Raw genomic sequence first — 46,151 nt, forward strand, 5'->3', positions numbered from 1 at the left:
GCCGGCGGCGGCGCAGCGAATTGGCGTACTGCTGCCCGAACTTCAGGCACCAGCGGCGGATGGTCTCGTAGGAGACGATCACGCCGCGCTCGAGCATCAGCTCCTCGACCTCACGGAAACTGAGCGGGAAACCGGAAGTACAGCCACACGCAGTGGGAGATCACCTCGACCGGGTACCGGTGACCCCTGTACGACGGCGACGCGCTCCCCACGGACGACTCCCCGTCCACCGTGATCAACCCGAAGATCATCCCACCCGCTCAGTCAACGTGACAGCACCTCCCCGCGGTGATCCACAGGAATTGACAATTGCTCGGTCTGGATATTCTGCACGTACTGCCGCGGCTCCGGCTGGCAGCTGCCGTTCGTACATGCAGAGCGACTTGGCCGGAGCCGAACATCACTGACTGTTGCCCCACGATGGCGGAGCCGTGGGTTGAGCCGTGTGCTGGCGGGTGCTCCCGGTTTCGCGTGGTTGGCGTTTGTGGCCTGAATCGGCCACAGCCGGTTGCGCCGAGGTGGTAAGACGGACACAGCCTGTGCTAGACGGTTGGGCTGGGCGAGGTGAGGGGGGCTGAGATGTCCTCGGGCTTACGGACGTTCGCCCGGCTGATCACGGTGGCCGCGATTGTCACTGCCTACGTCGCGCTGCACTTGGCGATCACCGCAGGCATGGACCTGCGGGCCTGCGACCGCTTCCGCGGCGCCCCGGTGCGGGTTGCCGCGTTCACTGCCGCGCTGGACCGCTACGCCGACGGGACCGTGTCCGCACGCGCTGAGATCCGTGAGGGCGATGCGTGGTTCGAGGAGAACGCCCCGCCGGGAAGAAGCCGGACCGTGGTCTCCTCTGCCGCCCGCGATGCCGAGGAGGGCGGCACTCCTCCCGCAGGGGTGCCGCCTTGTCGGTGTGCCCGGCGCCGGGGACAAGCGTGTGAGCGGCAGCCTCGGCGCGGACTGGGCGGCTCGTCCTGGCCGCAGGGCTACAGAAAGTGCTTATTGAACGGCAAGAAGCCCGCGCCTTTGAGGCGCGGGCTTCTTGCAAGAGAAGTGACATCCGTCACAAGGAGAGTGCTGCGAAACACGTCTCCACCGAGGGCGCGTCCAGGCCATTCCGAACGGCGTCTCGTGACATCCAGTTTGGCTGCCATTGTCTGCCAGAGGCGAGATTTCGGACACTGCCGGACGGTTTCGGACACAGCGCTACCTCCACCAGTGCATTTCGTCAGTGTGTGGAGTACGTGGCCGGAAGTTTCCGGACACCCTTGGACATCCGGCAGAGGGGCTGACGCGAGCAGGTGCAGCAATACGTCCCGTGTCCCTGATGTCCCGTCAGGAATGTTCGAATGAAACGTTCCTGACAGGTTAACCGGAGTCGAGGGGTCCACTTGGAAGCAAGTTGATCCCGCCCTCCCGGACCGGCCAGACTTGATGTTGCGTACCCCGAGGTGCGTGAGGGACCTGCGAATCCCTCGATTCACATCTGCGTCCAGGCCATGTCCGCGAAAGGCGGTTAGCTCGTGTTCCCCATCTTCATCCCGGGGGCCGGCTGGATCTTCCAGCCCGTCGTCCCGATCTCCCCCGGGTGCGTGTACGCACCCGTCGAGCAGCCCAAGAGATTCGGGTTTCGCCAGGCCGCCCTCGGCGTCCTGGCCTCGCTCGTCCTGCTGTGGCTGTCCCTCACCCACCCCGTCGAGGTGATCGGCGCCATTGCCGCGGCGGTCGCCCTCGACGCCCTGGTCCGTCTGGTACGCGAGGTCCCCCGCACACTCCGCCGCCGACGCATTGCCAAGACGGGGGAGCGGCTGTGGGCGGAGTAGACAGGCAGGAGCTCGCTGTCCGCCTGAAGGAAATCTTCGACAGGGATGTCCAGGCGGGCAGGCAGCCGTATCGCCGTGCCATGCAGGTGGGCCTTGAGGAGGATCTGGTGACTCGGATCCTCAACGGCCAGTTCCTTCCCAACCGCGGAAGACTGGACGCGCTGCTGGACAGCGTGCTTATTTCCGACGAAGAGCGGATGGAACTTCAGGCGATCCGCTCCTCCATCTATCAGGGAGTCAAGGCTGGGAGGGGTGAAGGTGCTGCGCGGACGGTCTTGCGGTGCGAGCCCTACGTGCCGAAGTTTGGCCAGCCCGACCCCACCGGCGTTTCGAGCCCGCTCGAACTGCAGCAGGCCTTGCAGGCAGTGCATGTGTGGGGCGGTCGGCCGTCGTTGAGGCTGCTGGAGCGGCGCAGCGGCGGCGTGCTGCGCCGCAGCACGGTCAGCGACATGCTGCGTGGGGAACCGTCCGTGCCGGACTACGATCGCTATCTCGCGTTCCTGCGGGCGTGCGGTATCGATGACGCCGGCCTGAACGCGTGGGTGTTTACCTGGCGCCGACTGTCGGCACAGAAGCAGCCCAAGATCGCAGTGTGGATGGGCGGAATGACCCCGGCGTAGGGACACACGTCCGCCCAGTATGTGGAGGGCCCGCACCGACGCGGTGCGGGCCCTGCTCCCCGCGCAGGTGGGGAAGCCCCCTACCCGCGACTGCAAACGTCGCCCTGGTCGTCACCGAACCCGAATACAACGTGGTCGAAGCCGCGATCCGGGGCTGGCTGGACAGTCACCCTGCCCCGCTAGCTGCAACGCCGTTCAGTTAGGCGTGGAAGTCGTTCGTCAAGGCTGGTGAACGAGGCAGCGGAGCTGCTGTAGAAGAGGGATGTCACTCCAAGACATCCTCACCACAGGAGCTCCGCTGTTGGAACAGGCTGCCATAACAAGGACCGTCGGGGTAGCGGCCGGGGTGTTCGCACCGGGGCATATCGGTGAGCTGACCCGGATCGTTCCGTTCGAGATGGTCGATGAGGTGCTGGAACAGACCGGTGCGGTGCAGCGCAGGGTCCGGCTGGTGCCGGCGCGGGTCACGGTCTACCTGCTGCTGGCCGCGGCACTCTTCAACGGGCTGGGCTATCAGCAGGTTTTCGACCGGTTATGCGCCGGGCTGGCGAGCCTGGCACCAGTCCGGCCCAGTGGCAGCGCTCTTCGCCAGGCCCGCCAGCGGCTGGGGCCGGCACCGATGAAAGCCCTGTTCGACCTGGTGAGTGGGCCTGCGGCCACGACCGCTGCCGCCGGGCGATGGCGGGGTCTGAGGGTCGTGGCAGTCGACGGCACCCTTCTGCCGGTCCCGGACTGCCCGGCCAACCTTGCGGTGTTCACCCGGCAGCGGCTCGGCAACGGGATCTCGGGCTACCCGCAACTGCGTCTGGCCGCGCTGGTGGCCTGCGGGACCCGGTCGGTGATCGGGGCCGTGTTCGGTCCGGCCACGACCGGCGAACTGGAGTACGCCCGCCGCCTGGCGGTGGACCTGCGGGCTGGGATGCTGCTGCTGGGCGACCGGAACTTCGCCTCCGCCGCATTGCTGAACCAGCTGGCCGCCACCGGCGCCGATCTGCTCGTGCGCTGCAAGACGAACCGGAAGCTGCCACCGTTGGTCCGCTGCCGTGACGGCTCGACACTGACCCGGATCGGTCCACTGACCGTGCGTGTCATCGAGGCCGAGATCAGTATCCGCACCGCCCAGGGCACACGCACGGGCCATTACCGGCTGCTGACCACCCTCACCGACCCTGACACCCACCCGGCCGGTGAACTCGTCCGGCTCTACCACGAACGCTGGGAGATCGAGACCGCCTACGCGGAGCTGAAGTCCACGATGCTGGGCGGACGCGTCCTGCGGGCCCGCACCCCGGACGGCATTGAGCAGGAGGTCTGGTCCCTGCTGACCGCCTACCAGGCACTGCGGACCGCGATGACCGACGCCACCGACAGCATCCCGGGCACCGACCCCGACAGGGCCGGCTTCTTCACCGCCCTCGCCGCCGCCCGGGACCAGCTCGTCCTGGCCGCCGGCATCATCACCGGCACCGACATCGATCTCGTCGGCACCATAGGCCGTCACGTCCTGGCCCACCTCCTGCCCACCCGGCGGGTCCGCACCAAAGACCGCATCGTCAAACGAGCAATCTCCAAATACAACGCACGCGGACCCGCCATTGACCGGACCACCTACAAAGCCACCATCAGCATCAACATGCTCACGAGCAGCCCTTGACGCCCCAGACCCCGCCCTAACTGAACGGCGTTGCCGCTAGCTGGGCAGCAGTGTGTGGACTGTCCGCTGAAGGTCCGCGAGGTGCTCGGTGCGGGCAGTCAGCACCTCACGCAGATGCCAGGCCTCTGTCTCGGCCAGTTGACGTCCATGCCGCTCGGCCGCCAGTTCCTGGCGCACGCGGGCCAGCTCGGCGCGCAGCATGACGTCGTCGTGCTCTTGGCCGTCGTCCTCGGTCGGCCCGGCCTGTGTCGTCGGGGCGTCGGGCGGGGCGGGTGCATGAAGCCGGAGGCCGGCGGCCAGGAGGTCGTCGATGGGGATCAGCCACTCGCGCTTTGGGTCCTGGACCGCGCCGGGTAGGTCGCCGTCCTCGCGGCGGCGGCGGATCGTCGTGCGGCTCACGCCGCACGCGGTGGCGGCCTCCCGCTGGGTCAGCATCGGACGCGTCGTGCTCATGCCCCCATCATCCCCGCGGCCACGCCCTCGGGCGCCCGTCCGGGGGCGTGGCCGCGGCCGGGCACCCGAGGGCGCGGTGCGTCCTACAACTCGTCCCAGCGCAGGTCGCGTACCCACCGCCAGACCCCGGCCGTGTCCGGCTCGTACAGCGACCGTCCGCCCGGATGCTCGCCGTGGTCGCTGATGATCGCGATCCATGGGTCGTCATCGATCTCCCCGACATCCACCGTCCGACCGTCCAGCGGCCCGCCATGCAGTTCCACATCAGCCATCCCGCCACCGTAGGAGCGAGACCAAGATCACGACGCGCGGTTGCCGGAGTTGAGTAGACGTCCACTCAACTCCGGCAACCGCGTTTTGGCCTGGTCGGCCGGGGGTTGCGCGGCTAACCCCCGCCCGGGTTAGCCTCCGGCTCACGCTGCCTGCACCCACTGATCCGCGATCGGCCGCAACTGCCGTACGGTCCGGCTCCGACGCTGCCGCCACGCAATCGCGGTCACGCCAGCCCGCTCCGCACTCTCCCGCGCCCCAACCCGCGACTCGTCCGCGATCACCCGCGCCCGCACCACATCGAGCAGCCCGGCAGCCACGGCCCACACCAGCAACTCGACCAGCTCGCCCCGCGCACCAACCACAACCTCACCGGCCGCGACGAGCCCGGCCTCAGCGGCCTGCCGTCCGAGGACCGTCCGCCAGACAACGCCCGCCGGATCATCCGCCACCAGATCACCGGACACGACCGCGGATTCGAGTACGGGATGCCACGGCACCGCCTCCGCGTCCGCTCGCAGCTCACGGCTCGCCAGATGCAGCGTCTCCAGGAGCAGCGTCGCCGCGACACCACCGGCCCGGCCGAGAGGAAACCGCCGCACCACCTGATACAGACACACGACGACGACCTGACCCGTCTCGTCGAAATCCCGGCCGGCCCGCAGCCGCTGCGTCATCCGCACCGCACCCGGCAGCATCGCCTGCACCACCACCCGCGCCGCCAACTGCGCCCCGGCCCCCTCGTCGGCCGCACGCTCCAACAGCACCCGCATCCACCGGTCACTGTGCACACGCCCCCGCGCCCGGTCCCGGCACTCCAACTCCGCCAGGAGCTCCGCCAGACCGCGCGCCTCGGCGAGCACCCCGCCCTCCCGCAGCCAGCCCAGCACCATCTCGGCACGCCCGGATCCGGCACAGACCAGCGTCCACTCGGCATCCAGCGACTCAAAAACCCGCGTTCCAGTCACGACAGCTCCCCGTTCGGTGATGCCGTGAACTCTGCTCAGCGCCCCTGACCCAAACGCTGACCCAACTCCCTGAATGCGCAGGTCAGAAGGTTGCCCAAATGCTGACCCACGGTGTACCCCGCGCGCGCCTGCGCTGACCCGCGGCGAGGACCGGGCAGGGGTGCCGGCCGCTGCAACACGACTGTTACTGAGCGGGGCCGAACGTTTCGCGGATCGCAACGCAGATAACCGGCGGCGGCGCGATAGCAGTTCTGTGGGGCCCATTCAATACCTGGCGAAAACAAAGACGCAGGTCAGAGCATTGAATGAGCGCCCCGAAATCCGAAAGGGTAGGTCCGCCATCCGGGCTTGCGTCGCTAACCCCCGGCTCGGTCATCGTGCTGCCACCACCCCGCGACGCCCGCCGTCAAGCACTCGCGAATCCACTTCAACCGCCCTGCGAACAGGGACGGATCGGATTTTCGCGAGAACTGGATCGACCGGCCGTCAGCGCGGACTGTTGCCACCGCGCTCACCCGGAGCGCACCTACTCAAGGAGAGATTCCGTGTCCTCGCTCGCCCTGCTGATCGTGCTCGCCGTGGTCCTGGCCCTGGTCCTGGCCGTCGTCATCGTCCTGACGATGGGCGGCCTCGCCTACGTCACCCACCGCCACCCGTCCCTCACGCAGCCGTTGGCAGTCGCCATCAGCGGCGCCGGCCTCCTGATCGCCGCCCTTGCCGCCGGCGCCGCCGTCGTCCTCGTCACCCGATGACGCCGCGCACCCCCCGTTCCCGGGCCGGACCTGCGGCCACCGGGCACCCGCTCCGGGCCCAACCACAGAGCCGCACCCCGCCGGTGACGCGCCGCATGAATTCCACAGAACGCCGAACGGTCCGCGAACTGCAACGCAGATAACTGGCACCCGCAAAAGCGCGCGACCAAGCGTCACATCTGGGCCTGGCCCCCACATAACAAAGTTGGACAGGGCTCGTCCCTACAACCCTGGCGCCGACATCCGGCAACCAGCCTGTACTCGCCCCTACCGTGCCTTGCCCTACCGAGCGCGCACCGCGCCAACCTGAAACGAGGACAACCAATGTCTACTACCGTCCCGCCGACCCCCGCCCCTGCTGCCCCGACCGCTCCGGTCAACTGGATCCCGGCAGCCGTGACCGCGATCGCCGTCACGGTGACCCTGCTCGCGTGCGGATTCACCGGGTTCCTCGTCTACGCCTACCCGGCACTGCGGGAACCGCTGAGCGCCGCTGCGGGCATCGCGGGGTTCCTTGGCGTGGTGGCGGCGCTGATCGTCTCCATGTGCCGCCGGTGACCCCCGTGCGGCCCTCCCCGCCTCGGGGGCCAGGAGGGCCGCACCCCGCCACCGTTTCGTCGTTGCGCAACGGGGTGCCTAACGAGTTGCCTAACGGGTTGCCCAACAGGGCGCTCAACGAGTTGCTTAACGCCCTCGGCTGGCGGTCGCTGCGCCGCAGGTGGCAGGCGGTATTGGCGCTGACCCACCACGCCGACACCTCTCTCTGCAGGAGAGAGGTCCCCCTCAGCCACCCCGCCCGGGACAAAGGGCCGTGAGCGTTCGGCTGCGCCGCGTTACGGTGAGCGCCGACTGATCAACACACGGGGGTGGCCTGGATGGTGACGACGACTCGATCGAGGCGCACGGCAGCGCTGTACGGCGCCGTACCGCTCGCTCTGCTGCTCGCCGGATGCGGTGGCGGCGACGACGGGGCAAAGCCGTCTGCGGCCCCGCCAGCCGCCTCAACGCCTGCGCCCGCGACATCGTCGGCCGACCCGCAAGCGGCGGAGAAAGCCGCGGTAATCGCCGCGTACAGCTCGATGTCGGCGGAGCAGGCGAAGGCGTACGGCAAGGCCGATGCCAAGGGCACTCAGTTGGAGAAGTACGCCACCCTCGACGCGCTGGGGCAGATCCGCAACGACCTGGCCCGGATGAAGGCGGCCGGGACGGTCGTGCGCGGCGGGATCGGACACGACCCGAAGGTGACCGCACTCGACACGACTGCCAAGACGCCGAAGGCGACGCTCACGGACTGCGTGGACCTGTCGTCGTACGAGACGTACGACACCAAGGCCAAGAAGGTGATCCCGCTCCCGACGGAACAGCCGCTGCGGTACGTCATGACGGTCTCGGCCGAGAAGTGGCCGAACGGCTGGATGGTGACAGCCATCAACCCGCAGGGCGGCCCGACATGCTGAAGCGGGCCGCGGCGACAACGGCGGCCCTGGCCGGTGCTCTCGTGCTCGCGCCTGCCGCACACGCGTACGGCGGCGGCTCCGGAGTCGGTACCCCCGGCTGCAAAGGGGCGACGATGTTTGTCAAGGTGTGCGCCGAGGAAACCGTCAGCACACCCCCCTCGGGCGGCGGCCACGGCGCGAAGGCGACACCCGCCGGCACCCCTGGCAGCGGCTCGAAGCCCCACTGCGAGTACACCAAACTCGACCCGCCGCCTCCGCCGGAGAACCTGGGCTGGGAAGGGCACACCGCCAAGGACGGCGCGGTCTATCAGGTCAACTGCCCCGACTCCGGGCGCGTCGGCGTCACGTTCGTCCCGAACGGCACCGGCCCGGCCGCGCCCACGATCGATCCCGAGCTGGTGGCGCGCCGCGCGGTCGACTCCATGAGGCTGGTGGGCCCGAAGGTGGCCAGCCCCCGCACGGCCGGGAAGTACGTGGTCGGGATGCCGATGTGGATGTGGGTGACCCGCTCGACATCGTCGTACGGCCCGGCGACCGCGACGGCGACGGCGGGCGGCGTCACGGTCACCGCCACCGCGAAGGTGGCCGCGATCCGGTGGGACATGGGCGACGGCACCATCGTCACCTGCCACGGCCCCGGCACCCCGTACAGCGCCGACCGCGGAAAGGCTTTGTCCCCGGACTGCGGCCACCGCTACGTGCGGAGCGCCGCAGACCAGCCGGACGGCCGTTACAAGGGCACCGCGACCGCGACCTGGACCGTCACGTGGACGGCCCCCGCCCTCAACGACGGCGGCGAGTTCACCGAGACCCGACAGACCGCGCTCAGCGCGCGGGTCGGTGAGGTCCAGGTCCTCAACTAGGCGGGCGGGCCCGCCCCGACCACAGGCCCGACCACGCAGGCCAGGGCCCTCGGGACTGGGCCCGGCAGCAGCGACCCAATCGGGCACGCCCGTTGCCGGTGCACGCCACCAGTCGGGATCCGACGTTGCGCAAGGGAACGGGAGTGGCGCGGCCAAGTGCCAGCCGCGCAGGAGGCAGCCGCCGCCGGACGCTACCTCTCCGCCTGGCCCGCCCTCACCCTGCGGGCTGAAAAGACCCCTCCAATTGAGGCGTTCTTCAGCGAAACAAGTCGGGGGCGGGTAAGAACCAGGCCAGAGCCCAGCCGCAAACAGCGACGGTCTGTAGGGGGATGATGGAGAAGACGGCGGAGCCTGAGGACAGTTACGAACTCGTACCGCTCAGCTCACCAGCGGGGACCTACAACCTGACTGAGCTGCGCGAGCGCAAGAAGCGCCGAGAGGTGAGTGAGTGCTATACGCCGCTGCCGACCGATATGGCAGCGTCAAAGCTCCCGTGGAGGACTCGTAGCGGTCCTCACTGACATGAACGGCCCCCACATCAGTCACGTTGGTCCTAGTGGTCGTCGCAACACCCCAGCTCAGGGGACGTGATGGACTTCGAGATCAGGGAGAACCGGGGGCGGTCTCAGGGCCGCAAGCCTCTGGTCCGTGAGCGGGAGGAATACTTCCGGCTCATGGACCAGGGGCTGAGCAGTCGGGAAGCATGCCGAGCGGTCGGCATCAACCTGCGGACCGGCAAGCGGTGGAGGAACGGACGCGGGGCGACCACGGGAGAGAAGGCCAGGCCCAGCATCCGGCGGCCGATCTCGCCGGACGGCCCGTCACGGTACTTGCGTGAGGCTGACCGCCTTCACATCGCCGATCGGCTGATAGAGAAGGCATCCATCCGGCAGATCGCCGCCGAACTCGGCCGCAGCCCCTCCACGATCAGCAGGGAGATACGCCGCAACGGCATGCCGCTGCGTGGTGACGCGTTCCAGTGGGCCTACCGCCCGCATGCCGCACAGAGCCGAGCGGAGGCACGCCGGCCCCGCCCCAAGGCCGGGAAGATCGGGCAGAACCCCGAACTGCAAGACTTCATCCAGCGCCACCTCGAACAGCGGTGGAGCCCGGAGCGATCAGCCAGGTTCTGCGGACACGCTTCCCCGACCGGCCGGAGATGCACGTGACCCACGAGACGATCTACCAGGCCCTCTACGTCCAGGGCCGCGGTGAACTCCGCCGCGAACTCACCAGCGCCCTGCGGACCGGAAGGGCCCGCCGACGTCCCCACCGCCAGGCAAACAAGCGGCAGCCCCGGTTCACCGCTCCCATGGTGATGATCAGCGACCGGCCCGCCGAAGCCGCCGACCGTGCCGTTCCCGGCCACTGGGAAGGTGACTGCATCGTCGGCGCCGGCCACCGCTCCGCGATCGGCACACTCGTCGAGCGCACGACCCGCTTCACCATGCTGGTGCACCTGCCCAACGGGCACCGGGCAGAGCACTTCCACCAGGCCCTCACCGCCACGATCGGCCAGCTTCCGCCCCACCTTCGACGGTCACTGACCTGGGACCAGGGCAACGAAATGGCGGGTCACCAGCTCTTTTCCACCGCCGCGAACATGCCGGTCTACTTCTGCAACCCCGCCAGCCCCTGGCAGCGCGGCTCGAACGAGAACACGAACGGCCTGCTCCGGCAGTACTTTCCCAAGGGCACCGACCTGTCCGTCCACGCCCGCGAGCACCTGAACGCTGTCGCCGCCGAACTCAACAGCCGCCCACGCAAAACGCTCGGCTGGGAAACCCCAGCCGAGCGCCTGTCGAGACTTCTGACCACAGCGTGATCGCTCAGATCGCAGTCCGCTTCACTCAGCGTCTCCTACGGCCGCATAGCTCAGATCGTGCGCTGTCAGAGACGAGGGCACCAGCCTCAGCCAGACCGTGCCCCGCACCTTTGGATCATCGCGCAGGTAGTGGACGAAGCGCGTGTCCCACCGGGACTCGTCCGGACCCAAATATCGGACCAGCTTGCGGCGGCCACGGGCGACATCGAAGGGAACAAGTTCAGCACGCCCCCGAGCAATGACCTGGCGGACAAGGCCAGTGGCGACGTCACACACGTCCACCACAAGGGCGATCCGTGGGTCTGCGCTCACCCGGTGGAAGAGCTTGGTCCATGGCCCAGTCAGTATCCAGAAGGCACCCTCCTCCCACACGAACCACACGGGCCGCACGGTCGGCCCGTCAGTCGCCACGCGGGCGGTGAGTGGCTGGCTGAGGAAAACATCAATGTCAAAGGGCGAAGACGTCACGTCTTCATGGTCGTTCTCCTGTCTGCGACCGGACACCCCGACCTTTGAACCGTTCCGGGTTCGATAGAGACTTCAGATTGTGGTTGTGACCTGGGGTTTGGTGGTTGCGCGGTAGTAGTTGGTCTCGTATTCGGCGGGGGGGATGTGCCCTATTTCACCGTGGAGCCGACGGTGGCAGTACCAGTCGATCCACTCGGCGGTGGCGAGTTCAACCTGGGAAAGCGTTCGCCAGGGCCGTCCGGGCTTGATCAGTTCGGTCTTGAACAGGCCGATCGTGGACTCCATGAGGGCGTTGTCGTAGGCGTCACCGACCGAGCCGATCGAGGCCGCGATGCCGGCGGCGTCCAGGTGCTCGGCGAGCCGGAAACTCGTATATTGCGACCCGGCATCGGAGTGATGTATCAACTCGCCTGCTCGGTGCCGGTGTTCGTCGCGGTCGCGTTGCCACAGAGCCATGTCCAGGGCGTCCAGGACGAGCGTGGTCTGCTTCGACGTGGCGGCGGACCAGCCGACGATCCGGCGGGAGAAGGTGTCCACGACGAAGGCGACGTATACCACTCCTGACCAGGTGCTGATGTGGGTGAAGTCGGCAACCCAGCAGCGGTTCGGGGCCGGCGCGACGAAGTTGCGGTCCAGCAGGTCCGGTGCCCGCTCGACGGAACTGTCCGGGATCGTGGTGATGATCTTCTTTCCGCGGACGGCACCGGTGACGCCGAGCTCGCGCATGAGGCGCTCGACGGTGCACCGGGCCACGACGTGGCCCTGGCGGTGCAGCTCACGCCAGACCTTCCTGGCCCCGTAGACACGGTAGTTGCCCTCGAAGATCTGCTGGATGAGCGGCTTCAGCTCGGCGTCGCGGACAGTGCGGGCGGACGGGGCCTGGAGGCGCTTGCGGTGGGCGTAATAGGTGGAAGGGGCGATCTTGCAATCGTGCTCGGTGAGCACGCGGCAGATCGGCTCGACACCGCCGAAGCGGGCCGGGTGCTCGTCGATGAACGCTACGAGCGTGTGTGTGGCCGGTCGAGCTCGGCCGCGAAGAAAGACGCCGCCGCCTTCAAGATGTCGTTCGCCCGCTTCAGCTCGGCGATCTCCTTCTTCATCGCCTTGATCTGCGCGGACTCCTCCGTGGTCGTCCCCGGACGCTTCCCGGAGTCGACCTCGTCGCGCTTCACCCAGTTCCGCAGGGTCTCGGCCGAACCGATGCCCAGCTTCTGGGCGACCGCCCGCAGAGCGGCCGACTCGTTCGGGTAGTCACCACGGACCTCGGCGACCATACGGACCGCTCGTTTGCGCAGCTCAACGGGATAGGAGGAGGGACGTGCCATGACTCAATCCTTTCACGGAATCGAGTCTCTATCGAACCCGGAACGGTTCACTCCTCGTTCGTTGACACAGAATGCCAGTTGCCTGGCTGCCAGTAGCCTCCCGCCATGGGAGAAGCCGAGGTCCGGGTCGTGGTCCGTAAGTTCGATGGCAGCCTGCACTGGCACCACTCGATGGTGTGGTTGGGCGAGGACGAGTTCGGGGTCTGGCTCGGTGCGCCAATCGGGACGATCTATAGCAAAGGCGGGAAAGGGGAGGTCCACACAATCGAAGAGCAACGAGTCATGCTCTTTCCACGCGACGCCTGGTGGACGGCCCGGTTCCAGGCAGCTCCAGCCCACCTGGACGTCTATTGCGACGTCACCACTCCTCCCGATTGGCCGCACAAGGGAGAAGTGACCACGGTGGACCTGGATCTGGATGTCTGCCGGATACGGCAAGACGGATCCGTCTTCGTGGACGACGAGGACGAGTTCGCCAGTCATCAGAGGCAGTACGGCTATCCACGAGACGTCATCACGCATGCGGAGAGTGCCGCCGCGTGGCTGTCAGCCGCGCTGCGCGACGCTGCAGAACCCTTCGGAAGCCGCTACCGCACATGGCTGGACCGGGTCAGCTGAGATTGGCTTCGGTGTTGGTCAGGCTGCGATAGCGAGGGAGCGTTCGCCCCAGCGGATGCCCGTCTCGCAGCGGCCGACACCCCGTTGCGGCCCGGTGCACGGGAACCCGGCGGTCAGCGGGGGCAGTGATGCGCTGCCCGTACGATGACCGGCGTGACCGTCCGCCGTGCCCTTGGCTCAGGCCCCCAGGCTCCCGCGCCCAGCATCCGCGCCGCCCAGGCCGACCTGCTCGACGCTCTTCCCGGAGAGCGTCTGTCCGACCTCGACGAACTGCGTGCCCGAGGCGTGCTCGGTTCCAGTCCGGCGGCGCCACCATCTCCGCGGCGGACCCTCGGGACCGGTGGCCGCGCCGCCGCCGAGGAAGAGCCCCGTCATCCCGCCTGACGCCTCCTCGGCGCCGGTGCGGCCACAGAGTGGTGCCGTACCCTCCGCGAAACGCCCGGTGGGCGGCACCCCGCACGGGGTGCCGCCCACCGGGCGTGGGTGGTGTTGGTGTCAGCTGACCTGGAGGGCCAGGTTCTTCGGCCAGCCGGCCTGGTCGAGGAGGGTGAACAGGTCCTTGAGGTCGGCGGGCTTGAGCTTGATGCAGCCGTTGGACTTGTAGTCGAAGTCGGCGTCCCAGCGCCAGAAATCGTCTTCCTTGAGGGGAACGTCGACGGCCTGCGTGCCGTCGGCGAGCATCTCGCTGTGGATGAACATGTCGGTGCGCTCGACGGGCTTCTGGCCGGGCGCGGGTGTGCAGGTCTTGTTTTCGAGCTGGATGGCGTAGCCCTGGATCTGCACATTGGGGTTGTAGTTCCACTCTCCGCGGTTGGTCTCGTGTCCCTTGACCTTGTAGGTCCCGTTGGGCAGCCAGCCCTCGTTGGAGAGGCAGGTGTCCTTGCTGCCCATGCCGGAGTTGGCGCGGTAGGTCTTGACCGCCTTGCCGTTATGGACGAGAGCGAGGGTCGAGTACATCGGGTGGTTCTGGTTCTTGGTGAACTTCAGGGTGTACCCGGTGGGGTTGGGCTTGGCGGTTTGGCCGGTGTCGGGCCGGGCGCCGGCGGGGGCGGTGACCAGAGCCTTCCAGGTGGCCGGACCGGCGACGCCGTCGGCCTGGAGGCGCTGCTCGGCCTGGAAGGCCTGGACGGCGGCCGCGGTAAGGCCCCCGAAGGACCCGTCGGCGTTCAGTGAGTGTCCGTGGGCGGTGAGCAGCTGCTGGAGCGCGGTGACCGCGCTGCCCTGGGCGCCGGTGCGCAGGGTGGGCCACTGCTGCTGGTTCCGGGAAGCGGGGGCGGCGGAGCGGGCGGCTGAGGCTGCCGGGTCGCCGCTGCTGCTGGCGGTGGCGGTGTCGGGGGCCTGCGTACCGAGCGTGGCGAAGGCCGCGATGGCGAGGGCGGCGGTGGTGAGGGTGGCCCAGAGAGTGCGGGGAGTGCGGTTCATGACGGTAGTTCCTTTTCGTGTCGTGTGGGCCCGGCCGGGCCGCGCAGGGGCATGGCGCGGCCCGGGGTCCGGGAAGAGGAAGGGGTACGGGATGGTGCGGTGGCGGCCGCCCCCGCGCCGGTGGACGAGGGCTTGGAGGGGGATCAGATGAAGGTGATGTCCCAGTGGACGCCGCCGCTGCGGGGGATTTCGTAGACGTACTCGGCGGAGATCCCGTTGAGGGTGCCGTGCCAGCGGGCGTCGTTGCCGCGCGGGGCGCCCTTGCGCTGGGTGGTCTTGATCCAGTTGGTCACGCAGCGGCCCTCGTCACGGGTGCGCAGGTCGAGCTTGTAGCCGCCTGCGTGGGAGTGGTTGCCCCTGGTGCTGTGGCCGGACTCGGTGCCGCCGGTGATGACGATGGTGCACCCGCCGCTGGCCTTCTTCAGAGCGATGACGCCCTGGATGGTGCGGGCACGGACACCTGCCAGGGAGGTCCGGCCGACCGGGGCCTTGATCCCGGCCGCGGCGAGCTGCGCGAGGGCCTGGCGCTGGGTCAGCTTCCCGTTCGCCGGTACGGGCGTGGTCGGGGCAGGCGTGGTCGGGGCGGACTTCGCGCCGTTGATCAGCTTGTTCCACGTCTTCGGCCCGATGATCCCGTCGGCGGCCAGGCCGTGGGACCGCTGGAACGTGACGGCCGCGTTCCGGGTCGCGGGACCGAAGGCACCGTCGACCGCGATGCGGTTCCCGTACCCGGCGAGCTGCGCCTGGGCGGCCTTCACCGCCGACCCGCTGGAACCGGTGCGCACGGTCTGGGCCAGCTTGTTCCAGGTGTTCGGGCCGATGATGCCGTCCGCGGTCAGGCCATGGGACCGCTGGAACGCGGCGGCGGCGTTCTGGGTGTTCGGGCCGTAGATCCCGTCGGCGGTGACGGACTGGCCGGCCGCGGCCAGCAGGTGCTGGGCGGTCGTGACATTCACGCCACGCGCCCCGTTCTTCAGCAGCGGCCAGACAGCCGTGGACGGAGCAGGCGGCGTCGTTGTACCCGTTCCCGGAGGGGTGGGGGCCGTCTGGCCAGGAGCCAGGTGGGCGAGGGCGCGGAGCTGGGTCAGCGTGCCCTTGTAGACGTTGATGTCGGCCTTGCCCCGCAGGCCGGGCACCGTCCCGTTCTCGGTGTACTGCCAGATCGACCAGTACCTGCCGCCGACCGGGGCGGGCTCACGCGTCCCGCTCCCGTAGCGGGGCTGCCACAGCGGACTGTTGGCCAGAGCACTGGTGTTGCCGCGCAGGCACGTGTCGGCGAAGTCCTTTGAGGTGTAGACGATGGGGTTTACCCCGAACGCCTGGCGGGCCTTGGTGAGGAATGCGGCGACCTGGGTGTTGTTCACCCCGGCCGGGCACCGGCCGCGGATCTTCTCCAGGTCGACCACCGGCGGCAGCTGCCCGGCACGCTTGCCGTCGTAGCCCGCGGCGCGGGCCGTACGGGCGAAGTGGTCGGCCTGGGCGGCGCCGGAACCGGTGTCGTAGAAGTGGTAGGGCGCGACCATCAGCCCGGACCGCGACGCCCCCGCGAAGTCACCGGCGAACATCGGGTCGCGGTAACCGGTGCCCTGACTCGCCTTCTGGAACACGAACGAGTACCCGGCACTCGCGGCCGCCGACCACTGGATCGGGTGGGAGTTGTGATGGCTGGTGTCGAAGCCCTTCACGCTGTACGCGGCCGGGCTGTTCGCCTGCGCCTCCTCGTTCCCGGAGAAGCTGATCAGGCCAAATCCAGCGGCCGCGACCGCCACCATGGCACCCGCCTGAAGACCCGTCTTCTTGCTGATGATGCGCACGACTTCACCCCTCGTCAGACCCACCGGCACACACCTGGCAGGCAGTTTGCGCCGCGCCTTTGCGGCGTCGACGAGATGAAGATTCGGGGTACCGCCGTCCCACCGGTAGCCTGATCGCCATTCCAGCCGTACCGCGCCGTCCCGGCCGTTCCACAAGGCCCCTGACCTGCGAAAAGAAACGGCTCTGGAACACGACGATCACATCGGAACCAGGGGGAGATCTGTGCAACCCAACCAAGGCGACAACCCACCCGCACAGCCACTGCCGGAAGTCACCGCACTGCTCCAGGCACTGCGACAGGTCAAGGCGTCCAAGAACCTCTCCCTGGACGCCTTCACCCACGACACCGGCTACTCCCGCTCCTCCTGGAACCGGGTCCTCAAAGGCACCGCGTTCCCACCCCGGACAGCCGTGGAACGGCTCTGCTCCCGCCGCGGCCTGGACAAGAACACCCTGCTCGGCCTCTGGGACACCGCCGACCAGGCCCGCCGCGCCGCAGACGCCCAGGAAGAGGCACCGTCCGAAGCGGTGCCCGTTCCCGCACCGGCAGCCCCCGCACAAGGCGTACCGGACCCCACACCGCCGACGGCCCCGGACCCCGTACCGCCTACAGCCGCGGACCCCGTGTCGCCGACAGCCCCGGGCCCCGCACCGTCGGCAGCCTCGGACCCCGCCCCCGGCACCGCAACTCCGAAACCCGCAGCGGTCAGCCCGGCTTCCGCACCATCCACGCCCGGCCCGGTCGAACCGGCAAAGCCGGCCACTGCCTCCCGGAGCCGGATCAAAATCCTCGCGCTGATCGCCGCTGCCCTCGCCGCGCTGCTGCTGGTCGGACGCTGGTACTCGGTCCACGAGACGAAGACCCCCGCCGTCTCCCATCCCGAGACCGGCGGCGACAACCGCCCCGGCGACGACCAACCAGTGGTCGACGAAACTCCCCTGCCCTCGAAGAGCAGCACCGCACCGACCCAGGCCCCGAAGGACGACAAGAAGAAGGACCAGGACTCCACGGGCGAGGAGGACACGAAAACGAAGTCACCGCGCCCCAGCAGTTCAGCCAAGGGCGAGACCTCTTCCTCACCCTCTGCTCCTGTCTCGCCCAGTACGGCCGCCTCGCCCGGCGCCGCCGGCCGCGCCAGCTGCCGCTACAACTGGGACCGCACCCAGGTCATGGCCAAGGGCATGGTCGGCTCGAAGGTGAAGCAGATCCAGTGCCTGCTGAACTCCAACTACGACTACACGCTCACCGTCGACGGCAAGTTCGGAGAAAGCACCGACGTCGCCGTACGCGCTGTCCAGAGCTGCAGCGGCCTCAAGCCCGACGGCCAGGTCGGACCCCAGACCTGGAAATACCTCGACACCCCCATGGCCGGCTGCGGGCACTGAGCTTTTACAGGCAGTCGTAGAACTCGACACGAGAGTGGGACGGGACGCCCAGTACGGCGTCGGCGGGACCTGTAGGAGCGAGACTCTTCACCAGCGGCCGTTCCTTCACGCGACGTTGCTCGACACCTCGAAGCGTGAAGAACGACCCTCCTGCTGTCCCTCGAAGAACACGAGATCAGCGGGTCGGGTGCGAGAGATCGCACGCGGCGGCCGGAAGGGCGAGGGGCGCAAGACGCACTGGGGGAAACAGCGTGGCGCTCTCGGCCAGGTCGAAACCGCCGTCGGGGCCGTCCGGGTCGGCCTGCGGGTCGTAGATGGGCGGGGCTTGTTCTCCGGCAAATACCCGGTGGAACCAGTTCCGCTCCACCTCCGCCATGTGCTGGACGAGGCCGGTCAGGGTGAAAGGGGACGGCGGCACGGAGGCGGCGGCGGCCTGCTCGTTGTCCAGGCCCTCGCACTTGATGGCGAGCGTGGTGCGGTGGAAATCGAGCCAGCTCTCAAGCGTGGTGCGCTCGTCGGCGTTCAGGGGCGGCAGAGGGCGTTCGACAGTGCTCATCAGCCGATTATCGGCAGCGGCCGAAATCGTCGACAGGCAGGGCCTCACAGAGGGCAAACGTTGCCTGATGCGGCACTAGTTGGGTGAATCAGGCGTTCATACGCAGCCGGGAAGACATCTTTGGCTCCCGCGTTCTGTTCCTTGGTACGCCGGGAGCCTGACTCCCAGCCGATTTACATGATGGTCCGCTGCGGGCAGTCCGGCGTATCGCTGCCCGTACGTCGGTCACCATGCGCCCCTGACCGGCGCGGGCCGGGCCCGCCACACAGGGGCAGCGTTGTCGTACTCGTGCTGTAGAACGCTGTCTGACAGCGACAGTCGCCCAGCCCCGTGTCGTAGCCACCGGGGCCCTGGTGTGCCGTGGCGGCGTTCGTTCCGAGGGAGATCGTGGTGGTTGAGTTGTACAGGGGGCCGGGCAGGCGCATGAACAGCGTGCCGTTCGTGAGCAGGTCAGCCGAGCTCCGCCGGCTCGATGCGGCCCTGCAGCACATGGGAGCCGGTGGTCCGGCCCTCGTCGATGTCACTGGTGAGGCCGGTATCGGCAAGAGCCGGTTGCTGGCGGAGTTCAGTACCCTCGCCCGCCGCCGCGGGGCGGCCGTGTTGCGCGGCCGGGCTACAGAGTTCGAACGGCACAGCCCGTTCCAGCCGTTCGCCGACGCGTTCGCCGACCTCGACCAGCGCGTGCTCGGGGTGTTCCCGTCGCTGCGGGAGCTCCTTCCGGTGCTGCGGGGAAGGACCGAGCCCTCGGGCGAGCCGTGGAACAGGGACCGTTTCGGCCTCTACCGGGCCACCTCGGACGCACTGCGCTGCATCCGGGGCGCGCGGCTCGTCGTGGTCCTCGACGACCTGCACTGGGCGGACCCGGCGTCCCTGGAACTCGTCGACCACCTCGTGCGGCACCCTGTGAAGGCTCCCTTCCTGCTCGTCGTGTCGCGCCGCGACCGCCAGGCCCCGGCGGCGCTCACCACGGCGCTGGCGCGCGGGGCCGATACCGGCGCGGTGCTGCGGATCTCTCTCGGCCCGCTCGACGAACGGGACTGCGTCGAGGAACTGGCCCGCGACCTGCCGCAGCAGCGGGCGGCCGAGATGTACGCCGCGAGCGAGGGCAACCCGCTGTACTTCCTGGCACTCCTGACGGCACATCGCACCGCCCGGCTGCCCGGGCCCCCGGTCCGGGACGGTGGTCCGCCCGCAGGCCTGGAAGCACTGCTGCTCGACGAGCTCGCCCCGCTGGACCCACTGGAGCGCGGCACCGTAGAAGCCGCCGCCGTACTCGGCGACCACGCCACGGCCGACCTCATCGCCGCTCTCACCGGCTCACCCGTCCCCGACGTCGTCGAGGCCCTGCGCGGGGTCATGCGCCGCGATCTGATCCGTACGGACCAGGCCGGACACCGTCTGGCACTGCGCCACCCGCTGATCCGGGCTCTGGTCCACGACAGCACCGACCCCTGGCGGCGGCAGGAGCTCCACCACAGGGCGGCGGCCGAACTGGCCGAGGCCGGCGCACCCCTCGCCGAGCGGGCGCACCACATCGAGCGTTCACTGACCGGCTGGGACCCGGAGGCCGCCGCGATCCTGCCCAACACCCCCGGACTCCTCGACAAACGCCGTGAGCTGATACTGATGCGCGCCGGGGCGCTCGGCACGACCGGGGCGCTGTGGGAGAGCAGAGACCTCTTCCACCGAGTGATCGACATGCCCGCCGACAACAAGGACGGCGAGGACACGCTCCGTATCTCCGCGGTCGTGCAGTGCGCCGTCATGGAGCGTCAGCTCGGGCGTTACGCCGAGGCCGACGCGCTGCTGCGCCGCGAACTGGACCGGAGGCCCGGGCCGTCACCGTCCCAGCGGATCGGTCTCGTCATCGAATGGTGCTGCCGCGCGCAGTTCGTCGCCCGCTTCCCCGAGGTACGGGAAGAACTGGCCGAGGCGTTGCGCGGCGCCCGCGATCTGGGTGACGGACTCGGCGAGATGGGCGCCCTGACGCTGGCCGCCATGAGCGAGGCGTACGAGGGTGACACGGCCGAGGCCCGTCGGCTCGCCCGGACCGCGGCGGGGCTGGCGGACGCGCTCACCGACGGCGACCTGGCCGGGCTGTGCGAGCCCCTGGTCAGACTGGGCTGGGCCGAGGTGATGCTCGACCGGTACACGGACGCGGAACGGCACACCGACCGGGGCGTGGACATCGCCCGGCGGACCGGCCGACTTTACATGCTGTCGCAGCTCCTGCTGTGCAAGGCGTACACCCACTTCCTGACCTGCCGGGTCACCACGGCGCTGGAGCTGGCCGACGAGGCCGCGACCATCGCCCGTGCCCTGGGCAGCGGCAAACTGCTCGGCCTCACCCTCGCGATCCGGTCCCTGTTCCTCATGCAGGCCCGCCCGCCGGGCGATCCGGACGTCCTGGCCGCCGCGGAGGAGGCGGCGGCAGCTGTGGAAGGCGCGGGCCAGAGCTGGTGGTCCACGCTGGCACGGTCCCTGCTCGCCTTCGCCGCGATGGGCGCCGGTGACCCGCACCGGACACGGGACATCCTGCTGGAGACGGGCGGGAGCAGGGACCTGTCCCGGATTCAGCCCTCACTCCTCCCGGAGTTCCTGGAACTGCTCGTCGCCGCAGCCCTGGCCGTCGGTGAGACGGAAGAAGCCGAACACGCGGCCGAACGCGCCCTCAAGGAGGCCGAACAGATCGACCTGCCGACCCGCCGGGCAGCGGCGCTGCGCGCCCTCGGCCGGATCGAGGCGCACCGCGGGGACCCGGCCGCGGCAGCACGGGCGTTCACCGAAGCCGCCCGGGAGAGCGCGCTGTCCGGGGCGACCCTCCGGGAGGCCCAGAGCCTGCTGCTCGGCGCCGCGTTCACCAGAGCCGCCGGTGACGGCGCCAGCGCGGCCGCCATGTGGCGCCGCGCCCGCCAGCAGGCCGCCGAGGGCGGGGCCACGCTGCTGGTCGCCCTGGCCGACCAGCAGCGCCCGGAGGTGCTGGGTGACACGGACGGGGCGGCGGAGCCGTCCGGACCGGCCGCCGGGCTGGCCCAGCTGACCTCGCGGGAACGGGAGATGGCGGAACTGGTCGCAGAGGGTCTCACCAACCAGGCCGTGGCCTCCCGGCTCTGCCTCAGTCCGCGCACCGTCGAGAGCCACATCGCCCGCGTCTACCGCAAGACGGGCGTCCCGTCCCGCGCGGCCCTCGCCACCCTGGTGGCCCGCCACACGGCTACGGCACCGGGCACGCCACCACCCTCGTGACCAAGTGCCGTCGGCCGGACGCGGACCGGAACGCTCCTCGGCCGAGCGTCCCGGAGGGCCTCCGTGCCGTGGAGTGCGGGTCGAATAACCACCGCCGGTGTCGCCTGGGGCGAGCAGCTCGTCGAATGGCAGCCGGGCTGTCTGGACGAGGCGACCCTCTCCTTCGTGATGTGGCGGGCCTGCGGTGCCGGGCCCATCCGAGCATGGCGCCGTCTCTCCCGTGTGCGTCTCGACCGGCGCCGGTGTCAGTAGAACTACGCAATCAGCCACGGAAACCACCGGAACCTTCCTGCTCATGACCAACGGCCTGGTCACATGTTCTACGTTCTGTCAGGTCCGGCGTCCGGCCTGCCGGGGTCCGTTGTCAGTGCACCGTCCAGGAGTCCTCACCATGAGCGAAGTCATGAGCAAATCCCTTTTTGCTGCTGTCGCGCCTGACCGTGGCGGTGACCCCGCCGAGGGTGCCGCACTGGTTCGTTCACTGATCGCTGACGGGGCGGATGTCTCGGCGCACGACGAGCAGGGCGCCACCCCGCTGCACCGGGCGGTGAAGGCCCCGTACAGCGCCGACGACCCGCTGCCTTCCCTTGAGGTGATACGGGCGCTGCTGGAGTGCGGCGCGGATGTGCACGCCGTCGACAACCACGGTGTCACCCCCGCCGCGTGGGCCGTGGCCTTGAACGACTCCGAACCGGCGGCCTGGGCGAAGCGTTCCGTGGAGGTGCTGGCCCTGCTCGTCGAGCACGGCGCCCGGCTGGACGGCAAGATCCGCTCCGCCACCGGCGGGTCCCTCGCCCACGAGAGCTGCGCAGCCGTACCGGTCTACGCCTTCCTGCTCGACCACGGCGCACCGACGGACGCGGTCGACGATCGCGGAGACACTCCGCTGCACGCGACCGTCGGCTCGGCGCGACCGGGGCTGGTGAAGCTGCTGCTGGAGCGCGGCGCCGACGCCGCCGCGGTCAACGGCCTCGGCAGGACCCCGCTCGGGATCGCCCTGCGCCTGCCGGATTACAGCGAGAAGCAGCGGCAGGCACGGTCGGAGATCGTGGCTCTGTTGGAGGCTGCGGGGGCCCCGGCGCATGTGCGGTATCCCGTGGTGGAGGGCGGGCCGCTGCCCATCGACATGGAGGCGCTGCGGCAAGCGGCCGGGGTGATGCAGGCCGAGCTGGCCGAGGTGTGTGAGGCCGCCGGGATCCCGGACGACAGCGGCTGGCTCACCAGGCGGGTGGAGCCGGACTTCGACAGCTACCAGGACTTCGTGGCCGGACTGGGCTACGGCTGCGATCCCGACCATCTGCCGCATCTTCCCGAGTTGTGCGCCAGGGTGCTCGGCGGGACGGGTGCGACGCGCACCCTGGTCGGCGACCAGTCGGTGGACACGCCGTTCTTTCATCACGGCGACCTGGTGGTGAAGGGCGGCCTGGATGTGGTGGCCCCCTTCGTGGTCACCGGCTCCCTGGCGGTCGAAGACGTGCTGGCGGACGGCGGCCCGGATTCGGTGGTGGCCATCCGCGGCGGGGTGACGGCCCGAGGGGTGTTCACCGACGGCGAGATGTCCGTCGACGGAGACATCGAGGCCGACGTCGTCTATGGCTACTACAACGACAACACGCTCCAGGCGGGCACCATCCGCGCCCGCCTGGTCATCGAGGACGAGCACGCCACGATCGCGACCGTGGAAGCCGACCTCCACTTCGACCTGGACGACTTCCAGCAGGGGCACGGCGACGGCGTCCAGGAGCAGTTGCGCGAGCTGCTGGTGGACGAGGTCTTCGCCGTCGACGAGGACGGGGGCAGGGAAATGATGGACCGGGGTCTGCTGTTCGCCCGGCTCCGCGAGGGTCTGCCGGTCTTCCGCGCGGACTCGCAAGCCGAGGCCCACTGAGCGCATGTACCCGTCGGCCTGGCGGCCCGCCCCAGCCGACCGCGCCTCGCACTTCCCCCACCGAATCCGCCTTACCGGGCACTTCACCCCACGGAGCAACCACAGATGACCGATGACGAATCCCAGAGCGGCCCGTCAGTACCCCCCGCCCTCACAACGGTGCACTCACCGGTGGGGTACCGCCTCATCAGCGCCCAGGAGGCGGAGGAGCGGTTCCGGGTCTCCGCCGATGTCGGCTACCCGTACGCCGAGTTCGCCGACGAGCAGGAGATCCGCTTGTACGAGGGCGGTCTGCATGTCGCGGGCCATCTGGAGCCGGAGGGCGACAGCGACTGGGTGCCGTACAACACCGTCGTGGACGGTGATCTGACCGTCGACGGTGACCTGGACTGGTGGGACGACTGCGACGGCAACTTCCTCATGGTGACGGGCAGTCTGCGGGCCCGCAACGTGTTCCTGTCCGGCTGCCCCAACGTGGTGGTGCGCGGGGACCTGGAAGTGACCGGCGGCATCTGCGGCTCATACGGGGACGGCGGTTGGCTCGTGGTGTGCGGGCGGACCCGCGCCCGGATCGTCATCAGCGTGTCGTACTTCGGCATGACCTTCGCCGAGCAGCCGCAGGCACTGCTCGTCGCCGAGAACGGGCCGTCCAACTGCCCGGTGGACTTCACCGACGAGGAACTGGACACCGTGCTGCTGCCCGAACTCCTCGACGATGACGGCACGGCCGACGAGGGGAAGATCGCGGAGGCCTTGCGCGAGGGGCGGCAGGTGCTGCGCGCCGGGGTCCGGCCGAGCCATCTGGCCGCCCTGGAGGAGCTGGACGCGCTGCTGGTGCGTGCGGAGGAGGTGACAGGACTCGACCTGTCCGGACGCAAGCTGAGGCACTTCCCCGAGCAGCTCCTCTCCTTCCCCAACCTGCGGGTCCTCTCCCTGGAGGGCAACGCCGAGCTCAAGACAATCGACCCGCGCATCGGCGAGCTGGCCGCCCTCGAAGAACTCCACCTGGCCGGGACACAGCTGACCGGGCTGCCCGAGTCCATCGGCCGGCTGCGGAACCTGCGGCTGCTGGACATCTCCGGCAACGCCTTCACAGCCCTGCCGGACTCCCTCGGCGACCTGGACCGCCTGGAGGTGCTGCGCGCCGCACGGCTGACCTGCCCGCTCCCCGACACGCTCGCCCGGCTGCACACGCTGCGCGAACTGGACCTGTCCCGCCAGCACCAGGGCGGCTACCACTGCGACACCCTGGTCGACTTCCCCCCGATCGTCACCCGCCTGACCGGACTGAGGACACTCGACCTGTCGTACGTCTGGCTGGCCTCAGTCCCCGACGAGCTGCTGAACCTGACCGAACTGGAGGAACTCAACCTGAGCAACTCCCTGTCCGCCCGACTGACGCGGCTGCCCGACCTGGCCCGGCTGCCCCGGCTGCGCGTCCTGCGCCTGAGCGGCAGCGCCCCGGGCTCCAACCAGCCCCCGCCCAGCCGCGACCTGCTCTCCGGAATCTGGGACATCACCACCCTCGAACACCTGGAGATCGACCGCTGGGGCAAGAAAACGTTCGACGGCCGGAAGGCGCGCACCGCCTTCCGCGCGCTGCCCGACGACGCGTTCACCCACTTGCCGAACCTGCGGCACATCGACCTGTCGTTCAACGAACTCACCACCCTTCCAGAGTCGTTCTTCGGACTGCGCCGGCTCGAGTTCGCGGGCCTGCGGTACACCAAGCTCGACCGGCCCACGCTGGAGCGGCTGCGCGCGATGTTTCCGCGGACCCGGCTCGACCTGCGAGACACCGGCACCAAGGAGGTCGTCCACGACCCGAACTGGCAGTCCGTGCACGCCCTGGTCAGGACCGGCGCCGAGAAGCAGGCCGCACAGGACCACGCGGCGGCCGTCACCGCCTTCGAGGAAGCCGTCGCGCTCTGCGTTCCGGGCGTGTGCTACTCCGACTACGACCGGCTCTACGCCCACTACGGCCTGGTCAACGCCCTCGGCCAACTCGCCGACAACGCCCCGGACGCCGACCGCCCCGAACCGGCCACGAAGCTCATCCGTTACGCCGAGCAGACACTCTCCCTGATACCCGGCACGATCTGGCACTTCACCGACGAGGGCGCCTTCCAGGAAGAGGTCAAACGCCGCACCGGCAACGCCCTCGCCTGGCATCTGCTGCACAGCGGCGAACCCGAGCGCGCGCTCGCCGCCGTCGAGCAGGCACTGACCGTCGCCGACGCCCCGGAGTACGACTTCGTCCGCGACACCCAGGTCCGCGTCCTGCTCGCCCTCGGCCGCACCGACGACGCCTACCGGGTCGCCGACCAGATCCTCACCCGCGACCCCTCCTTCGGCGACCTCACCGACATCGCCGCCCTACCCGAATTCCAGTCGTGGCGGCAGACCCAGCGCACCGCCGCACCCGAGGCCCCGGGGAGCGCCCGGTGAGACCCGACCGCGCCGTACCGTCGCCCGGCACCCGCCCACTCGACGAACTCGACCAGGCGCCCTGGGCCGAACTCCGCCACGCCTACGGCCCGGCGACCGACGTCCCGGAGCAGCTGCGCGCTCTGGTCTGCGGCGACGGGGAACACCGGACCCAGGCGTGGGACCGTATGTGGTCCGCCCTCTACCACCAGGGAAGCGTCTACGAGGCCACGCTCCACGCCGTGCCGTTCCTGTTGCACATGCTCGCCGAGGAGACCACACCTCACCCGGCCCGCGTCCTCGTCTCCCCGCCTTCGTCGCCGAATGCCGAGCACGGCTTCAGGCAATCCTCGCCGACGCCGCTACGCGTTGAGCGGTATCCCCGGCACACGAGGAAGCGCAACACAGCGCAGGTTCCATGACACACAGCGGAACGCCGCACGGAATGAAGCACCTTCACCGACACGCTCTCCACTCAGTTCGTCTCACCGAAACTGCACCGCCCAGGTCGCACGTCATCCACAGGCACTCCGGTCTGACTTACCTCGGTGAGGCCGGGGCGATCCTCCTGGCCGCGGAGATGCAATTCGTCCGCGAGAGCGTCCCGCGCATCCGCAGCTACGCCACCGCCAAGATGGGGTCCAGCCAAGGTGAGGCCAAAAGCCACAACGGCTCTGCCGTGACCTACGAGGTACTGCCTTCGAGCTGGCGCGGAACGCGGGAGGCACGCAGTTCGCGCAGTCGGGGATGTGGTTGTAGAGGGTATCGTCGGAGACGCCGAGGAGTTTCGCGATGGACTCGATGCTGTTCTCCGGGTTGGGCAGCATGTCGCGAGCCGCGCGCAAGAGCTCGGGCGTGATGACCGAGGGGCGCCCGCCGGTCCGGCCGCGGGCGCGGGCGGCGGCCAGGCCCTCGTTCGGTTTGTCATCCGGTGTCTCGCAATCAGTCCCGTTCGAAGCAGTGCGAGTGGCCGATGACGGAGAAGCCGCGGCGCTCGTACCAGTGTCGTGGCCAGTCCGTCGCATCCGCGGTCAGGAACCGGGTATCGCAGTCCTTGTCGGCGGCCAGGCGCAAGGCGGTGGTCAGGACGGCATCGGCGTAGCCGCGCCTGAGGTGGGCCTCTGAGGTGACCAGGTCCTCGATCTGGGCGGTGCCAGTTGCCGGGTCCAGATAGAGGTCGGCCCATGAGGCGACCTCGCCCTCCTCCGTGCGGGCACCGAGGAAGTGAACGACATCGGCCCCGCGGCGGCGAGCCTCGCGGCGGTCGACGAGGTGGCGTATGACCTCGTCGTCGACATCCGGGAGGAGGCCCCGCCATCGCCGGGCGAGTGGGATACGTATCGCGCCGTGCCAAAGTGATCAGCCCTCCGGACGGCGCTGTCCCTGCTGACCCCCGCGCACCAGTTCCCGACGGGCGTGCCGTTCCACCCCGACCGGCGGGCGGCGGTCGACTGGGCGCGCGGCACTGGCGGGCTGATTCTGGAGGACGACTACGAGGGGAGTTCCGCTACGACCGGCAGCCGGTCGGCGCGCTCAGGGGCTCGACCCAGAAGGCGTCGTCCACCTGGGGACGACGAGCAAATCCCTGGCGCCGGGCTGCGGCTGGGGTGGATGGTGCTGCCGGAGAGCCTGGTGGAGGAGGTGATCGAGGCGAAAGGGCTGAGCGACTGGTCGTCGAGCGCGCTGGAGCACCTGACGCTCACGGACTTCATCGCGTCGGGCGCGTACGACCGCCATGTGCGGGCGATGCGGCTGCGCTACCGCCGCCGACGCGACCAACTCGTCGCGGTACTCGCGGAACGGGCCCCCGGTGTCCGGGTCAGCGGTATCGCCGCCGGCCTGCATGCCGTGCTCGAACTCCCGGAGGGCGGCGAGGAGGCCGCGCTCCGGGCGGAGGCCTGGCAGGGGCTCGCGCTGGACGGGATCTCGCGCTTCCGGCACCCGCAGGCGCCGCCGGGGCGCGACGCACTGGTCGTCGGCTACGGGACACCGACCGACAGCGCGTGGGCGGGAGCGCTGGAGGCTCTCTGCCGGGCGCTCTCCTGAGGCCGGGTACCGCGGAACCCCGGGTACGGATCACTTCTCCGAGAGGGGGCGTCCGGCCGCTCCGTCCCGCGTCTGCGGCCTCCCGGTGGCCGCGGTGGCTGGACGGGAACGAGTGATGGTGCGGCCAAAAGAGCGGGCCGTCATGTGCGGCGCCCGCAGCCCTCCGATCCGCAGACCGGACCGGAAGAGCCGGCTCAAGGATCCGACGGTGATACCGGAAGCGGCGGCCGGCAGGGGGCGCCGGCGCCCGGTACGGGCGTCCGGCGAGGGTTCCGGATGATCACGTGTCCGTCGGCGACGGTGCGCCGGGGGAGTCTGCCGCGGAGCGCTGGGGGACGCCACCGATGCGGACCGCGCGGGCGCTGTCGGGAGGGACGGGCCGGCTGCAGGCGTCGCAGACGGTGCGCGGATGGAGGACCGCGCCGCAGTCGTGCCGGAACACCGTCGGGGCCTCTCCCTCGGTCACGTAGTGGTCGCCCCACTCCTTGAGGGCGAGCAGGACCGGGTGCAGCGCGAGTCCGGCCTCGGTCAGCGTGTACTCGTAGCGCGGCGGGTGGGCCTGGTAGAGCTCCTTGGCCAGGACGCCGTTCTCCACGAGCTTCTTCAGCCGGGTGGTGAGGATGTCCCGGCTGGCGCCGGTGTTCGCGGCGATCCGGTCGAAGCGGCGCACCCCGAAGAACACCTCCCGCAGCGCGAGCAGGCTCCAGCGCTCGCCGATGACGGCGAGCGAGTTCGCGATGGAACAGGGGCGCGGGCGGGCGACGGTCATGGGTGTGGACCTCCGGGGAGTGGGCGCCGTGCCGGGGCGGCACGGCGCATGCGGGCGTCGCTCCGGGTGCGGAGCTCGTCGGCCGCCGGGAGGTTCCGGGCTCACCTGCCGCCCCGCAGTACGTCGTCCATCGTCTGCCTCCCGGGCCGGTTGACCTCTCATCCTAGACCAGTGGGTTGGAAAAAAAGACCCATGAGGCGGAGCCTGGGGGCGGTCCGGATCAGAGTGCATTTGTTTTTCAAACTAACTCCCTTATAGTGAGTCCTGTTTTCCAACTATCTGGCTCGGGCATTCCTCGGGCCCGACCGAACGAGGAGACCGGAATGAGGACTTCACCACCCGGCAGCACGTCTGTCACCGATGAGGCGGTGGCCCGGATCGACCCCCTGTGGAGGTCCTGGGCGGGCGCGCACGGGGGGCATGTCGCAGCGGCGGCGCTCACCGCCATGCGGGAACAGGGCGTCGGGCAAGGCCGCCCGCTCCGCGCCCTGACCGCGCACTTCCTCGCCCCTGTCGAGACCCGTCCGCTCGGCCTGTCCCTGACCGGACCCCGTAGGGGACGTCGGGCCTCCACCTGTCTCTTCACGGCCCATCAGGACGGAGCCGCGGTGCTCGCGGGGTCGGCGCTGTTTGGCTCCGGCCACCCGGGGCCCGGCTATGACGGGCGGGCCTTCCCCCAGGTACCGGGTCCGGCCGACTGCGTGCCCCTCGACCTGCCCGGCGGATTCGTGGCCTTCGCCCAGCAGGTGGAAGTGCGACCCGCCACCGAGGCGCTGCCCCTCGCCGGGGGCGAGCTGGCCGAGCTGGTGGCCTGGGTGCGATTCACCGACGGGCGGCCGCTGGACGAGGCCGCGGTCGTCACCCTCACCGATGTCCTCCCGCCCGCCCTGTTCGCGTGCTGGCGCACCCCGCGTCCGGTGCCGACCGCCGAGCTGACCATCCACTTCGCCGACACGCCGGCCTCCGAGGTACTCACGGACCGGGCCCTCGTTCGGATCCGTACCGAACAGGCCGGCGGCGGCTGGGCGGTCGACGACAGCGAGGTGTGGTCGGCCGACGGCCGACTGCTGGCCCTCGCCCGGCAGGCCCGCGTCGTCCAGGACGCCCCCCCGGAGAACGCCCCCTCGCCCTCGGCAGCCCCCCGGGAGACCTCGTGAACACCGGCGGAGCCATCGCGCTCGTCACCGAAGCAGGCCGCGGACCGGGCCGCGCCGTCGCCCCCGTCCCCGGAAGGAACGGTGGCGGGGCCCCGGCCGACGTACTCCCCGTGCTCTCCCGGCACACGCTGCCGCAGACCGGCTCGTACGGCACCTTTGAGTCGGCGGCCCGGCCGATGACCAACGCGGTGCGCGAGGAGCTGCGTGCGCAGGGCACCCGCACCGTCGCCGTGCACCCGGAGTTCATCGACACCGACATGGCCGCCCACGTCGACCGGGCCGGGATCATCCCTGCCGACGTGGTCGACCAGGTCCTCGACGCCGTCGAGGCCGCCCGCGAGGAACTCCTCGCCGACGACGTCCCCCGCCAGGCCGGGGCCATGCTGTCCGGAGGAGCGAACCATGACCACTGAGCTGCGTGACACAACGGCCGAGGAGCGCGACGACGCCCGCGGCAACCGCCCCGGGCCGGTCCTCGTCGCCGCGTGCCTGGGACTGTTCACGGTGTTCCTCCAGACCACCCAGACCATCGGCACGCTCGGCGCCGTCCAGGCCGATCTGCGCCTCGCCCCGGCCGACATGGTGTGGGTGCCGAGCATGTACACCCTGGTCGTGGCATCCTGCGTACTCGGCGCGGGCGCCCTGGCCGACCGGTGGGGTCGCAAGCGCGTCTTCCTGACCGGGACCGCGGCGATGGCCGCAGGCGCTCTGGTGCTGGTCCTCGCCGACAACCTGGCCACCCTCCTCGTCGGCCAGGCGATCGCCGGTCTGGGCGGTGCCCTGATCACCCCCAGCTCTCTCGCGCTGATCACCCACGCCGTCCGCGACCCGCGCCGCCGTGCCGGGGCGATCGCCGCATGGGCGGCCACCTCCGGGCTGGGCCTGGCCGTCGGCCCCCTTGTCGCGGGCCTCGCACTGCGCTGGTGGACCTGGCACGCGGCCTTCTGGCTCAACCTCGTCATGGCGGGCCTCGCAGCGATCGTCGCGCTCGGCCGGGTCGCCGAGTCCCGCAATCCGGCCCAGCGCCTGGACTGGGCGGGACAGTTCACCGCGATCGCAGGTCTCGCGCTCCTGGTCTTCTGGCTGATCGACGGCGGTCACCACGGCTACGGCTCCGCACGGGCCCTGGCCGCCGTTGTGGCAGCGGTCCTTCTGCTGGCCGCCTTCGCTCTGGTAGAACTGCGCCGTACCGCCCCCATGGTCGACCTGCGGCTGATGCGTGATCCCTCCTACAGCGTCTCCCTCCTGCTGGCCGGGACCGTCCTGTTCGGCTTCGTCGGCCTCAGCCTTCTCCAAGTGCTGTGGCTGCAGCGGGTACGGGGCCTGACCGCCCTGCAGGTGGGCGTTCAACTTCTTGCGGAATTCGGTGCGTTCATCGCCGCCTCGGTCCTGGCTGGCATACTGGTGCGCCGGCTCGGGCCGCGCGTCCTGATCACGGCGGGCCTGCTGTTCGCGGCCGTCGGCGCCGTCCTCTTCGCGCAGGTCGGACCGGGCACCGCGTTCGCCGGGTACGCCGCTGCGTTTGTCCTGTTCGGCTTCGGCTGCGGTCTCGCCAACGCCCCGTCCACCGCCCTCGCCGTCGGCCACGTCCCACCGGGCCGCGAGGGCGAGGCGGGCGGCACCGTCAACGCCGCCCGTCAGATCGGCGCCGTCCTCGGCACCAGTATCCTCGGCACACTGGTCACCACCCGCTTCGAGGACCGCGTCGCCCACGTCCGCGACCCGCGCATCGCCTTCACCGACGCGGTCACCCACACCACCTGGGTCGCGGTCGCGGTCCTCGGCGCCGGCGCCGTATTGGCACTCGGACTGTCGGCCTGGTCCCGCCGCAGGGCAACCGCCGGGTGACCGGGGCGAATGAGGCAGGGCGGGAAGCTGAACGCCACCCGGGCCGACGAACCTGAACCGCCTGCCCGCCCGTTTGCCCGCCTGCCCGTCCGGCGCGGTTCGCGAGGGCGGGCGGTTCAGGCGCGGGCGGGGCGGGTTCAGACCGGTTCGGGGGTGTCCTGCGGCGCCTCGCCGAACCGGGCCAGGGCCAGCGCGCCCGCCACCGCCACCACGAAGCCGACGACGGGCCGCGCCGTCGCCAGCAGTCGTGCCACCCCGTCGGCACAACCCGACAATCTCGGCCTTGAACTCCGGCGTGAATGAACGGCGAGGGCGGCGAGGCTTTTTCTTCCCCATGCTCTCCATGAACAGAGCCGAGCCTGCCAGTTGATCATGCTGCCCCGCCGGGGATCCCCAAGATCCCCGACTGTGAGGATGAGGCGGCACCGCTCGAGGGTCTGACCCGATCCCCGATTGACGCTTCGGCTGTCCTCACTCTGAATCGTCGGCCTTCCGAGCGGTGCCAATGCGTGTACCGGCCGGAGATCGTGACCTCATAGAAGCTTGACCCAAGCGGTCCCATCACAGTCGTGTCCGTCTGTCGGCCAGTGCGCGCGAACCCACTCGCCGCGCACGGAAGGAACCCGGCCACCATGTCACAGCCGATCGAGGTGATCGGCGGGATCGACACCCACACCGATCTCCACCAGGCCGCCGTCATCGACACCATCGGCCGACACCTGGCCACCGAGGCGTTCCCCACAACGCCCACGGGCTACCGAGACCTGCTGGAATGGCTGCACTCCCACGGCCAAGTACTGGTCGTGGGCATGGAGGGCACAGGCTCCTTCGGTGCCGAACTTTCCCGCTATCTCCATACCAACCAGATCACTGTCATCGAGGTGGACCGACCCGACCGTCGTGCTCGTCGCGCGGCTGGGAAGTCCGACCCCATTGATGCCTACGCCGCCGCCACCGCAGTACTCGCCGGCCGCGCCACAGGCACCCCGAAGCACCGCGATGGCGCGGTCGAGGCAATCCGCGGACTGCGCGTGGTACGCGCCAGCGCCGTCAAGGCCCGCACCCAGACCATCAACCAGATCAAATCACTGATCATCACCGCGCCCGCTGCGGTACGCGAAGCACTGCGCTCGCTGACCACCACCAAGCTGGTCCGACGACTGGCCGCCAGCCGTCCGGGCACCGACCTGGCTGCCCCGGCCACAGCCGTCAAACTGGCCCTCAAGCGTCTGGCCAAACGCTACCGGCACTTGAGCGAGGAGATAGCAGAAGCGGACGCCGACCTGCGCGTCCTGATCACTCGCACCGCCCCCGGCCTGCTCGCGCTGCCGGGCGTCGGGACCGAGACCGCCGGGCAGCTACGGGTCACCGCCGGCGACAACCCCGACAGGCTCGCTTCAGAGGCCTCATTCGCCCACCTGTGCGCCGCCTCACCCGTGCCAGCCTCATCCGGGCGCACAGACCGCCACCGACTCAACCGTGGTGGAGACCGCCAGGCCAACCGCGCGCTGCACACAATCGTGCTGGTCCGCATGCGTCACGACCCGCGCACCCGCGACTACGTCGCACGACGCACCCTCGAAGGACTCAAGACGAAGGACATCTTCAGATGCCTCAAGCGCTTCGTTGCGCGAGAGGTCTACCGCCACCTCACCAGCGCATTCACCGGCGCACCCGGGCCGTCTCCTGCAGCTTGACGATCTATAGAAGCTTCAGAGTCACCGCCACGACTTTGCCGACGCCCTGAGGCTCAGACGTGTTCGCCATTACTATCTTCCGCATACCATTTACCACAGTGCTTCTTCTCGCGCGGGTAAAGAATGCAAACCCGTACGGAATGGTCTGCGTTATTGAAAAACCCGAAGCGGATGCCTATTCCGATTTCGGAGATTTTAGTCGGCCCACACACCATGTTGGGTTTACTGTTCGGGAGTGCGTTGCCGAGCGTCCTCTCCAGGGAGATCTTTACGTCGGGGCGTTTGGTCGAAGTGATTTCCGCGTAGGTCTTGTCGGAGATCCTGTACTGCCAGAGGCGGACGTGAGTCGACTTGTAGGATGCGCCGTACCCCTTTAGGCGGGCGTTCAGGTCCGCCAGAGGGGGCGCGTCACAATGACGAGTCACTTCACGGGTTGCTGCGGGACTAGCTGGGGCACTCGTGGCCGGGATGAGCAGCGTGGCAGAAACAGCTGCGACACTCAACACAGACTTGACGAACATTTATGACTCCTCTCGCTGTCTCCGGGGCTTGGGGACCGTGGGATGCCGCCGTGACGGCCTGATCCGAGCGCCCCGGTTCTTCGGTCTCTGAAACGTCCGGCAGGCCCGGCCCGTATTAACGGGCCGGCCGACCCTTAAGACGTTAGGGCGTGCGGTTTTCTTGGGCCAGCGTGCATGGTGCTCAATGTCGGGTGCGGGTTGTGCACGGTGCTCAGACGGCCCGGATGTTGGCGATGTGGAGCATGTCAATCCCCTCGTTCTGTGGAGATCTTCTATGCGGCCAGCCCCAAGGCGGAGTTGGCTCGGTGGTCGTGTTCGTAGTCGATCGGGCTGTGGTATCCGCACACGCTGTGTAGTCGGTGGGTGTTGTAGAAGCCGGTGATTCTCAGCCGGGCCTCGGCCCGGGTAGCGAAGGTGTGCCGGTAGACGTACTCAACCTTGAGCACGCTGTTGAACGCCTCGCTGACGGCGTTGTCGAAACATGACCCGACCCGGCCCATGGACTGCGTCACGCCCAGGCGCCGGCAGGCGCGCTTGAACCGCCGGGACACATATTCGCTGCCGCGATCCGAGTGGAAGAGCACGCCCTTCACGTCGCCACCGCGGGTGGCGGCAGCCATGTTCATGGACGCGACGACGAGCTCGGCGTCGTGTCGTTCGCCCATCGCATAGCCGAGCAGGCGCCGCGAGAACAGATCGATCACGGTGGCCAGATACAGCTTGCCCTCACCGGTGACGATCTCCGTCATGTCGCCGGCCCACACCTGGTCGGGTGCGTCCGCGGTGAAGTCCCGGCGCACGAAGTCCGGAGCCGCGGCCCGTTTGCCGGGCCTGGTCAGCCCGCGGCGCCGACGGATCTTGCGTCCGGCCAGGCCGAGCTCGGCCATGATCTTGGCGACGGTGTTCACCGAGACGCGCCATCCTTCCCGCAGGAGCCTGATCCAGACCTTCGGTGAGCCATAGGTGCCGCCCGAGCCCTCGAAGATCTGCTTGATGGCCTCGGCCAGCTTCCCGCGCCGGACCTCGCGGGTTGTCATGGGCTTGCCGCGCCACTTGTAGAACCAGGACTCCGACACCCCAAGAACCCGGCAGGCCAGGCGGTGCGGGACGTGGTGCTCGGCCCTCTGGTTACCGATGAACGCGGCCAGTGCCGCGGGATCGGACTCGGTCATTTCACCCAGAGGGCCATGCATCGCTTGAAGACATCACGCTCCATCTCCAGCTCCCGGATGCGCTTGTTCTTCTCGCCCATCTCCCGCCGCAGCCGCTCCAGTTCCGCGCGCTCGCTCTCCCGCACCCGCCCGCCACTCTCCGCGGCCGCGGGCCGGTCGGACGATGCCGACCCGTTGCGGCGCCACCGCGAGACCCAGCTGTGCAGCGTGCCCGGATGGACACCGAGCTCCTCAGCGACCTGCGGGATCGGCTTCCCCGTCTCGATCACGATGCGTACAGCACCCTCACGGAACTCGGCGTCGTACGTCCGCTTGTCGGTTCCCATGAACCTCAACTTCCCCTGCAATCACGGACTCCACGCTACGAGGGGAGGGACACCTGCGCGCCGACGCGAAGGCCGCCGAACGACTCCGCCACGAACGCTTCGCCCCAGCCACCACCCCCACCCCCGCGCTGCGCCTGAACACGATCACCGCCACCGAAGCCACTCGAGAGCTATCCCGCTACGAGGAAGCCGACCTCACAGCGCTGGCGCTGCCCGATCTGATCCCGCCCGCACCACCATCCGCCGACTGGGCCACCCCCGACGACTCTGCTGCGCAATTCCTGGGTCAGGCTGTGAGTCGGTAGGCGAGGCGTTCGAGCCGGCTGCTGCGGGTGTGATGCTGGTCGTGTCCGGTCCAGTGGGCGTCGAGTCTGATCACGTTGAGTGCGGTGGCGGAGAAGGCGTGTTGGAGGCGGACTTTCGGTAGCCCGCGGTAGCGGGCCCGGCGTATGCCGGTGATGTCGAGGGCTTGATTGATAGTGCCTTCCACACCCGCTCGCAGGGCGTACTTGGCCTTCCACGTCTCGGTCTTCTGCTCGGCGCGGGCCTGGGTGAGGGCTTCTTCTGGCTCTCTGGGGCGCAGGGTGAGCATGCGGCGGCCTTTCGCGGAGCTGGTGCATTGGTCGCGGAAGGGGCAGGGGCGGCAGGTGCGGACGCCGAAGGTGATGACGATCGTGTCCGTTCCGTGCTGTTTCACGGGGTTCCAGTGCGCGCTGGTCTTGCCGGCGGGGCAGCGGACCTGGCGGGCCCTCCAGTCGATGATGAAGGCGCTCTTGTCGAAGCCGGCGTGGGCCTTGGCCTGGGCGGAATGATCCAGCAGAACCGGGGTGACCATACGGGTGCCCTGTTTCAGCGCGGCGGCGATGAGGTCGGCGGATGGATAGCCGGAGTCGAGGTAGTGCTCGGCGGGCCTGATGCCGTGCTCGGCCAGGCGCTGTTGGACCGGGGCGGTCGCTTTCACATCGGGCACGGTGGCATCGGTGGTGCACACGTCCGTGATCAGATTCGGTGCCGCCCGGACACCGGCTTCGGCTTCGGCTTCGGCTTCGGTGGGAGTGTCGCGGGTCTCGGTGAGATGGACCTTGTAGCCCATCCAGAACAGGCCCTCGCCCTTGGCCGCCCAGCGTGCGTCCGCGTCGTAGGGGAGGCGAGGCGGCGATGACCGGGCGGGACACCCTCGTCGTCGGCGGCCCGCTTCTTGATCACCTCCCGTCCCCTGGCGTCGGTGCTCAGGTAGTACGTCTGGACGAGGATCTGCCGCAGGATCTGTACGGACTCGATCTCACGGATCCATGGGGGTGTGCCGGGTGACCAGGCCGCCCGGCACAACGCCAGCGCGTCCTGGCCGAAGACCTGCGCGAGCCGGTCGCGTTTCGTCTGCGAGGCGGGCATGCGCCAGCCGTCCACCCGCGGCCCGTACCGGTGAGCGAACTCGGCGACATCGACCTGCCCGGCCAGCCACGACGGCGCCGCGACAGCCAGGGCCTCCAGCGCCGCCCGCACACTCTCCCCGGCCAGCTCGAGGCGGTTCAAGTCCCGCACCGCACTGATCACATGGGTGGAATCGGTTAACGCTGGGGGTGGTTAGTTGCGGTGGTGTGTGGTTTGTGAGCTGGGGTGTTGATGATTGATTGAGAACGGTTTCGGGGTGGTTTTGAGGGTGTGGGATGGGGGTCTGACCTGGGGCTGTTGCAGTTTCGTTGAGACAGAGCGCGGGATGTCGCGGATATGTTCCTGGGTCTAAAGGCATTGACTGTGTTCTTGCTGGTCAGTGGGGTGGCGGGGGGTCAGGACCGTCGTGTACGGGGCCGGGTTGGTGTCGGGGTGGGGCGGTGGTGGGTTTCGGCGAGGTGGTCGAGCTGGATCCCGTCGAGCAAGGTTTTGGTGATTTTTTCGGTGCCGTCACAGATCGCGGTGATCGCGGCTTGGCGGATCAGCCGGGTCAGGCTCCCGATCCGGCCCGCGGTCCGCTGGTGGAGATATGCGGCATGACGGGGGAGGGTTCCGGGCCGATGCTGCTGGAGGTTCAGAGCCTTCTCGAGGCCGGTGATGAGTTCTTTGAACGGCTCGTGTGTCCCGTGCCGGGCGGGCAGCGGCCCGCACTCGATGAGTGAGGCCCTCCCGGCGAGCTGCGCGCCACGCACACCGCTGAACAACGCGGTCGTGGTGACGTCGATGCCCGCGTACACGAACGTCGCACCGATGCGTTCGGTGAGGTCTTTGAGGAGGTCGGCACTCTGGGCGCCGGTGGTGGTGCGGGGGTTGAGGCGGTGGATCTCGTCGATCAGGACGAGACGGACACCGGCCTGCTGGTAGGTGTGGCAGACCGCGTCGGTGATCTGGGCCTGGGTCATGCGGGTGGTGACGGGGATGCCGAGGTAGCGGGCGAATTCGGTGGCGAGGGTTTTCGCGGTGGCACCGGGCGGGACGAGGACGTACGCGACCGGTACGTGCGGATGCTGGAGGCCGGGTGATGGCGGGTTGCGGTGGGTGTGGGCGAGGTGGCAGGTGCGTCCGACGTGGAGGAGCGCGGTGGTTTTCCCGGCCGCCGCGGGCCCGGTGACGATCAGAGAAGGACGAGCAGTCACGGTCTGGTGGCGGCCGAGGATCATCAGGGTGCGGACGCTGGTGGCGAGGGTGTCGATGACCGGGGTGCGGAGGGTGACGAACGCGGAGTGGTAGGCCAGGCGTTCTTCCGTGCTGCGTGGCGGGGCACCGGGCCCGGGAGGCACGGGCGGTGGTGTGGTGGCGAAGTGCTGCCAGCCCTGCCACGTGGTCACCGGCCTGCCGGCGCTACCCGTTTCGGGGACAGCACCCGCAGCCCCCTGCCCGGGCCCGCTGCCCACGTGTTCGTCGCGGGTGCCGACAGGGCGACTGCCCCTGGCCGTGGATGCCTTGGTGTTCACCATTTCAGGGCCTCCGCGCGGGCGTCGTACAGCCCGTACCCGGTATACGGCACGTCCGGTGAGCCGTCGTCCTCACCGGTGTCCTGGTCCGGGGGCGACGGCTCATCCGGCGTGTCGTCGAGAGCGTCGAGGCTGTCGTCGTCTGTTCCGGAAACCGTCTCATCGGCAGCCTGGTCCGGGTGCTGCGGGCCGTCTGAGGCCCGCTGTGCGGGCATAGGCATCCGCACAGGGGCGGTGCGGGTGATCAGGTGCTGTTCGGCGGGGGTGGCATGCCCGGTACGGGCACGGCGCAGGAGCTGGTCGAGGGCGTCGGCGAGGCCGGCCTCGTACCGGTCAGGGTCCAGGTGGCGGGTGACGGTGGTGCGGACGTACCGCCAGGTGCGGTCGTTGAACGGGTGGTGGGCGTGGTCGCGGTGAATCCACGGGATCTCGGCGAGTTGCCCGTCGGGGAGCCGTACCCAGATCTGGCGGACATCGTGCGGGTTGATGCGGACTTCCCATTTCCCGCCGCGGGCCGCTACTTCGGACTCCTGGCCCCGGTAGGGGCCCAGCAGATCACAGTCGTAGGTGCGGTGATGGATACGGATGCCGCGCTCGGTGATGGCCTGCCACCGCACCGGCAGCAACTCCAGATAATCACTGCCGCTCAAAGGGACCGGCACGTACCCGGCGACCGCGACGAGCGCCGCCCACATCTGGTTCGGCGTCAGCGCCGCCCGGGGCAGTACGGGGTGGCGCAGTCCTTCGTGCGGGCGGTGGTGCCAGTGCACGAGCCATTCGTCGAGGAGGTCCTGCAACTGGGCGACGGTGTAGCACGCCTCGCGTTCGATGTCTCTGCCGCGGCGGGTGACGTCGGAACCGGTGTAGCCGGGCAGATGCTGGCAGAACAGGGAGTTGATCGACCCGAAGGTGCGCTCCACGATGCTCTTGGCGGTCGGCGCGAACGGCGGCGCCACCTGCACGCTGATCCCGAGCGTCTCACAGGCGGCGGTGAACACCTGCGACAGGAACACTTTCCCGCGGTCCACAACGATCGTCTCCGGCATCACGACCGGCCGGGCGGCCGCCCCTTGAAGCCGCTCGTCCAGCGACAGCAGCCGATCGCCCGCAAGCAGCCTGGCGTGGGTGAAGCGCAGGGCGTCGGGCCACGCGGGCCTCGCCGGGCGCGGTACAGCCATCTCCGCGAGCAGCAGCGCCGCGTCCACGGCCTGCGTCCCGCCCGGACACAGCACCGCCGCCAGGATCGCCCGCGTGGCCACATCGACGGCGATCGTGAGCTCGGGCCGCCCCAGCGTCCCGTCGTTGAACAGCGCGAGGACATCCAGACGGGTGGTGTCGATCTGGACCTGCTCCCCGGGCCGCAGAGCCACGGTCGGGGTCATGGCGCGCCCGTCTTCCGTGATCGGCGGATTTCGGACCGGCCGCGCGGGGTGGTCGGCCGGGTGGGCGAGCTGATGGACGAGCCGGTAAAAAGTGGCCTGCGCGGGCATGGGCACCGCGTCTCCATGCCGGTCCTTGAGGAGTCGTGCGACCAGCGGCATCAGCGCCTTGACGGTGCCTTTGGAACGCCCCCGCTGCCCGCGCAGCACGTCCTTGATCGCGGTGACGACCCGCTCGTCCTGCCGACCGCCACGGCCCTTCGGGCCGCGGGTGGCGCGGTGGTCGACCAACCCCCATAGCCCCTGTTTACGGTAGGCGAGCCGCATGCGCTGCACCGTCGCCCGCGACACCCGCCCGAACCTCAGCGCGGTCAGCTCCTGCGCTTTGGCCTGCTCCCGCTGGGCCAGTGTGAACCGATCCGGGTCGTACTGCTCCCGTACCGTCCCGCCACTGCCGACCCCGCCGGGAAGGCCGCACTCGACTTCCCGGATGTGCCGCTCCCAGGCCAGCGCCTTCTCCCGCGCCGCGGCCGGCGCCGTTTCGAACAGCCCCCACCGCGGCACCGCCTGCGCCTGATCCGCCTCCGCGCCCAGGACCGCGAAGCCTGGGTCGGCGAACAGATGCCCGGACAGCACCACCTCATCCATCCCGTCCTGGCCGACCAGATGGAAGCCCTGCCCGGCCAGGGCGACGACCTGCCACCGCACCCCCCGGAACCGCACGTGGGCACCGACGGCCACGACCGGCCGCCCACCACGCCGTACCCCGCTCACACCGCCTCCCCGCCCCGGCCACTGCCGCCAGCCGCGCCGCCTTCGCATTGGTTCGTGCCGCCGCTGACGGCCTGCCCCCCTGCTCCGCCACCCACCTCATGTCCGCCGCGACCACGGACGACGTCGCAACCTTGCACGGCGGCGGCCCGTTGATCAACCGGGCCGCCCGTACCCGCAGGGACCATGGGGGAGTGGACCAGGACCCGTTCGTGCAGCGGCACGTCCAGCGCCACGGTCAGCTGCCCGTGCCACAAGGCGTGGAAGGCGACGGGCAGGACTTCGATCGGGTCGCCGACCGCCTCCACGCCGTCGATCAGCGGCCGCGGCCGCGCGAACGCCTCCAGCACGTCGGCCGCAAGTCCCGGGCGGCCCTGGTTGCGTGGGTGCCGGTAGCCGGCCAGCCACTTCAGGTTCGCCACCAGAGTCTTCTCCAGCGGCTCAAGGCGCCGGTAGACGAGCCCTACCTGCGCACACGCCTCCGCGACCGTCTCCGCGGCCTCCAACGCCCGCTCGCCGCCGGCCTCGGTGTGGCTGGGGCAGTCGGCCAGCATCCCGGTGCCGTCCTTGTAGCGGGCGAAGAGCTGCGGCACCCACGAGCGCACCCGCCCCCGGCCATCACGCCACAGCGCCCGTACCGGCCGCCCGGCCAGGCCCACCACCATGGGGTCGCGGTCGAGCACCATCAGCTGCGCCCGCATCGCGTTCGATCCCGACGCCACGTGCCGTCCGGTGGTGGCCGACCACCACAGGCCCGGCCCCCACCGGCGGCCCGGCACGACAGGGAACGCCGACACCGGATCCAGCTCCTCGAAAGCCACCGCCACCGCCGCGTCCGCCCACCGCTGCTGCACCATCCGCCCCACCGGATCGAGGAAGACGGCTTCGAACCCCGCCCCGACCACCACGTCCCGCTGCCCGGCCGCCCTTTCAGGGCCGCCCACCACGCTCCTGCCGCTCATCCCCCCACCCCACCGGTGCCCCCACCGCACCGGACACGTTTCACGGGTTCTGATCACAAGCCGCCGCCTCATGCGCTAAAAGCAGCGACCGGACCACCCCGGCCAGCCCCGGCTCTACTCGCCGTCCGCACCCCGGTACGTCCCGAGGACTTCTACCGCCTCCTCCTCGGACAGCCGCGCCCACCGGGCCACCTCGTCCACCCTCATCCCAGCGTTCACCGCGGCCACCATGACCCGCCCCAGCACCTGGTCGAGCAGATCCGTGCCCCGGCTCAAACCCTCCAGCATGGACCGGGCCACCTCGGCGGTAGTACCGACCTGCGCACCACGCAACTGCTGCAGCTGCTCTTCTACCTCACCGAGGAGATTGGTGATCAAAAAGCGCTGCTCGGCAGGCACCACGGCCCGCCAGTTCGTCCCCGAGCCGGGCAACTTCTTCTCCCCGGCCAAGACCCGCAGCCCTGCAGCCACCGTCGACGGCTGATGCTCCTGCCGCACCCACCACACGTTCTCCCCGAACCGCGCATACAGACCCGGCCGCCCTTCGGGATGACGACGCAGGCGGACAACCGTCCCCATCCACGCGATCAGCGGACCCCCGTAGTCGACCGCGATCAACGGCCCCAACCAAGACCGCCCCACCCGCTCACCGAGACGGCGGCAGAACTTCCCGTCCGCCCCCAACGGCCGCGGCCGTTCACCCCCGCTGTCCACCCACACAAGCTGCGCCATGACCGGATCCAGCAGCGCATCCGCGACCGCCACCACCTCCGGGAAGATCACCGCATCGCGCCCCACCACCCGCCACCACTCCAGATCAACCCCCGCATCACCCCCGGCGACCAGGTGCAGACGCCGCGGCCAGATCTCCTCCCGCTCCCACCCGTACGCCCCCTCCCACCACCGCGCCACCACCGCATAAGCCAGCCCGAACACCTCACCCGGGTCCACACCGGCCCGCACCGCACGACGCACCACACCAGCCCACCGCCGCTGCGCCGCGACCACCTCCGGAAGACCCCGCAGATCGAGGTACTCGCGGGGCTGGTCGGCGTCCGCGTCCAGAGCCCACCGACCATGGCGCACGCACACCCGCTCCCACCGTGGCGCGTACCGCATCACCCGGGCCGGTTCGCCCGTACGCCGTGCCGTGCACAGCCGGCACCCGAACGCCACCGGCCCCGCCACCACGCCCCCGACCCTCCACACCACCCGCCCCCGGCCGCCCTCCGGTCCGTCGAGCTTGGGATCCTCCCGCCCCCACGACGGCAACGCCCGCCCCAGCGACAGCTCCCCGACCCCGCACACAGCGCCCAGCGTCCTTCGGGCTGCCGCGTCCAGCAGCACTTCCCCATCCGCACGCACGGCCCCACCCTCATGACGGGGCCGGTGGTTCACCGCCTGCCAGCGCGCCATGAACGTCTGCTCCTCCATTCCGTAGCAAGCAGCGATACGGCACAGAAAGGAGAACGTCGTCTCCCCGGCGAGAGGAGGCAGCCGTAACACCCCGGCGTTCACCGCGACCGCCCCGCCGTGCCCGCCGCCCACTGCATGCCGAGCTGGTCGAGTTCCGCCCGCCGCTGCTCGGGAAGCTTCCCAGCGCGTTTGCGGACGTTGTCAATCCACGTGCCGAGCTTGACCACCACGACCCCGCCAGCGCCCACCTGCGCACCGAACCCGCCGCCATCGGAAACCAGCTGCTCCTCGTGCTTGCGGGGTACGCGCAGGTGCCCCTCGCGGGCGTGGAACTGCCGCGCGGCCGCCAGGTTGAGCATCCACTTGTCGTCCTGGGTGCGTTGCACCGGGCGCTCGTCCTCACCGGCGGGTCCGAGCCCGAGGGCGTTCTCCAGAAGCCATTGCTGTGCCGGTTGCAGGGCGTCCCATCCCAACCGGCATCCCTTAACCCACCGCCCCAAGTCCTCGCCCTGGACCACGACCTCCCCAGCCTCCCAAGGCACGCTGCCGCCCTGGGCGAGATGGTTCTGCACGAGCCGCAGGCAGCGCTGCCACCCCGCGTCCCAGACCGGTGACCACCCCGGGTCAATCTCGTCCAGTGCTTCCCGCCGCTCCTGCGACAGGCCACCCGCGAAAGCATCGTCGGGCAGTCCGGCCTCCAACTGCTCCGCGCGCGCATCCGCGAGCCTCGCGGCCGTGCGGAGATTCTTCGCCCAGGTCCCGACCGGATACCCGTCCCACACAGCATGGGCCGGCGGCAGGAAATGGCCGTGCTCGGAGGCCCAGCGCCGGGCAGCGGCAAGCCCCTCCTCGAAGGCGTGATCGCGGTGGGACCAGACCACCCCGAGCTCCTCCAACGCCTTCACGCGCTCCGGGGCAAGTGTTCCGGCCCGGTAGTCCATGCGCTGGTTCCGCAGCCATGTCCCCAGCGGGAACCCCGCAGACTCCCACCCCTCATCCACCGGCGTCACGTAGTCGTACGCAACCTTCAGCACCCCGTCCTTCGCCACCTCGCGCACGTACCGCGCCGCAGCCGCGATCCCGCTGCGCCAGTAGTCCGTCTCGGGGTGCAGCACGCGCAGCGCGACGAACCGCGCCACCTCCGCCGGATCCCGCGGAGTGGAGAACCTCAGCAGCCCCTGCGCGGGCGCGCTCGGACCCTTCGCCTCGCCCGTCCGCTCCCGGCCCTCCGCCCCGTCGACGCCCTCGGCCCCGTCGGGCTTCCAACGCCCTGTACGGGGACGGGAGTCGGCGAGCGCCTCGATCACGTCCGTGTCGTGAGCACGCAGCGCCCCGAGGACCTTCGCGAGGGTTTCGTACCCCCTGGAGGTCATCATTTCGTCCGGACTTTCACCAGGAGCAAGGAAAACAGGGACGACCAGGCTGGCGATTTTTCCCTCGCCAGGCTGCATTCGGAGAGCCCGCCCGACCATTTGCACAATATCGACCATTGACCCGCGCGCGTCACAAAAGGCAACAGAGTCACAGTTCTTCGTGTCGACTCCTTCCCCCAGGACGCGAACCGACGCGATCATTTTGAACATGGCCGGACAGGAGACCGTGCCACCCTTCCCGTCGGGCACCTTGACCACGTTCGACGCGAACTCCTCCAGCATTGCCTTTCGGTAGCCGGCCCTGTGGTCTCCATGAAGCCAGGACGCCCCCACCCGCTCCGCCGGGTGGTAGTGCTTCGGATCCTCGGCATACAGCCGCTTCGCGACGGCGGGCAGGCCTTCGGCCATCGCTTCGGCCTCCGCGATCCGGGAGTGGAAGGTGAGGCACTTCCGCAGGTTCTCGTCCGCAGCCGCCGTCAGCAGCCCCGCCTGGAGCGCCGCGAGCCGCGCCCCGCGCACCAGGTCCGAGCCCCGGTCGCCACCCGCCTGCGCGGCATACAAGTCCGGATCGGAAATATCAACGCAAATAACCTGATAGGGGGCAACCAGCCCCCGGGAAATAGCCTGGGAGAGCGTCAGCTTCCAGGCCACAGGCCCGAACACGGGCGACTCGGGGTCCATGCTCGCGATCAGCCGCGGAGCCTCCCGGCCGCCCCGGCGGGCATCCTCGGCGGACTCCCAGATCCTCGCCGTCGCCGTCATGTACAGCCGCCGGACGGCCGGCATCTTCACCTGGTCGTGCACGGCCGCCCACGCCTTCGCCGCATCCCCCGAGGTGCGGTGCGCCTCATCCACGACCATCAGGTCGAAGGCGTCCAGCCCGAGCCGGTGCGCCCCCTGCACCGCCGTGGAGGCAGTGGCGTACGTCGAGAACACCGTCACCACATCCTCGTCCCCCACCCAGGACAGGAGCTCCGCCGCGTCCGTGGTGCAGGGCATCCCGCTGGACGCCGAAACCCGTGACTCGCACGCACCGACCATCGCCCCCGCACGCCCTGCCCGACGCCACTCCGCGGCCATCTGCGCCAGCAGATCCACCGTCGGTACCAGCACCAACACCCGCCGGGCACGCAGTCGTTGAGCGGCCACCGCCGCGATCCTCGTCTTCCCTGACGCGGTCGCCGCGATCACCTGGCACCGCAGCCCCTCCTCCGGCACCGCGACGCCGGCCGGGAACTGGAGATGACGGAGCACGGCGTCGACCGCCTCGATCTGGTGCGCCCTCAGGCCCTGGTCTGTCACCATTCCCCGTTACTCGCCGTCCCGCTCGGATTCGCACTCGTGGTCAGACTCCAGGAGCGTTCCGTCCTCTACCGGACCGAATTCCCACGTCGAGTCACACTCTTCGCAGTATCCGCTTCCGTAGAAACTCACCCGAGACATTCTCTTCTCCTCAATCAGAAACGGACACGAAAGAAAGAGCGACACTATTTCTCAGCTTCCAGTGCCGCGGAGGCATCCGCCCCCGGGCGGACAAACCATCCAGGCCGTGAATTTGACGCATCCTCAACAGGATTTATGGACGCAGCCAGAGTGTCATTTCCTCGGACTCTCCAGTGCTGGTGGGTGTCTGTCCTCTAGGAACAAGGTAGCTGACTCAGAACTATGACGCATGCAGTTCGTGGGAGGATGACCGGAAGTGTTCGCACTCGATACGATCAGGTGCGAACCTCGACAGAATCCGCCCCCGCAGCTTGATGGCTCGTCACCTCACCCAACCCTCGGCCAACCTCCCGTAGCCCGCTGCCCGCGTAGCGGCCCAACTACCAGGCGCGGAGCGGCTGGTAGTGATCCGCCTTGGCGGATCGTCAGGGTCAGCGCGGAGCGCCGACCCTGACCCTGGGCCACGGAGTGGCCCAGCAACCCGAATTGCGAAGCAATTCGGGGAAGTGCCGCGTAGCGGCACCGCGTCGCGTTC

38 protein-coding genes and 4 pseudogenes (1 of these 42 only partly in view) are annotated in these 46,151 nt (G+C 69.5%); 20 read left to right on the forward strand and 22 right to left on the reverse strand.

What is annotated here, in order from left to right:
- Positions 1-251 (reverse strand): annotated as a pseudogene (locus OG520_RS39410) (IS6 family transposase); it reaches 507 nt to the left of the window's first position.
- 1,266 nt (positions 252-1,517) lie between these two features.
- Between OG520_RS39410 and OG520_RS39415 the strand changes: the two are divergent.
- The 3 genes from OG520_RS39415 to OG520_RS39425 all read left to right on the forward strand — a co-directional run bounded on the left by OG520_RS39415 (position 1,518) and on the right by OG520_RS39425 (position 4,091).
- Entirely contained in the window at positions 1,518-1,817 is a 300-nt protein-coding gene (locus OG520_RS39415) for a hypothetical protein (RefSeq protein ID WP_406016354.1), read from the forward strand.
- Complete coding sequence (locus tag OG520_RS39420; RefSeq protein WP_406016355.1) at positions 1,805-2,437, forward strand: hypothetical protein; 633 nt, start codon at positions 1,805-1,807, stop codon at positions 2,435-2,437. Before OG520_RS39415 ends, OG520_RS39420 begins: the two co-directional genes overlap by 13 nt.
- A gap of 301 nt (positions 2,438-2,738) precedes the next feature.
- On the forward strand, positions 2,739-4,091 hold the full coding sequence (locus OG520_RS39425) for an IS4 family transposase (protein WP_406011716.1): 1,353 nt from the start codon (positions 2,739-2,741) through the stop codon (positions 4,089-4,091).
- Positions 4,092-4,127: 36 nt separating this feature from the next.
- On the opposite strand, the gene OG520_RS39430 is transcribed toward OG520_RS39425, so the two are convergent.
- The 3 genes from OG520_RS39430 to OG520_RS39440 form a co-directional block, all read right to left on the reverse strand.
- Positions 4,128-4,544, reverse strand: coding sequence for a helix-turn-helix transcriptional regulator (locus tag OG520_RS39430; protein ID WP_406016356.1), 417 nt, complete (start codon positions 4,542-4,544; stop codon positions 4,128-4,130).
- 83 nt (positions 4,545-4,627) lie between these two features.
- Entirely contained in the window at positions 4,628-4,816 is a 189-nt protein-coding gene (locus tag OG520_RS39435; RefSeq protein WP_266695716.1) for a hypothetical protein, read from the reverse strand.
- 141 nt (positions 4,817-4,957) lie between these two features.
- Positions 4,958-5,782, reverse strand: a complete 825-nt coding sequence (locus OG520_RS39440) for a hypothetical protein (RefSeq protein ID WP_406016357.1) — start codon at positions 5,780-5,782, stop codon at positions 4,958-4,960.
- Positions 5,783-6,327: 545 nt separating this feature from the next.
- Here OG520_RS39440 and OG520_RS39445 point away from each other — a divergent pair.
- From OG520_RS39445 to OG520_RS39465, 5 genes and pseudogenes are all read left to right on the forward strand, one after another.
- Positions 6,328-6,534 (forward strand): hypothetical protein, encoded by a 207-nt coding sequence (locus tag OG520_RS39445; RefSeq protein ID WP_406016358.1) that lies wholly within the window; start codon positions 6,328-6,330, stop codon positions 6,532-6,534.
- Positions 6,535-6,858: 324 nt separating this feature from the next.
- Positions 6,859-7,092, forward strand: a complete 234-nt coding sequence (locus OG520_RS39450) for a hypothetical protein (protein ID WP_406016359.1) — start codon at positions 6,859-6,861, stop codon at positions 7,090-7,092.
- A gap of 317 nt (positions 7,093-7,409) precedes the next feature.
- Positions 7,410-7,991 carry a hypothetical protein gene (locus tag OG520_RS39455; protein ID WP_406016360.1) on the forward strand — a complete coding sequence of 194 codons (582 nt, stop codon included), beginning with the start codon at positions 7,410-7,412 and terminating at the stop codon, positions 7,989-7,991.
- Positions 7,985-8,854 (forward strand): ATP/GTP-binding protein, encoded by an 870-nt coding sequence (locus OG520_RS39460; protein ID WP_406016361.1) that lies wholly within the window; start codon positions 7,985-7,987, stop codon positions 8,852-8,854. Before OG520_RS39455 ends, OG520_RS39460 begins: the two co-directional genes overlap by 7 nt.
- Before the next feature lie 686 nt (positions 8,855-9,540).
- Positions 9,541-10,679, forward strand: a pseudogene (locus OG520_RS39465) (IS30 family transposase).
- A 21-nt stretch (positions 10,680-10,700) separates the two neighbouring features.
- On the opposite strand, the gene OG520_RS39470 reads toward OG520_RS39465, so the two are convergent.
- On the reverse strand, positions 10,701-11,147 hold the full coding sequence (locus OG520_RS39470; protein ID WP_406016362.1) for a pyridoxamine 5'-phosphate oxidase family protein: 447 nt from the start codon (positions 11,145-11,147) through the stop codon (positions 10,701-10,703).
- A gap of 72 nt (positions 11,148-11,219) precedes the next feature.
- Positions 11,220-12,472, reverse strand: a protein-coding gene (locus tag OG520_RS39475) for an IS3 family transposase (protein ID WP_406016363.1) whose coding sequence is annotated in 2 segments (ribosomal slippage) — positions 11,220-12,190 and positions 12,190-12,472 — 1,254 coding nt in all. Because the reading frame shifts where the segments join, the coding sequence is not laid out codon by codon here.
- A gap of 105 nt (positions 12,473-12,577) precedes the next feature.
- On the opposite strand from OG520_RS39475, the gene OG520_RS39480 reads away from it, so the two are divergent.
- Positions 12,578-13,090 carry a DUF402 domain-containing protein gene (locus OG520_RS39480; protein ID WP_406016364.1) on the forward strand — a complete coding sequence of 171 codons (513 nt, stop codon included), beginning with the start codon at positions 12,578-12,580 and terminating at the stop codon, positions 13,088-13,090.
- A 177-nt stretch (positions 13,091-13,267) separates the two neighbouring features.
- Here the strand turns inward: OG520_RS39480 and OG520_RS39485 are convergent, their stop codons facing one another.
- The 3 genes from OG520_RS39485 to OG520_RS39495 all read right to left on the reverse strand — a co-directional run bounded on the left by OG520_RS39485 (position 13,268) and on the right by OG520_RS39495 (position 16,326).
- Positions 13,268-13,465: a hypothetical protein gene (locus OG520_RS39485; protein ID WP_406016365.1), complete on the reverse strand. Its 198-nt coding sequence runs from the start codon at positions 13,463-13,465 to the stop codon at positions 13,268-13,270.
- Between the two features lie 120 nt (positions 13,466-13,585).
- The gene (locus OG520_RS39490; RefSeq protein ID WP_406016366.1) at positions 13,586-14,512 is read right to left on the reverse strand and encodes a peptidoglycan-binding protein; all 927 of its coding nucleotides are present in this window, start codon (positions 14,510-14,512) and stop codon (positions 13,586-13,588) included.
- A 143-nt stretch (positions 14,513-14,655) separates the two neighbouring features.
- Complete coding sequence (locus OG520_RS39495; protein ID WP_406016367.1) at positions 14,656-16,326, reverse strand: GH25 family lysozyme; 1,671 nt, start codon at positions 16,324-16,326, stop codon at positions 14,656-14,658.
- A 223-nt stretch (positions 16,327-16,549) separates the two neighbouring features.
- Here OG520_RS39495 and OG520_RS39500 point away from each other — a divergent pair, with 223 nt between their 5' ends.
- The gene (locus tag OG520_RS39500) at positions 16,550-17,713 is read left to right on the forward strand and encodes a peptidoglycan-binding protein (protein ID WP_406016368.1); all 1,164 of its coding nucleotides are present in this window, start codon (positions 16,550-16,552) and stop codon (positions 17,711-17,713) included.
- Between the two features lie 250 nt (positions 17,714-17,963).
- Here the strand turns inward: OG520_RS39500 and OG520_RS39505 are convergent.
- A pseudogene (locus OG520_RS39505) lies at positions 17,964-18,269 on the reverse strand (DUF664 domain-containing protein); the annotation flags it as partial.
- A gap of 441 nt (positions 18,270-18,710) precedes the next feature.
- On the opposite strand from OG520_RS39505, the gene OG520_RS39510 reads away from it, so the two are divergent.
- The 4 genes from OG520_RS39510 to OG520_RS39525 all read left to right on the forward strand — a co-directional run bounded on the left by OG520_RS39510 (position 18,711) and on the right by OG520_RS39525 (position 26,252).
- Positions 18,711-21,515: an ATP-binding protein gene (locus OG520_RS39510; protein WP_406016369.1), complete on the forward strand. Its 2,805-nt coding sequence runs from the start codon at positions 18,711-18,713 to the stop codon at positions 21,513-21,515.
- 391 nt (positions 21,516-21,906) lie between these two features.
- Positions 21,907-23,403, forward strand: coding sequence for an ankyrin repeat domain-containing protein (locus tag OG520_RS39515; protein WP_328512629.1), 1,497 nt, complete (start codon positions 21,907-21,909; stop codon positions 23,401-23,403).
- 105 nt (positions 23,404-23,508) lie between these two features.
- The gene (locus OG520_RS39520; RefSeq protein WP_406016370.1) at positions 23,509-25,851 is read left to right on the forward strand and encodes a hypothetical protein; all 2,343 of its coding nucleotides are present in this window, start codon (positions 23,509-23,511) and stop codon (positions 25,849-25,851) included.
- Complete coding sequence (locus OG520_RS39525) at positions 25,848-26,252, forward strand: hypothetical protein (RefSeq protein ID WP_124722573.1); 405 nt, start codon at positions 25,848-25,850, stop codon at positions 26,250-26,252. The genes OG520_RS39520 and OG520_RS39525 overlap by 4 nt, the downstream gene beginning before the upstream one ends.
- 520 nt (positions 26,253-26,772) lie before the next feature.
- Here the strand turns inward: OG520_RS39525 and OG520_RS39530 are convergent.
- Entirely contained in the window at positions 26,773-27,111 is a 339-nt protein-coding gene (locus OG520_RS39530; RefSeq protein ID WP_406016674.1) for a GNAT family N-acetyltransferase, read from the reverse strand.
- Between OG520_RS39530 and OG520_RS39535 the strand changes: the two genes are divergently transcribed.
- Entirely contained in the window at positions 27,055-27,189 is a 135-nt protein-coding gene (locus OG520_RS39535; RefSeq protein WP_362012627.1) for a hypothetical protein, read from the forward strand. The two genes, OG520_RS39530 and OG520_RS39535, sit on opposite strands and share 57 nt — an antisense overlap.
- A gap of 24 nt (positions 27,190-27,213) precedes the next feature.
- Positions 27,214-27,876, forward strand: a pseudogene (locus tag OG520_RS39540) (aminotransferase class I/II-fold pyridoxal phosphate-dependent enzyme); the annotation flags it as partial.
- 280 nt (positions 27,877-28,156) lie between these two features.
- Here the strand turns inward: OG520_RS39540 and OG520_RS39545 are convergent.
- Positions 28,157-28,645: a helix-turn-helix domain-containing protein gene (locus OG520_RS39545; RefSeq protein WP_124722574.1), complete on the reverse strand. Its 489-nt coding sequence runs from the start codon at positions 28,643-28,645 to the stop codon at positions 28,157-28,159.
- Between the two features lie 323 nt (positions 28,646-28,968).
- Here OG520_RS39545 and OG520_RS39550 point away from each other — a divergent pair, with 323 nt between their 5' ends.
- The 4 genes from OG520_RS39550 (at position 28,969) to OG520_RS39565 (ending at position 33,347) form a co-directional block, all read left to right on the forward strand.
- The gene (locus OG520_RS39550; protein ID WP_362012630.1) at positions 28,969-29,802 is read left to right on the forward strand and encodes a thioesterase family protein; all 834 of its coding nucleotides are present in this window, start codon (positions 28,969-28,971) and stop codon (positions 29,800-29,802) included.
- Positions 29,799-30,215 (forward strand): hypothetical protein, encoded by a 417-nt coding sequence (locus OG520_RS39555; RefSeq protein WP_124722576.1) that lies wholly within the window; start codon positions 29,799-29,801, stop codon positions 30,213-30,215. Before OG520_RS39550 ends, OG520_RS39555 begins: the two co-directional genes overlap by 4 nt.
- Positions 30,205-31,650 carry an MFS transporter gene (locus OG520_RS39560; RefSeq protein ID WP_124722577.1) on the forward strand — a complete coding sequence of 482 codons (1,446 nt, stop codon included), beginning with the start codon at positions 30,205-30,207 and terminating at the stop codon, positions 31,648-31,650. The genes OG520_RS39555 and OG520_RS39560 overlap by 11 nt, the downstream gene beginning before the upstream one ends.
- Before the next feature lie 632 nt (positions 31,651-32,282).
- Positions 32,283-33,347: an IS110 family transposase gene (locus OG520_RS39565; protein WP_406016371.1), complete on the forward strand. Its 1,065-nt coding sequence runs from the start codon at positions 32,283-32,285 to the stop codon at positions 33,345-33,347.
- 53 nt (positions 33,348-33,400) lie between these two features.
- Here the strand turns inward: OG520_RS39565 and OG520_RS39570 are convergent, their stop codons facing one another.
- The 10 genes from OG520_RS39570 to OG520_RS39615 all read right to left on the reverse strand — a co-directional run bounded on the left by OG520_RS39570 (position 33,401) and on the right by OG520_RS39615 (position 45,478).
- Positions 33,401-33,868, reverse strand: a complete 468-nt coding sequence (locus tag OG520_RS39570; RefSeq protein ID WP_124722578.1) for a hypothetical protein — start codon at positions 33,866-33,868, stop codon at positions 33,401-33,403.
- Between the two features lie 272 nt (positions 33,869-34,140).
- Positions 34,141-35,040, reverse strand: a complete 900-nt coding sequence (locus OG520_RS39575; protein ID WP_406016372.1) for an IS3 family transposase — start codon at positions 35,038-35,040, stop codon at positions 34,141-34,143.
- Positions 35,037-35,366 (reverse strand): transposase, encoded by a 330-nt coding sequence (locus tag OG520_RS39580; RefSeq protein ID WP_266693273.1) that lies wholly within the window; start codon positions 35,364-35,366, stop codon positions 35,037-35,039. Before OG520_RS39580 ends, OG520_RS39575 begins: the two co-directional genes overlap by 4 nt.
- A gap of 286 nt (positions 35,367-35,652) precedes the next feature.
- Positions 35,653-36,459 carry a transposase gene (locus tag OG520_RS39585; protein ID WP_331737218.1) on the reverse strand — a complete coding sequence of 269 codons (807 nt, stop codon included), beginning with the start codon at positions 36,457-36,459 and terminating at the stop codon, positions 35,653-35,655.
- On the reverse strand, positions 36,366-36,899 hold the full coding sequence (locus tag OG520_RS39590) for a hypothetical protein (protein ID WP_406016373.1): 534 nt from the start codon (positions 36,897-36,899) through the stop codon (positions 36,366-36,368). Before OG520_RS39590 ends, OG520_RS39585 begins: the two co-directional genes overlap by 94 nt.
- A gap of 254 nt (positions 36,900-37,153) precedes the next feature.
- Positions 37,154-38,146, reverse strand: coding sequence for a TniB family NTP-binding protein (locus tag OG520_RS39595; protein ID WP_317862449.1), 993 nt, complete (start codon positions 38,144-38,146; stop codon positions 37,154-37,156).
- A 122-nt stretch (positions 38,147-38,268) separates the two neighbouring features.
- Positions 38,269-40,425 carry a Mu transposase C-terminal domain-containing protein gene (locus tag OG520_RS39600; RefSeq protein ID WP_331737505.1) on the reverse strand — a complete coding sequence of 719 codons (2,157 nt, stop codon included), beginning with the start codon at positions 40,423-40,425 and terminating at the stop codon, positions 38,269-38,271.
- On the reverse strand, positions 40,422-41,279 hold the full coding sequence (locus OG520_RS39605; RefSeq protein WP_331737545.1) for a TnsA-like heteromeric transposase endonuclease subunit: 858 nt from the start codon (positions 41,277-41,279) through the stop codon (positions 40,422-40,424). The genes OG520_RS39600 and OG520_RS39605 overlap by 4 nt, the downstream gene beginning before the upstream one ends.
- A 219-nt stretch (positions 41,280-41,498) precedes the next feature.
- Positions 41,499-42,800 (reverse strand): DNA-binding protein, encoded by a 1,302-nt coding sequence (locus tag OG520_RS39610; RefSeq protein WP_331747553.1) that lies wholly within the window; start codon positions 42,798-42,800, stop codon positions 41,499-41,501.
- A gap of 98 nt (positions 42,801-42,898) precedes the next feature.
- Positions 42,899-45,478 (reverse strand): Helicase associated domain protein, encoded by a 2,580-nt coding sequence (locus OG520_RS39615; RefSeq protein ID WP_331737507.1) that lies wholly within the window; start codon positions 45,476-45,478, stop codon positions 42,899-42,901.
- Positions 45,479-46,151 lie beyond the last annotated feature (673 nt).

It is taken from the genome of Streptomyces sp. NBC_00984, assembly GCF_045162475.1.
GTDB lineage: Bacteria > Actinomycetota > Actinomycetes > Streptomycetales > Streptomycetaceae > Streptomyces.

Coding starts and splice junctions, on each gene's coding strand:
- OG520_RS39435 (WP_266695716.1), bottom strand. CDS start 4,816: ATGGCTGATGTGGAACTGCATGGCGGGCCGCTGGACGGTCGGACGGTG.
- OG520_RS39605 (WP_331737545.1), bottom strand. CDS start 41,279: ATGGTGCAGCAGCGGTGGGCGGACGCGGCGGTGGCGGTGGCTTTCGAG.
- OG520_RS39455 (WP_406016360.1), top strand. CDS start 7,410: ATGGTGACGACGACTCGATCGAGGCGCACGGCAGCGCTGTACGGCGCC.
- OG520_RS39450 (WP_406016359.1), top strand. CDS start 6,859: ATGTCTACTACCGTCCCGCCGACCCCCGCCCCTGCTGCCCCGACCGCT.
- OG520_RS39460 (WP_406016361.1), top strand. CDS start 7,985: ATGCTGAAGCGGGCCGCGGCGACAACGGCGGCCCTGGCCGGTGCTCTC.
- OG520_RS39515 (WP_328512629.1), top strand. CDS start 21,907: ATGAGCGAAGTCATGAGCAAATCCCTTTTTGCTGCTGTCGCGCCTGAC.
- OG520_RS39610 (WP_331747553.1), bottom strand. CDS start 42,800: ATGGCGCGCTGGCAGGCGGTGAACCACCGGCCCCGTCATGAGGGTGGG.
- OG520_RS39430 (WP_406016356.1), bottom strand. CDS start 4,544: ATGAGCACGACGCGTCCGATGCTGACCCAGCGGGAGGCCGCCACCGCG.
- OG520_RS39490 (WP_406016366.1), bottom strand. CDS start 14,512: ATGAACCGCACTCCCCGCACTCTCTGGGCCACCCTCACCACCGCCGCC.
- OG520_RS39580 (WP_266693273.1), bottom strand. CDS start 35,366: ATGGGAACCGACAAGCGGACGTACGACGCCGAGTTCCGTGAGGGTGCT.
- OG520_RS39615 (WP_331737507.1), bottom strand. CDS start 45,478: ATGGTGACAGACCAGGGCCTGAGGGCGCACCAGATCGAGGCGGTCGAC.
- OG520_RS39485 (WP_406016365.1), bottom strand. CDS start 13,465: ATGACGGGGCTCTTCCTCGGCGGCGGCGCGGCCACCGGTCCCGAGGGT.
- OG520_RS39560 (WP_124722577.1), top strand. CDS start 30,205: ATGACCACTGAGCTGCGTGACACAACGGCCGAGGAGCGCGACGACGCC.
- OG520_RS39565 (WP_406016371.1), top strand. CDS start 32,283: ATGTCACAGCCGATCGAGGTGATCGGCGGGATCGACACCCACACCGAT.
- OG520_RS39480 (WP_406016364.1), top strand. CDS start 12,578: ATGGGAGAAGCCGAGGTCCGGGTCGTGGTCCGTAAGTTCGATGGCAGC.
- OG520_RS39585 (WP_331737218.1), bottom strand. CDS start 36,459: ATGGGCTACAAGGTCCATCTCACCGAGACCCGCGACACTCCCACCGAA.
- OG520_RS39570 (WP_124722578.1), bottom strand. CDS start 33,868: ATGTTCGTCAAGTCTGTGTTGAGTGTCGCAGCTGTTTCTGCCACGCTG.
- OG520_RS39520 (WP_406016370.1), top strand. CDS start 23,509: ATGACCGATGACGAATCCCAGAGCGGCCCGTCAGTACCCCCCGCCCTC.
- OG520_RS39545 (WP_124722574.1), bottom strand. CDS start 28,645: ATGACCGTCGCCCGCCCGCGCCCCTGTTCCATCGCGAACTCGCTCGCC.
- OG520_RS39575 (WP_406016372.1), bottom strand. CDS start 35,040: ATGACCGAGTCCGATCCCGCGGCACTGGCCGCGTTCATCGGTAACCAG.
- OG520_RS39550 (WP_362012630.1), top strand. CDS start 28,969: ATGAGGACTTCACCACCCGGCAGCACGTCTGTCACCGATGAGGCGGTG.